Annotated in this window: 37 protein-coding genes and 5 pseudogenes (1 of these 42 running past the window's edge); 15 read left to right on the plus strand and 27 right to left on the minus strand. The window is 69.1% G+C overall.

Going from position 1 to position 57671, the window contains the following annotated elements; all coding sequences use genetic code 11:
- The first annotated feature begins 778 nt into the window (after positions 1-778).
- The 3 genes from ACIP94_RS30885 to ACIP94_RS30895 are packed head-to-tail and all read left to right on the plus strand — an operon-like array spanning position 779 to position 5659.
- Complete coding sequence (locus tag ACIP94_RS30885; protein WP_402432927.1) at positions 779-1306, plus strand: hypothetical protein; 528 nt, start codon at positions 779-781, stop codon at positions 1304-1306.
- Positions 1303-3369, plus strand: a complete 2067-nt coding sequence (locus tag ACIP94_RS30890) for a DEAD/DEAH box helicase family protein (protein WP_402432930.1) — start codon at positions 1303-1305, stop codon at positions 3367-3369. The genes ACIP94_RS30885 and ACIP94_RS30890 overlap by 4 nt, the downstream gene beginning before the upstream one ends.
- Positions 3362-5659 (plus strand): hypothetical protein, encoded by a 2298-nt coding sequence (locus tag ACIP94_RS30895; protein ID WP_402432933.1) that lies wholly within the window; start codon positions 3362-3364, stop codon positions 5657-5659. Before ACIP94_RS30890 ends, ACIP94_RS30895 begins: the two co-directional genes overlap by 8 nt.
- 403 nt (positions 5660-6062) lie before the next feature.
- Here ACIP94_RS30895 and ACIP94_RS30900 read toward each other — a convergent pair whose 3' ends face one another.
- The 12 genes from ACIP94_RS30900 to ACIP94_RS30955 form a co-directional block, all read right to left on the minus strand.
- Entirely contained in the window at positions 6063-7097 is a 1035-nt protein-coding gene (locus ACIP94_RS30900; RefSeq protein ID WP_402432935.1) for a hypothetical protein, read from the minus strand.
- Positions 7094-10447, minus strand: coding sequence for an AAA family ATPase (locus ACIP94_RS30905; protein WP_402432938.1), 3354 nt, complete (start codon positions 10445-10447; stop codon positions 7094-7096). Before ACIP94_RS30905 ends, ACIP94_RS30900 begins: the two co-directional genes overlap by 4 nt.
- A 38-nt stretch (positions 10448-10485) precedes the next feature.
- A complete protein-coding gene (locus ACIP94_RS30910; protein ID WP_402432941.1) occupies positions 10486-11655 on the minus strand; it encodes an exonuclease SbcCD subunit D in 1170 nt (389 codons plus the stop codon).
- 77 nt (positions 11656-11732) lie between these two features.
- On the minus strand, positions 11733-13751 hold the full coding sequence (locus ACIP94_RS30915; RefSeq protein ID WP_402432944.1) for an ATP-binding protein: 2019 nt from the start codon (positions 13749-13751) through the stop codon (positions 11733-11735).
- 771 nt (positions 13752-14522) lie between these two features.
- Positions 14523-16139, minus strand: coding sequence for a serine/threonine-protein kinase (locus ACIP94_RS30920; protein WP_402432947.1), 1617 nt, complete (start codon positions 16137-16139; stop codon positions 14523-14525).
- An 822-nt stretch (positions 16140-16961) separates the two neighbouring features.
- Positions 16962-19280, minus strand: coding sequence for a hypothetical protein (locus ACIP94_RS30925; RefSeq protein ID WP_402432949.1), 2319 nt, complete (start codon positions 19278-19280; stop codon positions 16962-16964).
- Positions 19277-22105 carry a DEAD/DEAH box helicase gene (locus tag ACIP94_RS30930; RefSeq protein ID WP_402432952.1) on the minus strand — a complete coding sequence of 943 codons (2829 nt, stop codon included), beginning with the start codon at positions 22103-22105 and terminating at the stop codon, positions 19277-19279. Before ACIP94_RS30930 ends, ACIP94_RS30925 begins: the two co-directional genes overlap by 4 nt.
- 542 nt (positions 22106-22647) lie before the next feature.
- A complete protein-coding gene (locus tag ACIP94_RS30935; protein ID WP_402432955.1) occupies positions 22648-24543 on the minus strand; it encodes an exonuclease domain-containing protein in 1896 nt (631 codons plus the stop codon).
- A gap of 1237 nt (positions 24544-25780) precedes the next feature.
- Positions 25781-25975, minus strand: a complete 195-nt coding sequence (locus ACIP94_RS30940) for a hypothetical protein (protein ID WP_402432957.1) — start codon at positions 25973-25975, stop codon at positions 25781-25783.
- A gap of 13 nt (positions 25976-25988) precedes the next feature.
- Positions 25989-26732: an AAA family ATPase gene (locus tag ACIP94_RS30945; RefSeq protein WP_402432960.1), complete on the minus strand. Its 744-nt coding sequence runs from the start codon at positions 26730-26732 to the stop codon at positions 25989-25991.
- The gene (locus ACIP94_RS30950; RefSeq protein WP_402432962.1) at positions 26732-28555 is read right to left on the minus strand and encodes a Mu transposase C-terminal domain-containing protein; all 1824 of its coding nucleotides are present in this window, start codon (positions 28553-28555) and stop codon (positions 26732-26734) included. Before ACIP94_RS30950 ends, ACIP94_RS30945 begins: the two co-directional genes overlap by 1 nt.
- A gap of 81 nt (positions 28556-28636) precedes the next feature.
- Positions 28637-29824 carry an AAA family ATPase gene (locus ACIP94_RS30955; RefSeq protein ID WP_402432965.1) on the minus strand — a complete coding sequence of 396 codons (1188 nt, stop codon included), beginning with the start codon at positions 29822-29824 and terminating at the stop codon, positions 28637-28639.
- Positions 29825-30171: 347 nt separating this feature from the next.
- On the opposite strand from ACIP94_RS30955, the gene ACIP94_RS30960 reads away from it, so the two are divergent.
- Positions 30172-32322, plus strand: a complete 2151-nt coding sequence (locus ACIP94_RS30960; RefSeq protein ID WP_402432968.1) for a P-loop NTPase fold protein — start codon at positions 30172-30174, stop codon at positions 32320-32322.
- A 444-nt stretch (positions 32323-32766) separates the two neighbouring features.
- On the opposite strand, the gene ACIP94_RS30965 is transcribed toward ACIP94_RS30960, so the two are convergent.
- The 4 genes from ACIP94_RS30965 to ACIP94_RS30980 all read right to left on the minus strand — a co-directional run bounded on the left by ACIP94_RS30965 (position 32767) and on the right by ACIP94_RS30980 (position 35507).
- Entirely contained in the window at positions 32767-33294 is a 528-nt protein-coding gene (locus ACIP94_RS30965) for a transposase (RefSeq protein ID WP_402433215.1), read from the minus strand.
- Positions 33291-33830, minus strand: a complete 540-nt coding sequence (locus ACIP94_RS30970) for a winged helix-turn-helix domain-containing protein (protein WP_402432971.1) — start codon at positions 33828-33830, stop codon at positions 33291-33293. Before ACIP94_RS30970 ends, ACIP94_RS30965 begins: the two co-directional genes overlap by 4 nt.
- Before the next feature lie 53 nt (positions 33831-33883).
- The gene (locus ACIP94_RS30975; protein ID WP_402432974.1) at positions 33884-34162 is read right to left on the minus strand and encodes a hypothetical protein; all 279 of its coding nucleotides are present in this window, start codon (positions 34160-34162) and stop codon (positions 33884-33886) included.
- Between the two features lie 337 nt (positions 34163-34499).
- Entirely contained in the window at positions 34500-35507 is a 1008-nt protein-coding gene (locus ACIP94_RS30980) for a glycosyltransferase family 2 protein (RefSeq protein ID WP_402432976.1), read from the minus strand.
- 419 nt (positions 35508-35926) lie between these two features.
- On the opposite strand from ACIP94_RS30980, the gene ACIP94_RS30985 reads away from it, so the two are divergent.
- A complete protein-coding gene (locus ACIP94_RS30985; RefSeq protein WP_402432979.1) occupies positions 35927-38296 on the plus strand; it encodes an N-acetylmuramoyl-L-alanine amidase in 2370 nt (789 codons plus the stop codon).
- 139 nt (positions 38297-38435) lie between these two features.
- Here the strand turns inward: ACIP94_RS30985 and ACIP94_RS30990 are convergent, their stop codons facing one another.
- Both ACIP94_RS30990 and ACIP94_RS30995 read right to left on the minus strand, forming a co-directional pair.
- Positions 38436-39608: an RNA polymerase sigma factor gene (locus ACIP94_RS30990; protein WP_402432982.1), complete on the minus strand. Its 1173-nt coding sequence runs from the start codon at positions 39606-39608 to the stop codon at positions 38436-38438.
- A 382-nt stretch (positions 39609-39990) separates the two neighbouring features.
- Positions 39991-40266: pseudogene (locus ACIP94_RS30995) on the minus strand (YceI family protein); the annotation flags it as partial.
- A gap of 1563 nt (positions 40267-41829) precedes the next feature.
- On the opposite strand from ACIP94_RS30995, the gene ACIP94_RS31000 reads away from it, so the two are divergent.
- The 3 genes from ACIP94_RS31000 to ACIP94_RS31010 all read left to right on the plus strand — a co-directional run bounded on the left by ACIP94_RS31000 (position 41830) and on the right by ACIP94_RS31010 (position 43146).
- Positions 41830-42486, plus strand: a complete 657-nt coding sequence (locus tag ACIP94_RS31000; RefSeq protein WP_402433217.1) for a YeeE/YedE family protein — start codon at positions 41830-41832, stop codon at positions 42484-42486.
- Positions 42486-42902: a YeeE/YedE thiosulfate transporter family protein gene (locus ACIP94_RS31005; protein ID WP_402432984.1), complete on the plus strand. Its 417-nt coding sequence runs from the start codon at positions 42486-42488 to the stop codon at positions 42900-42902. Before ACIP94_RS31000 ends, ACIP94_RS31005 begins: the two co-directional genes overlap by 1 nt.
- Before the next feature lie 67 nt (positions 42903-42969).
- Positions 42970-43146, plus strand: a complete 177-nt coding sequence (locus tag ACIP94_RS31010; RefSeq protein WP_402432987.1) for a hypothetical protein — start codon at positions 42970-42972, stop codon at positions 43144-43146.
- A gap of 152 nt (positions 43147-43298) precedes the next feature.
- Here ACIP94_RS31010 and ACIP94_RS31015 read toward each other — a convergent pair whose 3' ends face one another.
- A complete protein-coding gene (locus ACIP94_RS31015) occupies positions 43299-44330 on the minus strand; it encodes a serine/threonine-protein kinase (protein ID WP_402433220.1) in 1032 nt (343 codons plus the stop codon).
- Between the two features lie 98 nt (positions 44331-44428).
- Here ACIP94_RS31015 and ACIP94_RS31020 point away from each other — a divergent pair, with 98 nt between their 5' ends.
- Both ACIP94_RS31020 and ACIP94_RS31025 read left to right on the plus strand, forming a co-directional pair.
- Entirely contained in the window at positions 44429-44623 is a 195-nt protein-coding gene (locus tag ACIP94_RS31020) for a hypothetical protein (protein WP_402432990.1), read from the plus strand.
- A gap of 555 nt (positions 44624-45178) precedes the next feature.
- Positions 45179-45847, plus strand: coding sequence for a ricin-type beta-trefoil lectin domain protein (locus ACIP94_RS31025; RefSeq protein WP_402433223.1), 669 nt, complete (start codon positions 45179-45181; stop codon positions 45845-45847).
- A 120-nt stretch (positions 45848-45967) separates the two neighbouring features.
- Here ACIP94_RS31025 and ACIP94_RS31030 read toward each other — a convergent pair.
- The 5 genes and pseudogenes from ACIP94_RS31030 to ACIP94_RS31050 all read right to left on the minus strand — a co-directional run.
- Positions 45968-46518, minus strand: a pseudogene (locus ACIP94_RS31030) (transposase); the annotation flags it as partial.
- Positions 46519-46672: 154 nt separating this feature from the next.
- Positions 46673-47233, minus strand: a pseudogene (locus tag ACIP94_RS31035) (transposase); the annotation flags it as partial.
- Positions 47234-47443: 210 nt separating this feature from the next.
- Positions 47444-48271, minus strand: coding sequence for an EamA family transporter (locus ACIP94_RS31040; RefSeq protein ID WP_402432993.1), 828 nt, complete (start codon positions 48269-48271; stop codon positions 47444-47446).
- A gap of 390 nt (positions 48272-48661) precedes the next feature.
- Positions 48662-50377 (minus strand): MFS transporter, encoded by a 1716-nt coding sequence (locus tag ACIP94_RS31045; protein WP_402432996.1) that lies wholly within the window; start codon positions 50375-50377, stop codon positions 48662-48664.
- 41 nt (positions 50378-50418) lie between these two features.
- Complete coding sequence (locus ACIP94_RS31050; RefSeq protein WP_067470365.1) at positions 50419-50781, minus strand: MarR family transcriptional regulator; 363 nt, start codon at positions 50779-50781, stop codon at positions 50419-50421.
- Between the two features lie 129 nt (positions 50782-50910).
- On the opposite strand from ACIP94_RS31050, the gene ACIP94_RS31055 reads away from it, so the two are divergent.
- Together ACIP94_RS31055 and ACIP94_RS31060 are read left to right on the plus strand one after the other, a co-directional pair.
- On the plus strand, positions 50911-51174 hold the full coding sequence (locus ACIP94_RS31055; RefSeq protein WP_402432999.1) for a transposase: 264 nt from the start codon (positions 50911-50913) through the stop codon (positions 51172-51174).
- Between the two features lie 529 nt (positions 51175-51703).
- Positions 51704-51997, plus strand: coding sequence for a hypothetical protein (locus ACIP94_RS31060; protein ID WP_402433002.1), 294 nt, complete (start codon positions 51704-51706; stop codon positions 51995-51997).
- A gap of 356 nt (positions 51998-52353) precedes the next feature.
- Here ACIP94_RS31060 and ACIP94_RS31065 read toward each other — a convergent pair whose 3' ends face one another.
- On the minus strand, positions 52354-53232 hold the full coding sequence (locus ACIP94_RS31065; protein WP_402433005.1) for an ATP-grasp domain-containing protein: 879 nt from the start codon (positions 53230-53232) through the stop codon (positions 52354-52356).
- 224 nt (positions 53233-53456) lie between these two features.
- Positions 53457-53609, minus strand: a pseudogene (locus ACIP94_RS31070) (dTDP-4-dehydrorhamnose reductase); the annotation flags it as partial.
- 275 nt (positions 53610-53884) lie between these two features.
- Here ACIP94_RS31070 and ACIP94_RS31075 point away from each other — a divergent pair.
- Positions 53885-54772 carry a neutral zinc metallopeptidase gene (locus tag ACIP94_RS31075; RefSeq protein WP_402433007.1) on the plus strand — a complete coding sequence of 296 codons (888 nt, stop codon included), beginning with the start codon at positions 53885-53887 and terminating at the stop codon, positions 54770-54772.
- Positions 54773-55183: 411 nt separating this feature from the next.
- Complete coding sequence (locus tag ACIP94_RS31080; protein WP_402433010.1) at positions 55184-55486, plus strand: hypothetical protein; 303 nt, start codon at positions 55184-55186, stop codon at positions 55484-55486.
- Positions 55487-55663: 177 nt separating this feature from the next.
- On the opposite strand, the gene ACIP94_RS31085 is transcribed toward ACIP94_RS31080, so the two are convergent.
- Complete coding sequence (locus ACIP94_RS31085; RefSeq protein ID WP_402433013.1) at positions 55664-56782, minus strand: hypothetical protein; 1119 nt, start codon at positions 56780-56782, stop codon at positions 55664-55666.
- A 520-nt stretch (positions 56783-57302) separates the two neighbouring features.
- Between ACIP94_RS31085 and ACIP94_RS31090 the strand changes: the two are divergent.
- Positions 57303-57671: pseudogene (locus ACIP94_RS31090) on the plus strand (transposase) (its annotated part continues 30 nt past the right edge of the window); the annotation flags it as partial.

The following is a 57671-nucleotide window of genomic DNA, read 5'->3' on the forward strand; positions in this document are numbered from 1 at the left end:
CGCACGCTCGCGAAGCTCGGGAGGGTAAGGGGACGGACGTGCCATGACTCGATCCTCTCAGGGAATCGAGCCTCCATCAGACCCGGAGCGGTTCAGATCACGCGAATCCATCCTTCATTCGAGATCGCGAGCAAACCAGTCTGTAGCAGGGCGGCCAGGTGGGCGTGCCAACACAGAAGCCGCTGTCCTGCGCCACCCCCGTCCTGCCGCGACGGGCACCGCCGCCGCGGCAGGATGACGGCAGCTTGTACTCGCGGAGCGGCACAATTGGGTTGCGGTCCGTGGGGGCTCACTCCAAGCGCTGCATGCCCAAGCCATGAAACCGTCGGCGGGGCACGGCCTGCGAAGAACCGGGGGTGTGGCTGGGGCGTGCGCAGGCTACGGGGTGCCGTGGCCAGCAACCCACCGTGAGTCTACGAGAAGGGCACCCCTTACGCTTCGCTGCTGCCTCAGCGGTGTGCGGGGCACAGATACTCGGCAGGACATGCGCACGAGCTCTTCGCCGCGGGTGGTGCTGGCCTCGAAGTCGCGGTATGCCATGGCGGCGAAGTCGGTCAGGGGCGGAAGTGCCCGCGGCGCTGCTGACTGCACGGACCATGACTCTGTGGCTACGGCAACTATTTAGTCACGAAGCGTCGTTGGTCATCACATCGCCTTCACATACCTGCCAGGATGCGGAAGCAGGCTCTGGAACGGGGGGGTTGTGGCGGCACCCGGGTGGTATGCGCGGTTAGCTGCGGTACGCGGTGTGGTCTATCAGCCTCCTACCGGTCTGAATATGGCCCGGCTACGGGCCGCCGGTTGGGGGCAGCGCCCAAGGATCGAGCGGTTCCAGGGGCGTGAGCCGTCGCTGTGGTGGGGGAACACCACCCAGTCGCCGGCTCAGCAGCATGCCCTGCAGCGAACCGGGGACGTCTCGACCGCTGAAGTGCTTGTGAACCTCGCGGAGGTGCTCGAGCTTCCGGGCCAGGGGTCGGACTACCACTACGCGCTGCAGAGCACGGCCGCGGAGCTGCGTAGGCGACGCCAGGCAAGTCCGGAACTTTTTGGCGAGATCGAGCGGCTGTGCCGCCTGGATCTGCAGCTGGCCCTGGCCGTTCCGGACGCGGTCTCGTTCGCCGAGGGCCAGTTCGTGTACATAGGGGCCTTGGACTGGCTGCTGGAGATGTACCTCACGGAGGGGCTGCTGGCGGATGCCCTGTGGGTGGCGGAGGTCGCCGATCGCGTCGGGGCCGGTGACAGGCCCCGCGTCCGCAAGGCACGGGAGCGGGCAGCGCGTGTGGCCGCTGAGGACGCGGCGGTATGACGGGGCATCCTGGTCTGGCACAGGTCCTGCCCAGCGAGTCGTTCCTGGAGTACGCGTTCGTGCGATGGGTGCTGACGCCTGCGGCTCATCCGGCCATCGTCGACCGGGTGCGGGCGCAGGCGCCGCTGGATGTGGGTGGGCACTGCTACCGGCTCGACTATCTAGTGGCGGGCGACCGGCTGCAGGTTGCGGTCGAACTCGACGGCTTCGCGCCCCATAGCGGCCGGGAGGCGTTCACCAGCGACCGGCTGCGGCAGAACGACATCACTGCTGCTGGGCACGCGGTGGTCCGGTTCTCCTACGACTCCATCCGCACGAACACGGCCCGCTGCGTCGCCCAACTGCAGGCGGTCATGGCCCGTGACCCCGCCTTGGCCCTGCTTGTCATCGCCCATCCGCTTGTGGAGACACCCGCTATGGACCCCGATCCCCGGGCCGCCTTCGGCCCCTCATCGCATATCAGCACCGTGGCTGGCAACTGCGACTACTTCACGCTCGCGCGGGAGGCCGTCGATGTGCGGACGTTGCGCGAGTGCCAGAAGCAGGCGCTGGCCGCACTGAAGGACTTCTACGCAGCTGGCGGCACCAAGGCGGCGTGTGTGATGAGCGTCGGCGCCGGCAAGACCGCGCTGGGGGTGGCCGCTCTGCTCGCCGTGGCCCGCAGGCGCGCGCTGGTCGTCACACCGGGCAACGTGATCCGCGGGACGTTCGACACTGCTTTGGACCACCGGGCTGTCGGCAACGTCCTCTACGGGCTGCACGGCGGGCCGCTGATCCCGGGGTGCCGGCCGCCGTCGGTCCTCACGGTGGACCGGGACGCCGGGGGTGTTCGCAAGGTAGATCGGCAGAAGCTGCTGGCCGCCGACGTCATCGTCACGAACTTCCACTCCCTGGGCAGTGGGCAGGACCCCGACGATCTGCTGGCCAAGCTGGCCCCGGACGATGTGGACTTCATCGTCGTCGACGAGGCGCACATCGCGGCGGCCGAGTCCTACCAGCGATTGTTCGCGCATTTCGCCTCGGCGCGCGTCGTGCTGATGAGTGCCTGCTTCACCCGCCTGGACGGCAAGCCGATCGATGCGGAGGTGGTCTACCGGTACCGCCTCATCGACTCCATCGCGGACGGCAACGCCAAGAACCTGCGCGTGCACCGGTTCGCCCCTGACAGCGCCGCCACCACCTACGAGCTGGTGTGGCCGGATGGCCGGCGGGAGGAGATCACCGGCCGGGACGAGCTGCTGGCCGTCCTGAAAGACGAGCGCAAGCTCTCGCGTATCACGGCCAGGTCGACCGAGCCGATCCGCCAGGTGGTGCGCGTCGTGAAACGCCTGCTCGACCAGCAGCGCGACCTGCTGTTCCCGGTCAAGCCCCGGGTGCTATTCGCTGCTATGGGCCGCCAGCACGCGGAGCAGATCGCGCGTCTGGCCAATGAGCACGGCATCGCTTGCGACGTCCTGCACCACTCGATGACCGACGCGGCCATCGCCAAGGTCCGCGAGCGGTTCGAGTCGGACGCCGGCGACTTGGACGGCATCGTGCAGCTGAAGATGTTGGGCCAGGGCTATGACTTCCCGCCCATCTGCTTGGTGGTGCCCATGCGCCCCTACGGCAGCTTCAGCGAGTTCTACCAGTTCATCGGGCGCGGCATCCGTGTCCTGTCCCATCCCTCGTTGCAGGGCCGGGTGGGCCCTCAGCAGCAGTTCCTCGATATCGTCCTGCACTCCGAGCTCGGCCTGGACGACCACCTGGACACTCTCTACGCCGAGAACGACATGGACCCGGCTACCGGCACGGTCGCCGACGACGCGCCCGAGCCGATCGGCACCGCCCCGCTTTCCGGCAGCCGGGGCGGCGACGAAACCGGCAGGATGGACGCGTTCGTGCTCTTCGAACGCGGCGAGATCACCAGCCGCGTCGTGCACGACTCCGAGCGCGTCGAGACCCGGCGCGCCGAACGTGAACGCGAAGCCCTCGCCCAGCGCTACGCACTGTATGCGGCCGGCACCGACAGCCCCGTGTCGTTCGAGCAATACGTCGATGTCGTACGAGCGCTGCATGACTGACAGCCTCGGCCGCACCCTCGCGGCCGCCACCGGTCCCGACGCCTTCCTCGCGGCCGAACGTGCCGGCGGACAGGAGGGGCGCTTCGCTCCGTTCGAGGAGCTGGCCGCGACCGTCATGACGACCAGCTTCACCGGCACGGCGCCGGTGGAGCTGTCCGCCGACGGACACTTCTCCCTGTACCTGCCGCCGTCGGCGCGCGCAGCCATGAGCGGCTGGTTCGACCTCGCAAGGCAGCAGGCCAAGGGGGCCTGGTGGCTACCCGAGAGCACCGTGGTCAAAGCCGGCCCGGTCAATCTGCCCGCCTACTACACGGGCAACCCGCGGTGGGCCGCGAACATCGCCGCCATGATCTCCGCGCGCTCCCCACTCGCCAGCAACCCGGACGCGTTCGCCTGCTGGGCGCTGCTCATTCCCTACGCCACCGACCTGCTCGCCCCGCTGGCCCTGCGCGGACCGCAGGCCGGCGCCCTCGAGCCCACCGCAGCCGGCGCCGCCTGTGCCGACGCCGAGGCCCGCTACCGCGCCCTGGGCCTGCTCACCGCGCCCGTGGAAACAGCGCTCGCCCGGCTGCGCCCGGGAGGCGGCTGGTCCCGCCTGACCGGGGACCAGCAGATCACCGCCCGCCAAGCCCTGGTACACGCGCTCACGCCGGCGGTCGACACCACCACCACCGCCCGCTGGCGCGCCACCCAGCTGGCGGTGCTGCTGCAGCGCTACTACCTCAAGGCGAAGAAGGGCCGCCCTACCGCCCGCACCGTCCTCACCAAGGCACTGCAGCCCACCCTCGCCGCGTTCTTCGACGGCGACTGGCTAGCGTTCCTCGACTACCTGGGCGAGCAGCCGGCCGACGACGAACAGATCGTCACGACCCTGCCCACCCCCCGCCTGTATGTGCGCGCCTCCGCGAAGGTCGAGCAGATCGCCGCACAGCAGAAGCTGCCCGTCGAGCAGGTCGCCTCGATGGTCGCCAGCTACCTGGGCAGCGACGAGATCCGCTCCCCCATCGAGCAGCGCGTCACCGTGCTGCGCCGCTACTGGGAGACCTTCGACGCCCTCCACGCCGCCCAGCGCCCCGGCCAGCCGCCGCTGCTCGAGCTGGTCGGCAACCCCTGGATCCCGCCGGACGAGGACGAAGCCTTCCCTACCCCCGTCTACGAGCGCGTCCTGCCGCCGCAGCTCCTCGCCGAAACCGAGAAGCTGTGGGGCTCGGAATGCCATCCCCGCTACCCCGACCGCCTGGTCTCCGCGCTGCTGCCCCAGGCCAGCATGGCCGAAGCGTTCGGGCCCGCGCTCACGTTCTGGCACGAAATCGCCCTGAGCGCGTGGTACATCTGCGAAGGGCCCTACGCCCGCAGCGACCTACACGGCCTGGCTGACTACCACGCCCGCCGCACCGACGCTTTGAAGGCCACCGGTACCCCGGTCGGTCCGAGCCTGTTCACCGAACTCGCCGACGCAGACCAGCGCCTGGGGCCGCCCCAGGACATCCAGCGCCCCATCAAGATGACCCACCCCGACGGCTACACCATCACCGCCACCACAACCGACGGCCAGCGCCGCGACGGCTTCCCCCTCCTACGCGACATCATCACCCGCCACCGCCGGACCTGGGCCCGCCAACACCTCGAGACCGCACTCGGCTCATGGGAAGGACAGCTGCAGGGGGTCTCCCGCGAGCTCAACCGGGCCGCCAACAGCCGCGGGAAACCCCTGACCGTCAAGCAGTTCGCCCGGATCGCCGCGCCCGTCGCGAACCGGTGGTTCGGCGGCGACCTGGCCGCCCTGTGCGCGGCCATCGGCGAGAAGACCCCTGTGCAGCAAGAACGCATCCACCTGCTGCCCTACGACCGCACCGCCCTGTGCCGCCACCTGTTCCACGCCCTGGGCGGCCGCTACGTCACCAACACCAGCGGCGACGTGCCCGGCTTCCAGCAAAGCTGGGCCATGACCCGCCTCGTGGCCCAAGCCCCCCGCCTGATCCAGCTCGAAGAACTCCTCGGCCGCACCCCCACCGAAAAGGAATTCCGCGCACCGTCCTACACCTGGCCCGAAGGCCTGACCTACCCGGCCTACACCGCCGCCACCCAGCAGACCCGTCTCGCCCTCCCCCTTACCCGTACCACCCAGGCAGAACAGGAACCCGCCACGCAGCCCACACCCCCTCCACTCCCCCAGACCCCCGCAAACAACCCCACACCGACCCCGCACCAGCCACCCCCACCACCCGAACCTCCGGTGCAGCCCGAACGCCGACGCGGACTCCTCAACCGCCTACTCGGACGCAACTGAGCCAGAGGGCGGCGGCCCCGCCCGGGGCCACGCTCTCGCCGACAACTGGAACATGACCTGAACCTCCCACGGGGATCCGGAGGAGGACGCGTACGAAAGGCTCCAACGCGTCTACGCGCTCTTCGGCCTGGACGCCGCTCAGAACCCGTACGTCCGCACCAAAGCCCTGAGCACCGAGGCGCTACGAGCCGCATTCCAATAACCGGCACTGGCTGCATCGCGGCCGCGTCGCGACCTCGCCACAGCTCCCGCACGCGTTGCCGTCCCGCGGTCCGCCATGGCGGCGGGCCGCCCCTGTCCGTCGGCGTGCGCCTCTACTGGGTGCTCTGATGTTGTGTTTCGGCGTGCTGCGCGAGTGCTCCGAGGGCGTCACCCGAGAGTGAGGACCTGGAGGAACTGCGGCTCAGCTCACCGCTGCCACGCGTAGGGCCCTGCTGAGCAGGGCAGGGTTGCCCAGGCGGCGGCGCAGTTCCCTCTCCAGCCCGGCGACCGGCACCAGGTTCTGGGGGGCCCGGGCGTCTTTGTACTCGCAGCTGGCGTACCGCGGCAGTACCAGTTGCGAGAGGTTGGCCAAGGCGATCGCCTCCGGGGTGGGGATGTCGGCGGCGCATTCCAGCCGTACTATTCCAGCCCACGGAGCGCCGGGCGTACACGGTAGGCGTAGGTACCAGGCGTGCCGGTCCCAGGAGGTGCCCATCAAGAACACCGGGGTGCGTTCGCTGGCGACCAGGGCGCTGACCATCGCGTGCAGGTCGGGCGGCAGGTAGGCGGTGCGGTGGGACTTGATGAGCCCCAGCGCTCGCGGCAGATGGGTGCGGCCGCGCAGCGGACCGTCCACCACCAGCAGGTCCGAGCCGGCGGCGACGCCGTGGCCGGCCAGGGCAGTGCGGGCGTTGGCGGCGACGAGAATTTCAAGGTCGCCGAGTCGGCGTTGCAGTGCCGCAGAGAGCAGCACTGCAAGGTTTTCTTCCTGGTCGTCAAAGGTGATGTTGGCCTGGTAGGTACCGGCCGTGGTGGGCACGTCGACGGCGTTGGTGGCGGTGGTGAACAGGCCGCGTCGGGATTCGATGGTCAGCAGGTGCGCGCCACGGTCGGGGCAGCAGCACACGGTGCCGGCCGCATAGGAGGCACACAGTGCCATCTGGGCGTCGTCGGCGCGGTTGATGGCGCTTGGGGCCGGTTCGGCAGTCGGGGGCTGCTCGATCCAGATGCGGGCCTCGACGCGGCGTACGCCGTCGACGAACAGGACTGCGCCGGGGTCGGGCACGTGGGAGGTCGAGATGGGCTTCCAGTCGGCCGGGGCGAGTTCGAGGTCGGGGATGACTTTGGCGGTCGAGTCCCCGATGGTGTTCTCGGCGTTTTCGACGCTGGAGCCGTAGGTGGGGTCCCAGCCGTCGACATGGAATCGCATCCGGGCCGCATGTGCCGTGCTTGTCATGCGCCTTCCCGGGTGACGACGGAAGTGTGGGGGTCGCGGTGTACTTGGAAGCGGACCGGTACCCGTTCGGCGAGCCCGGTGACGTGGGTGATCACCCCGACCATCCGCTCCCCTTGGGCGAGATTCTCCAGGGTGTCGGCGACCATCTCGAGCGAGTCGGGATCAAGGGTGCCGAATCCTTCGTCGAGGAATATGGACTCGAGCTTCGTCGCGCCGCCCATGCCGGCCAGCTGGTCGGACAGAGCCAACGCCAGTGACAGGCTGGCCTGGAAGGTTTCGCCGCCGGACAGGGTGCGAACCGAGCGCTGTGAGTCGGCGTCGGAGTGGTCGATGACGTAGAACTCGCCTTTGTGGTGGCTGAGGTCGAATCGGTCACCCGACAACCTGCGCAGCGACTGCGAGGCACCCGCGACCAGGGTGTCGAGGGCTGAATCGGCCAGCCACTGCGGGAACTTGTTGGACCGCATCAGCCTGGCCAGCTCGGCGGCCACCTGTTGCTGGGTGCGGGCGCTGTCGATCTTGTCCTGTATGGCGGCGGCGTCGGCGAGGCTGCGCTGGATCATCTCTACCCGGCCCCGGGCCCGCTCGGCTGCGACCGCTACCACCCGGGGGGCCTGGGCGGCGCGCTCGGAGCCGTCGCCGAGGTCTTGGGGATCCAGGTCGTGGTCGCGCAGCAGACCCTCCAGTTGGCCCAGGAGCTGCTCGGCTTCGCTGTGTGCGGTGTGGGCGTCGGCTTGTGCGCGCAGGGTGTCGGCCTGCCGGTCGTCGGCCGCGCGGGTGGCCCAGGCGGCCAGGGTGGCCCAGGCGGCGGCGAGGTCGTCGGTGTCCAGGCTCGGCGGTTTAAGGGCCGCCACCGCGTCCCGGGCAGCGGTCAGCTCGGACCAGGCGGTCGCGGTGCGAGCCTGCCACTGCTGCTGTTCGGCCTCCGCCGCCTTGAGTGCCTCGCGTGTCTGGCTCGCCTCGGCTGTGGCGGTCTCCACGGCCGCTTCGAGGCGGTCGCATTCCTCCAGTAGGCCCGGCAGTGCATCTGTGGGCGGCGCCTGGTCCAGCAGCGTCTGCAGTTCGCTCAGGCGGTCGGTCAGGGTGCTCTGCGCGTGGTCGGCGGCTGCGCTCTGCTGGACGGCGGTGGTGTGGTCGCTGTGGGCGGTGGCGTGTGCTTGCTCGGCTGCTTCCAGCGTGGCGGTCGCGTCCTGGTGGGCCTGATGGGAGGTGGCGGCCTCGGCCTGGGCGGCTGAGAGGTCGTTTTCCACCGTGGATCTCTGGGCCTGGGCCCACGCTTCCAGGTCGGACCAGGCGGCGGTCACGTCATGGGTGTCGACGGCAGGTGGGTCGAGTTCGGCCAGGGCGCCTATCTGCGTGTGGAGGTCGCTGCGGGTGTGATTGATCTCCCTTTGCAACGTGGCGACGGCTGCCGTGGCGGAGGTGTGCGCGGCTTCGGCCTCCTGTACCGCGGCACGTGCCTGCTGCTCGGCGGCGACCAACTGGTCACGGGCTGCAGCGCGTTCGTCAAGATGGGCGCGGTCGGCGTCGCAGTCGCGTTCGGTGTCGGCAGGACGATCGGGCAACAGCGTGCCCAGCCGCTCATCGAGCAGGGTGCGCCGCTGGGTCAGGGTGTCCGCGGCGCGCTGCTTGGCGGCAACCGTCGTGGTGGCGGCCTGACGCTGGGAAAGCAGGTCACGGTGTTCGCGGACCGCAGCGTCACGCGCGGCCTGGGCGGCGGCCAGGGCCGGGTCGGACAGCGGCGGCGGGAGGATGGTGACGCTCTGCTCGCAGACCGGGCAGGCGTGGCCCACCTGGAGCTGAGGGCGTAGCTGGGCGGCTCCGGCGAGGGTGCGGGCTTCCTCGAGGGCGGCCGTGGCCGCGTCGAGACGCACCTGCGCGCCGGTGACCGCACTGTCGGCCTGGGCGGCTGCTTCCACGGCGTCATCCAGCTCGCTGGTGGCGTCGGTGAGGGAGCTGGTGACGTGAAGGAGCTGGTCGAGTACTTCGCGCGCCTCGGTGAGCCGGCTGCCGTCGCCGGCGGCGGTGAGCGCGGAAGCGGCCTGGTTGTGCCGGTCGCGGGCCGCGGCCAGCTGGGTGGCGGCGGCGTCGGCCTGCCGTGCCAGAGCCGCTTCCCGGCTGGTCAGGTCACTGACACCGTCGGGGGCTTGGACGGGAGCCAGCAGCTGTTGGCGACGCTGCAATGCCGCGTACGCCTGTTGTACCCGGTCGCGGCGGCCGCGGGTCTCCTCGGCGGTGCGGCGGGCCTCGGTGACGGCGTCTGCCAGCGCCCGTAGCCGCTCCTCGCTCTGCGCCAGCTCTTGGCGGGCACGCTGCGCAGCCGCGATGACTGCGTCGCGGCGCCCGACCAAGCCGGCCTTCTCGGTGTAGCGGTCGCGGGCGATGTTGAGGACAGCGCGCTGCGGGCCGGATTGGGCGGCTTTGGTGGCGTCGGCCAGGGTCTGGGCGGCCGCGTCGGCGGCGTCGCGGGCCGTGTGGGCGGCTGTCTGGGCCTCCACGGCACGGCGCTGCAGTTCTTCGATGCCGTCCGGGGTGCGGAGGGGGGTGAGCTGGGCGAGTTCGGTGCGCAGAGTGGCGACACGTGCGTGGGCGTCGTCGGCGCGGGAGTGTGCCTCGGCGACGCGGGGCACGAGTTGGTCGACGGTGGCGGCCAGCTGTCCCAGTGCCGAGAGGCGTGCCTGGGCGTCGGCCTCGGCTTGCGGGGTGGCGTCGGCGTGCCGGCTCAGCTGGTCGGTGAGGACCTCGATCTTATTGGCTGCTTCGGCCGCCTGGGCGCCGGCGCGTTTGCCGATGCCTTCGTAGTGGGCGGCTCCGAGGAGCTTGAGCAGGATCTGCTGCCGGTCGCGGGCGTTGGCGGACAGGAAGCGGGCGAAGTCGCCTTGGGGCAGGACGACGCACTGGCAGAAGTCGTCGAAGGACAGTCCGAGCAACTGCTCGATGGCGGCGTTGAGTTCCTTGATTTCTCCGGCCAGTACTTCCGGCTGTGGCCCGTCTGCGTCGGTGACGACCGCCGTGGGGTCGGTGAACTTCACCAGGCTGACGGTCTTTTGCTGGATCTGTTGGCCGACGCGGCGGACTTCGCGGGCGACTTGGTAGCGCTGGGATGCGACGTCGAAGGTGAGCGAGACCGTGCAGCGGTTGCTCGTGGGGGCGAGCGCGTAGGCGATGGCGTTGCTGCGGCCCCACCGGTAGGCCGAGCCGTACAGGGCGAAGGTCAGGGCGTCGAGAACGGTGGACTTGCCTGACCCGGTAGGGCCGACGAGGGCGAAGTAGTCGGCGTCCGTGAAGTCGACCACGGTGGGAGCGCGGAAACCGGCGAAGCCGTTGAGCTCCAGGCGAACGGGGCGCATGTTGAGGGATTCCTTTGGCGGGTGTCAGGGCCGCTGGGTCAGGAGCGGGCGGTCGAGCGGGTCAGGTCGTCGTGCAGGTGGTTGAACAGGGCCGTGACCCGGTCGTCGCTGACGCCGACGCTGTGGCAGTAGTCGGAGAACAGTTGCGCAGGCGTCTTGGTCGGCTGGTGGGTGGCGATGCCCGCCGTGGCGCCGGTGCTCGCGTGGTCGGGGTGGATGCGGATCTCGAGGGCGTTGGGGAGGGCTTCCAGCAGGTCGTCGCGCATGCCGGCGTAGGCGGGCTGGGTGATCACGAGCCGGAGGTAGTCCTCGCCGTAGACGGCGGGGTCGGCGGTGAGCTGGGCGACGGTCCCCTCGATGGTGCGCAGCCTGCGGCCGGCAGTGACCGGGATGTCAGTGATCTTCGCGGGGGTTCCGGGAGAGGCTTCGACGAGGCAGACCACGTGGGTGTTGTTCTGCTCGCCGAAGTCGATCGCATAGGGGGATCCGCTGTAGTGCACCGGGCAGGCGGCCGGGATCGTCTGCCGGCGGTGCAGGTGGCCCAGGGCCACGTAGTGCGCTTCGACGGGGAAGATAGCGGCGGGCACATGGTATTCCATGATCGATTGGGCGGCCCGCTCGCCGCCGCCGAAGACGCCGCCGGTGCACGTCAGGTGGGCCATGACGATGTTGACGGCGTCGGAGGTGAAAGCCCCTGTCAGGTTGTCCAGGACATCTCGGATGAGCTGGTCGTAGGCGCCGACATTCTGGGACGGGGTGTTAGCGATGATCTCCGCGGCGCGGACGGCGTAGCGCTGGGAGAGAAACGGCAGAACGGCGACGTTGACGCGCTCGTTGGTGGACTTGGCGCGGAAGCTGTGCACGCCGCCCTTTGCGGCCGGGCGGGCCTGACCGTAGACGTGGATGCCGGCGATGTCCATCAGCGGCTTGTAGGCCTCGAGTGTGGCACCGTGGTCGTGGTTGCCGGCGATCAGGACGACCTCGATGTCCTGCTTGGCCAGTTGCAGCAGGGTGCGCACGACAAGCCTTTGGGCGTCCGCGGTGGGCGCGGCGTTCTCGTAGAGGTCGCCGGCGATGAGGACGGCATCGACGTCGTTGCCGACGGCTATCTGGGTGATCTCGCGCAGTACGCCTGCCTGCTCCTCGAGCCGGTTACGGCCCTTGAGGGTCTTGCCGACATGCCAGTCGGAGGTGTGGAGAAACTTCACCGGGTCGGTCCTTTTCGGATGGTCGAAGCAGCGCAACGGGTTGCGTCAGGCGTGATCTGAAGGTGCGTCGGCGGACGTCAGAAGGGCGGCTCGTCGATGGCCCCGTCGTCGGGATCGTCGAACCACGAGTCGCTCAGGGTATGGGGCAGCTTGCTGAACGGGTCCGGTCGCGCAGCACCACCGGCGTTCCAGTCAGCAGCCGAGGTGCCGGTAGTGAAGGTGGGATCGGCGACCTCGGAGAGGCGGGTGGCCCAGGCGGGGAAGGGGAATTCGACGGCCAGCGGCACCGGGATCTCGGGCTGGGAGACGAACATGGTGCCAGGCTTGGCGAGGGTGGCGCGCTGCCGCTGCGAGGCGGGCAGGAAGCCGTACTCAGGGCGGCCGGCCTCGGCGGGATCAAGCCGGCCGACGATCTTGATCGAGGAGTTCGACACGATGCGCCGTTCCACCTCGGAGGCGGTCTGCTGAGCGCCGATGAGGATGATGCCGAGCGAGCGGCCGCGTTCGGCGATGTCGAGCAGGACGTCCTTGATCGGGGAGGAGCCCTCGCGCGGCGCGTACTTGTTCAGCTCGTCGATCATCGTGAACAGCAGCCCGCCCGGACCGGCTTGCTCCTTGCGGTCGGTCTCCGCGGCGAGCACGACACCCACGACGAACCGTTGCGCCCGCTCCGGCAGGTTATGCAGGTCCACGACGGTGACCTGCTGCCCCGAGGTGTCGATGGAGTGCGTGACCGGACGGTCGGTGACCGTGCTCAGGTCGCCCCGAATCAGGGGGCCCAGCGGCCTTTGGGACGACCGCAGCCGCCGCACGAACGCGTTGACGGTACCCATCCCCACAGCCGGCCCCGCCCAGTGGGCGCGAGTGGCCTCGTCGGTGACCTTCTCGCAGATGAACGCGATCATCTCCGCCCAGGTGCGGATGGTGGCTCCGTCGATGGCGACCGCGCCGTCGTTCCCTGCGGCCTGGGCCTCGCGGTGCAGCCGGCTGGTGACCTGGTGCACGACAATCGTGTACTGGTTCTTCTCGTCTTCGACGTCGGCGAACACGTACGGGAGCAGTTCGCGTTGGCAGAACTCCGCGAGCGTCCACCAGAACGCGGTGACGCCACTGGTCCGGCCGGTGACGTGAGGGCGGCCGGTGGTATCGCCAGGCAGTGGCGGCGCGTAGAAGCCGGCGGAGGCAAAGGGTCGAGCGGGCAGGCCGAGCCGCGCGTACGCGGCGCGTAGCGTGTCGTCGAGGCGGGTGTTGGGCTGGTCGACGAACAGCAGGTCCTCGCCCTTGACCGAGAAGATCAGGGCCTTGGCGTTGACCGCGCGGGCTCCCAGGGCACCCGAGGTGAACAGCGAGTGCAGCAGGAACAGCGCGAAGCTGGTCTTGGTCGCCACCCCGGAGATGCCTGAGATCGACACGTGGGCGCCGCGGGTACCGTCGAGGAACTCGAGGTTGAGATAGATCGGTTCGCCGTCACGGCCGATGCCGGCGGGGATCCGCGCGTCCATCTTGTCGAAGTACAAGGCGGCGTCCCGGTCAGCACCCGCGGCCCGGATCGCGACTGCGCCGGGGCGTGGCGGGACGTAGCACTCGGGCTCGACGCGGGTGGTGGCGACCTCGGCGATCTCCTGCACGGTCGCCGGCAAGATCCCGTCCGCAATGAGGAACACATCCGAGCCGAACGCGGCGCCCTCGTGGCGGGCGACCACCTCCGTCACCACGCCGGAGGTGACGACCTCGCCGTATCCGGGGATCTGCCGACGGGTGCTGACCACATCGTCAAGCTGCAGGTACGCGTCGGGGGAAAGGGCGACGTGAAACTTCAACGGCGTGGAGTCCTCGGTGCCTGCAACCTTCCCGACCTCCTGCTCGGCACCCCCACTGGGAGGCAGGCCTCCAGGCGGCTGCTGCCTCGTCAGGGGCGCTGAACCGCGGCCTGAGGTAGTGCTGTCGACGCCAGGGGTCTTGGAGTCGGTGTCGGTCATCGGCGGTCCTGTGCCTATCTCATCGTGCGTGGGGGGCGGCCCTGGCGGCTGGCGGTGGACACCGTACGCCGGGGCGCCGAAACTACTGGGCAGTTCCACAGATTGCAGGGACTCCAAAGGCGCCCAGTCCCGACGGGCACGGGGGCGGCTTACCCTGCAAATGCGCAACCCCAGCAAGGCCAGTACGTCAGTCCCGCCCACCGGTCCCCCGGCTCTTGAGCTCGCAACCGGACGCGTGCCAGAGCTCGTTGGCTAACTTCCCTCGCCGGAGCGCTCCACCATCGACGCCGGACCACCCACGTGTTGGCCAAAGGGGCGACATCGCTGATCGCCGACGGGTGACGTCGTGGTCGGACGATCCGCGTCACAGGGCACAGGCGGATGCCAGCGACGAGAAGCGGTCTCGCTGCTGTCATTCTCCCCAACCGCAGCGTTGGTGGCCGGGCCGAAGTCGGCCTGCAGACGCGCATCCTGGCCCCCTCGTTCTGCTGTGCGCAGCCCAAGAGCAGGAAGTTTTCGGCACACAGAGATGCCAGATACACCCCACACCCCCGGCGTGCTGGGGCCCGCACCACTGACGGCACAGGCGGTGAATAACCGCCTCAAGCACCCCACCCGCACGCGGTCTGCGCGCATCCTACACACGATCCATTCACTATGCACAGACATCCCACAACCTCTCGCACGGCCCCTGGAAGCGACCCGAGCGTGCGGCTGACCGGCGCCCCTTCGCCGCCGGATCTCGAATGCGCAGCGACGAGCCCGGTATGCGGCCTCTCGAGACACGCGGACGTATCCGGCGTACTGGCGCCCGGTGGCTGATGCGGTCCTGTGACATTGCTGCGTCGATCATCTGGTCCCGTCGGCCCGTGCAGGCCGCAGTGGTGCTTACTGATAGACCGCGGCAATGTCCGTGGAGTGGAAACTGCTGGCGCCGGTGGGACGGTAGTCGATGGTCCAGGTGCTGCTGGTGGTATCGGGCCCGCCGAAGAGATCACCGTGGGGGCATGCGAAAGACATGGTTTTGCCGGCGATGGCGATGCCTGACCCCTGATAGGAATCGCAGACCTGTCCGTCGGCGAGCACGATCTTGAAGGGGAAGGGCTGCTGTTCATCCATGCCGCTGGTATCAGGGAGTGCCTCGGTGAGGTTGATCTTGAAGACCTTGCCGATGGCGCCGGAGGTGGGGCATAGCACGGCTGGACTGGGGTCATTGGGCGGGCTGAAGCAGGGGTCCTTCAGTTCGCTGCCGACGATGCACCGGTAGGCGTCAGGGCGGAAGGCCGCCTGGGAGGAGGCGAAGCAGCTGCCATCAGCGCTCGCGACGACGCGGACGTCATCAGCGGGCTCGCCGAATGTCCAGGGCGTGTAAGTGCTGACCTGGGTGACAGGGCGCGAAGACGGTGTGGGGGCGGACTCGGTTAGCGAACTGGTTGCTGCGTGCGGCTCCTTTGATGGCGAAGTGGGTGCGGTGGAGGCGGCCGCCTGAGCCTGTGCGGTGGAACCGGCGCCGTGGCGGACGGAGGGTGCAGACGGTGTCAAGACGTGGCCGGCTGCGGGTGACTGATGGGAGAGGGCGTAGGCGGCCAGCGCCGCCGAGAGGACACCTGAGACGGCGGCGGCGATAGCGGCCTTGTGCCACCAGCGCATGCCGCGGCCGGCCGACATGGCAGTGCCTGGATAGGTGTAGGACGCGGTGAGCGTAGCCGGCTCCCGCAGCAGGCGGGGCAGGTCCCTGCTCAAGGGTCGCTGATGTGGATCGGAGCGGAGAGCTGCGCTGACCGCGCGCACAAGGTGCGGGGGAAGTCCGCTCAGATCCGGTGTGGTGTGCTGGATGCGGTAGGCGAGCGCCTCGGCAGGCCCAGTACCGAAGGGGTGACGACCCAGGGCAGCAGAGGCGACCACGAGCCCCCAGGTGAACACATCGGCCGCAGGACCCGCAGTTCCGGTGGCCAACTGCTCGGGCGCCAAGTACCCCGGGGTGCCCAGCCTCCAGCCGGTACGGGTCACCGCGGTGGCGTCGGCCAGCTGCGCAATGCCGAAGTCGATCACTTTCGGACCGTCCGCGCCCAGCAGCACGTTCGACGGCTTCAGGTCGCGGTGGACGATCCCAGCTGCGTGAATCGTCTCCAACGCCCACGCCAAGGCCTCCGCAAGCCGCGCAACATCCTCCACGGGCAGCGGGCCGGCCTCAAGGCGCTCGGCGAGGGAACCTCCGGAAACGTACTCCGTGACCAGGTACGGCATCTCCCCCGCTGTGGGCAGGTGCACCACCTCGACCACGTGGGGGCTGCTGACTGTGGCGAGAGCCCGGGCTTCACGATGAAAACGCTCCCTGAACACCGCGTCGTCCGCGTACTCCGAGCGCATGATCTTCACGGCAGCCTGCCGGCCCGTATCGTCCTCGCCCAGATACACCACGCCCATCCCACCGGCTCCCAGCCGGCCCAACAGCCGGAAACCACCGCAGGTACGCGGATCCTTCTCCCCCAACTCCTGCAACAAGCTTCACCCCCACTACACGCCACCCGCACGGCAGCGCTCCCCACGCACATCATGGCCCACACAGCGCACCATTGAGTCACCCGGAGCCCAGTTCTGTGAGCAGGCCGCTGCCCCCCTGGATCGGTCACGCTCATCTGGCTGCACAACAGTCCCGGAGCCTTGCGCAGCCGGGTGCGCAAGCTCTGGAACTGCTCGCCTGACAGCGACTCGCGCGCGGTCGGCTCACCGGCTGCGCTCGGGCCGGGTCATGCTCCGCGACGCCGGCCCGCGCCGCTCGACCCCGCGCGGCGGGCAGCCCCGCAAGCACGGCGGGGTCCTCGCCTTCGCCATGCTCGGCCTTCCAGCGCGGGAGATCGCGGGGCAGCCGTCCGCGTATGCCTGGTGCATTCAGCGGCTCGACCAGGACGCGACACGCTCGTGCGGATGCCCAAGCTAAACCAGGTCCTCGCCCCGTCGCCAAGGTGGTCCGGCCGATCCTCCGACTCGTGCCGGTACTCGTCCCAGCGCGTGTCAGGCGGCGGCCATGTGCCCTCAGGCTCTGGGCCGGGGGCGCCGGCAGGGCGGTCGGGGCGACCAGCTCATCCCCCGTATCAGGTTGCGGCGGTGGCCGGGACTTGCCGTTTGTGAGGTAGTCGGCAACCTTTCACCGCCGCGCCAGTTCGTTCGGGGCCCGCTCTGAGGATCCAGGTGGTGCACTCTGCAGTTCCTCGCGCGCCGGCCCAGACCCCGGCGGCGGGCCACCTAAACCCGCCCGCACGGAGTCCGGCACCCGTTCGCCGCCTGTCTGCGTCCGGCTCACGTCAGGTCCAGCGCATGCCAACGTCAGAGCAGTTTGAGTCCTCGGTCCAGCGCGTGGAGGGTGAGGACATCCATGTGGAGACAGGCCCGCCGCAGATCGTTGAATGTCCAGCAGTCACAACGCCCGGTGAGCTGGCCACGCGTGATCACTACTCGGACGTCGTAGGTGACCCGCTCCACGCTCAGGTAGGCACTGGCCGTGTTGGCGCTGACCGCCAGCCTCGTCAGGTGCCACCTCTGCGACTGTTCCTTAGCGGAGCGGGCCCGAAGCCGGCCTACCAGGGCTGCCAGCCTGGCGTCGGCGGCGTCGGCCTCCGCTGTTGTTGGCTGGGGGGATGTGGTGGGCTGGTCCGCGTTCGGCAGGGTACGGATTTTGATCCCGGTTGCCGAACGCGTGGCATGCAGCGCTACGGCATCCACATGCGCGCATGGGTGGGGCATCGTGCACGAGCAGAGTCCCAACAGTTTACCGCCTGACATGGCTACCTTTACTTGCAAGCGCCGCGAAACCGTAAAGAAGCCGATCGTCCAATTCTCCGTGGTTCGCAATCCGCTGACTCGGCCGGCACGTATGTGCTTGTCAGCAGCGCGGTATCGGGCTTTTCCCATCAGGGCGATGAGTGTCGCCTCCCCACCGGTTCCGGATGGTCCAATCCTGGGTCGGGCGGTCTGTGAGTGCTGCGGCAGGGGCGCAGTCGGCTGGGCGGTACGAGGAATGCGATCCAGTGCTTCCAGGATGTCGCTGTCGCCTCGCGTCCGAAGCAGAGTGCGGATTTCCTCAGGGGAAAGCAGGTCAGTGTCGAGTGCTCCGAGTCGCGTCGCGAGGACCGTCCAGACGTCTGCTTCGCTTTGGGGGATGGGCCCGCTGTGGCCGGCCAGCCGAAGCGCGGCTACACCGAACCGTGCAGGGTCGTTGCCATCGGTAGGTTTGTTGGTGTCGGGTACGACGTTGACCTCGAGGCCGCTTCGGTTGGCCAGCAGAAACAGATGGTCACCCTCGTGGATGCCTCGCAGGCGGCCGTCGTTGGCGACGATGCGGCCGGTGAAGCCGTCGCCTGTCCATGCGATGGCGACGTGCCCTAGCGATGTGTTGACGCTGAGGGGTTGGTGACGGCGGGCACGGGCCTGCTCGGCGAAGCGCTCCGGGACGGGGAACGATGCCCCCGCCAGGAGTGCCTCTGTGGCGTCGATGCGGAATGTCCAGTAGTCCACCTCCCAGAAGCACTGCGCGGTCCAAGCGATGGCGCCGCGCACGGCGACTGTCGCAGAGCGCGGCTTGGCCGCGGGCCGGTCAAGGGCGGGTAGGGGAAGCGCCGCGGGCGCGGACGCCTGCGGCAGCGAGCCGGGTGGGGCGGGCGGTGCTTGCTCCCGCGCGGGGGTGGTCGTGGCGGTCCGGGGCGCAGCCCACGCGGAATAGGCCGCTGCGGCGTCGACACCCCCCGAGTGCCGAAGGTCTTGTCTCGATCGGGTACCGGCTGGCTTCGCAGCGGCCGGCTGGAGTGCGGGGGTGAGTCGGAGCGGTTGGCCGGCCAGCAGGCGGGCGGCTGTGAGTGCGGCAGAGGCTAGGCGCTCACTCGGCAGTGGGGCGTGGGTCGATGTGGGCCCGGTGAGTCGGGGCGGCTCGGGGTGGTTCGCGGCGTCCAAAGAGCGGGGCTGCGCCACTGGCGCATGGTCGACTTCATCGGCTTGTTCGTCATGCCGGCTGGGGGGCTCAGCGGCATCAGTCGATGGCGGGACATGACGGGGGTGGGCGCTGGATGCGGTCGGACTGGTCGAGGGCTGTCTGTCGACCGTGTTCGACGCGATCGGCCGGAGGGAGGCTGGCCACAGGTTCAGGTCGAGGCCGCGCAGGCGCAGCAGGCTTCGGGGATCGGCGTCCAGGTGTGCGACGACGGCGTAGCCGAGTGCCAGGAGGTGCAGGCAGTCCTGCTCTGGGGCGGTGCAGGTGCAGGTCGCAGCCGACAGTTCGCGCGGTGTGGGGCGCAGCCAGGTCCGCAGGCGGATGTCTGCCAGCCAGTGCCGGGCTTGGCGTTCCACGGGTTCGGACCGATCCACGGAGCGGAAGCAGGCGTCCATCAGTTCGGCGGGATTGCCGATGTCGTGGCCAGCCAGGCGGAGCTGAGGTGCCTGAATGATATTGCCGGTGACGACTTCCGCGATGACCAGTCCCGGCTGGACCGCAGTGAGCCGGACGGCTTCGCGCCCGACGAGGCTGAGTGCCTCCCCATGGAGTGAGCTGTTCCAGTGGAAGGCACCGAGCGCGTGGAGCCAGTCGGCTGCCAGGGGGTGCAGTTCGGTGGGCAGCGGGCCGACTGTGGTGGTGATCTTCGGCGTGGAGCTCATTCGGCATCGTCCCTGAGGCGGAGCAACTCGTCGAGCTCGGCGTTGGTCAGACGGGTGACATAGCTGTCGTCGCTGGGAACGACGCTTTCTGCCAGAGCACGTTTGCGGTTGATGAGTTCGGCGATCCGCTCTTCGACCGTGCCGCGAGTGACGAATTTGTGCACGTGCACCGGTTGGGTCTGCCCGATGCGGTAGGCGCGGTCGGTGGCCTGGTCTTCGACGGCCGGGTTCCACCAGCGGTCGTAGTGGATGACCTGGGTGGCCTGGGTGAGGTTGATGCCCAGGCCTGCGGCGGTGACCGAGAGGAGCATGAGCGATGCCTGCTTGTGTTGGAAGCGCTCGGCTCGCCGGAAGCGCTCGGCTGGGGGGACCTTGCCGTCGATACGCAGGTAGGCGACGTCCGGGCGGTGCTTGCCCAGGTGGTTTTCGATCAGGTCCAGCATCGTCGTGTACTGGGAGAACACCAGCACTGATTCGCCGTTGTCCTGGGCCTGTTCCAGTAGTTCGTCGAGGAGCTCCAGCTTTCGCGAGTCCGTCAGTTCTGGGAAGCCCTCGCCCTGGAAGAGCACCGGGTGGTTGCATATCTGCTTGAGGTGGGTCAGCAGCCTCGTGACCTCGAGAGGTCGGGCTCCCGAGTCCGCGGCCTGGATCCGCGCCATACCCTCCCGCCGGGTTGCCTCGTACAACGCAGCCTGCCGTGCGGTGAGTCCGATGATGTGCTCCGTCTCGGTCTTCGAGGGCAGTTCGGGCGCGATAGCGGGGTCGGTCTTCATGCGACGCAGGACGAACGGCCGTACCAACCGCGCCAATCGCTCGGCCGCAGCTTCGGACTCTTCGGGATCCTCTCCGTTTTCAATGGGCTGGACGTACCGTTCCTGGAAGGCCTCATGGGAACCCAGGAGACCCGGGGTGGTCCACGTCAATATGGCCCACAGGTCCCGGAGCCGGTTCTCCACCGGCGTTCCGGTCAACGCGACCCGCACCTGGCCGTTCAGCTCGCGGATGTGGCTGAACGTCTTCGATCTGGGGTTCTTGATGCGCTGGGCCTCGTCGGCCACGACCAGACCCCATTCGATCCGGGCGAGCCTCCAGTCGCTCAGAACTCCGTACGTGGTGACAACGATGGTTTCTGGCGTCAGGTCCCGAAGGGAACGGGAAGGCCCGTGGAAACGTCGCACCGTCACGCCCGGGGCGAACCGCTCCACCTCTCTCGTCCAGTTGTCCAGGACGATGCTGGGCCCGACCACCAGCGTCGGCCCCGTTGCCTCGCCGCAGGCCAGCCGGTGCAAGTGCAGGGCGATGACTGTGACGGTCTTGCCCAGTCCCATATCGTCGGCCAGACAGCCACCGAGTCCAAGAGAGCATCGGTCCGCCAGCCAAGCCAGGCCCCGTCTTTGGTAGGCCCGCAGGGTGGCGACCAGGCCTGGAGGCTCTTCCAGTGCGGGCAGCAGTGGTTCCTGCGTCGCAAGGCGGGCCGCGGCGCCCAACGCGGTGCATGGCACGGACTCGCCATCGACCACGAGCTCGCCCGCCGCTGCGGCTGCCAGTGCGTCGCCCGGTTCCAGTTGCGTCGCCAACCGGCTTCTGGCCCTGCGGAGGACGGTGTCGTTGACCAATGCCCACCCCTCGCGCAGGCGCACCAATGGCCTGCGCGACTCGGCAAGCTGGTCCATCTCCTCCTCGGTCAGCAGTCGGCCATCGAGGGAGAAGCGCCAGTTGAAGGACTGCAGAAGACCGTCCACGATCGAGGAGCCGTTCGGGGCGTCCATCACGGCAATCGATTCCAATGACGCCCACTCGGCGGGAAGTAGGATCGCAACACCGCGGCGGCGTAGTGCCTGTGCCGGGCCACGTGGCCGAAGCAACTCCTCGAATTCTTGGGGAGTCAGGTGGGTTTTGAACTCGTCGTCGTCGTTGGTGGTGAGCCGGTCGAGTGGCTGCCACAGACTCCCGAGCTCGGTGAGGACGGCGGAGACTGCTGCAAGGGGTCTCTTGCCGAAGGGCTCGTCCGTGGTGGCGGGAAGGTCGGCGAGGTCGGCAGCATCCACGATCAGGGATGCGTCCTTGAGGCTTCGTACCTGGAGCACCAGGTCCACGGCACCGTCCTCGCGGAGCGGGTACGGGGTGTCCTCGCTGTGCTGGACACGGAGTTCGCACCGGACGGCTGGGCCGGTCTCCGCTGCGGCGGGGTGCGGTGTCGTTTCGGCGGCAGCGGGGAGCGAAGAATCGGATGAGCCGGCCTGCTGGGCAGAGTTATCGCTCACCGCAGAGGCGAGCAGCGTGTCCACGACCGCGTCCATGAAGGACGACAGCAGGTGCCGCGGATTGGGCAGACGCCAGGGCGGCCCGCCGGGCAGCGGCTGAGCATGAGCGTGTGGCGGGAAGCCGGCCACCAGAGCATCGAGATCGGCCTTCGCAATCGCGTCGAGGCGTCCGCACCGCCATGACTCGTCGCCCTCGTCGTCGACCGAGGGCTCGACATCGCCGCAGACAACCGCTTCCAAAGCAATCCGGGCGGCGGACGCCCACGGTGACAACCCGGGAACAGGCGGTGCATCCGGTTTGTCCACTGCCATCAGCAGCGGCAGGGCCTGAGCCATTGCGACCTCGACAGCCGGCACGGTCGCCTCGCGCAGCCCGTGCTGCCCCGGGCACACGACCGTGAGCATGTGGCTGCTGGGCTTTTCGTCCTGCCCATCGGCGGCATCAGGACGCCAGAGGGCGAAACGACCAGCCCGTGGAAGCCGCGAGGGAAGAAACACCCCTACCCAGCGATGCGGTTCCAACAGCACGGACGCCGCGTCCGCGTCTCCCAGCGTCTTCACGCCATCCCCCACCAAGATTCCCCTCTGTCGCCACTTTGAGCGGTTGGCTACTGGCCACCCACAGCTCCAGGCCAGACGCCGGTCTGGCGTTTCTGCCGCTTCTTGACAGTCTTCGTCAGGCTCGAACGAGCCGCCCCGGTCACAGAGCACGGCTTTCTCCACCCGCGCCACGCCGGTCAGAACGGTCTTGGAGCGCTTGCCTTGCGGGAGTCGCCACCATCCTTGCCCGCCGGATCATGCTTTTCATAGCCGAGGTGTTCGGCGACCTCGCCCACCAGAAGGACTCCCGCAGCCGCCTGACCAGTTGATGGAGTCCGCCCTCGCCCGACATCTGCAGGCCCTATGCCTGAGCCCGACTCACCAACTCGTCGATCAGCCAGTCATGGCATGACCTTCGCCGACACAGCCGCTGCCGACCCGACACTCTCCTACTCGGCCGCGCCTTCTCACTGGTCAACGCTGCATCTTCCATGATCGAGAGTTACATCGAACGATTCACAGTCCCAAATGGACGAGAAGGCCCGGAGCATCTCAGACGTACCTCACAGGCCGCGCGCCTTGTTCCAGTTGTTGACGCGCACCGCGTAGATGAAGTTGCCAATGCCCCCCGTCAAGCAGAACAGCCAGAAGTGCACAGAGAACGACTGGCGGCGTCGCCGCAGATGACCCTCCCCAGCGACGACAGTCGCCGCCGCAGACGCGACAGCGGAGCGAGGATGTCGGGTTGGCTCTCCCGGTGCCGCCGGAATGGCAGTAGGGGTGGTCCTGTGTTCGCCACGAGGCGCTTCGAAGACGATGACCTGGCGAGACTCGGGGTCCTTGGCCGGGCGAGCGGCCGGTGCGCCGCCATATGGGCGACGTGGAGGCACGAGGGCGGCATCCGCTGTCCGTCCGGCGCGGCGGTAGCGTCCCTTCACAGTGAGAGCGAGCCCGGCGGCCTGGCGTAGTTCGGTCAGGGCATTTTCGAGAGTCTGCTCGCTTCCGTGGGGTGCTTTGGACTTGTCGACCATCAGGCGGGGCGTTCGGCCACGGCTGAATTGGACGAAGGTCGCTTCAGGGGCGACGCACTGTTCAATCACCCATCGGACGGGAGCGGTGAACGTGCCCGCGGTCAGCTCGTCAGGCAGTTCGTGCAGACGCCACACCGGGCCCGCACCAGGGCCGGTGAATACCAGCGGGCCACAAGCTGCGACCGCCGCAGCGGGCTGCGCGGCGGGCTTCATCTGCTGCTCGAGCCACTGTCTGGCGGCGGCCGGGGCCAGTACGGGCAGGCGATGCTGGGTCACCGCGCTGGGGCTGGGGACCGTTGTCGGGTCGGTGGCGATGACAAGTCGGGTCGTCTTGGAGGGCCGCACACCGATCGTGGCCCCGTGCCGCTCGGCCCAGGCCGTCAGGTCACGCACGGCCGCGTCCTGGCTGACGGGCACGATGCGCACCCCCTTGAGCTCGTCCCCAACGCTGGGCAGATCGCGGGCGGCGAAATCGGACACGCCGAGATGGCGCGCCAGGTCGGTCAGCTCCCGGACGGTTCGCGGCGACGGGTCCGGTATACGGGAATGCACCGTGTGCCAGACGGCAGAGTGTATCTGGCGCACCGAGGTCTGATGGTGGCCGGCTGCACTGGCCAACGTGACAAGTCGCTGTGCCTCAGGGCCGGCCAGGCGCCCCTGGACGGCGAGGTCTTCGAGCACGCGCTGGTATTCGCCGGCGGCCACCGGATCCGGCGGCACCGTCCTGCCGCTCGGCAGCGCCGCGTGGATGTGCGCGGGCCAGCCCTGACGGCTGCCGGGTGCCCCTGCGATACGCGGCCGGCTGCGGACGGCCTCGGGCCATACCGGAAGCGTTCCGGATGGGCCGCCCGTCAATCTCAGCGGCTGCGGACTGGTGGCCAGCAACGTGGTCAGGGCCCGGGCGGTGTTGCGGGCATCTTCCAATGCCGCGTGGCCGTGGGACGGCCAGGCTCCGGAAAGGTCTTTGACGATTCCCGCAAGCGTGTAGCCACGCAGGTCGGTCTGGGCACGGAACGCCGTCAGCGTGCACAAGCCAGCCACCCGCAACCTGGCGGCCCCAGCCCGCGCGAACTCCGCCTCCAGGAACGAGGCGTCAAAGGCCAATTTGTGCGCCACCACCAGCGAGCCGCGCATCAACCGCAGCAGCGTCCCCGCAACATCCGTGAACAATGGCGCCCCTGCGACGTCGCTCTCGCTGATCCCGTGATGTGACTGGTTCTGCCGCGACATCGCCCGCTGCGGGTCGACCAGGGTGGAAAACTCCTCCACCACCGTGCCGTCGGCCCGCAGCCGCACCGCCGCAACCTCACACACACGATGACCGCGCGCAGGAGACAAACCGGTCGTCTCCACATCGACAACCGTGTACTCAACCTGCCAGGGATCCACGCCCTGAAGCCCCCGCCGCAAGAACACCGGCTCAAACACCGCGCACACTCCTTCCCCCACATCCCTCACTCAAGTGCCGACTCCTTGGTCGGCAGCCCGATCAGCAACACCACCGGGGATCCATGAAACGGACACGTCTACCGCGTGACATGACACAAAAGCCGCACACTGGTGCACGCACTCGGCGGCCGACCGCTGACCACACACCAGCACACCAAGCCCGGCTTGGGCGTGGGCAACCAGCGGTGGGGCCGAGAGAGGCTTCGCACTCCTGCACCACGCCCCCGCGTGCGGATCCGTAAGGTACTCCGCCGGTCAGCCTGGGATGTGCGCCCCCTCGGTGACCTTCTTCACGCCGCAATACCCACTCTCTACAGTTCCTCCCCATTCGTAGCGGCGTGATTCTATGTTCAACAAAGCTGAAGACGGAAGATGCGATCAGGTCTTGACCTGCACTTTCCTTGCGCACAACAACTACCGGCGCATATGTGGGCGATGGGGCGATCCTGTTGGTACCCGGCTCAAACCCGCGTCGACGAGCGTGCGACGCGCTCGCGGGCGCCGACTTCTCCTAGGTGCCGGCGGTGGCGTGGGCCTCGACCACAACCAGCAGGTCGAAGACCGGTGGGCGGGAAGACGGCCGAGTGCTGGGCTTCGGGCGATCTTGGACAGGCAGTCGTACGTGAAGCACACCATGGCGTGGCGGACGCGGCCCAGCCAGTAGGCCAGGTACTCCCCCGAGTTGGTCGAGGCGACTTCTTCGTTGGCCAGCAGCGGGTGGCGCGCAGGCTGAAGACGGCGATCATCGGCTCGCGGCGGTGATCCGCGCGGCCGGCCGCGGCCCACTGGGCGATCAGATCCAGGCCGGGCACCGCCACGGCGGCTCCTGACCCGTCCGGCTCTGTCAGGACAACCGGGGCTCGGCAGTCCCGCGCTCCGATCGCACACCGCGCGGGACCGCCTTCTGGCTGACGCCCACCCACTGCCACCCCACCGCTCAGCCACATCTCTGACCAGCGCAAACTCTGCACCCGCTATAGCAGTCGGCGTGAGAATGACCTGGCCGTTCGTCACTCACGTCAGCAACCGATGAGCACTACCCCTCAGTGCCAATCACCAGGTCGCGGAGGCTGCGCCGCTGACACTCAGATGACGATGTCCGACTGACACTCGCCCGCAGACTGTCAGAGGGCATGTCGCTGCAGGAGGCGCATCGCGCGACGGGCGGTGAGGCGGTGGGCGCGCAGGACGGTCAGCCGGGTGACGGGCAGGGCGGTCACCCAAGGGGCGGTTTACCAAGAGCGGCGAGAAGGTCGTGGGCGAGGCCGGTTTCACTGGTGGTGCCCGGGCCGGGGTGCAGGGTGATCCGGCCGGACGGTGGATGGTGGGCGGCCAGGGCGGTGTGCGTGTGCAGCGCGTCGTCATGGGGGTCGATGACCACGGCGACGGGCAGTGGCGCGGCGAGCGGCATGGCGGCGTGGTGGTCAGGCGAGGCGGCTGAAGGCCCAGCGCAGCAGCTCCTGGTCCACGCGGGCGCGGCCGGTGCGGGCCAGGGCGGTGCGAGTGTGGGCGGTCAGCTGGGCCCAGGCCCGGAAGTTGCCGTGGGCAGCGTGGCTGTCGGCGAAGGTGATGTCGTCGGGGTCGGTGTCGGCCCAGATCGGGTGGAACAGGGGGATGGCCTCGAGGACTTCGCTGGGGTCGAGGCGGGTGAAGTGCTGCCAGATGAAGATGCGGGAGGAGAGCATAGGTTCGCGGCGCAGCACGGTGTGGCAGCCCTCGCCGCCGACAAAGACGACCGCGAAGCGGGTGGCGGGCTCGTCCCACAGGTAGCGGAAGTATTCGAACGCCTCCCCGTTGAGCCACTGGGCCTCGTCGACGAGGAAGGTGCGGGGGTGTTCGGCCAGGGCGGTCTTCAGCAGGCGGTCGAACTCGCTGGGGTGGCGGGGCGGCTCGCCGGGCAGGTCGAGGGCAGTGAACAGCTCGTAGCGCACGGCCCGGGCGGTGGGGCGAGCGCGGAAGGTGACCCGTCGGACGTCCTCGCCCGGTTCGAGTTCGCGCAGGCAGGTGTTGACCGCGAGCGTCTTGCCGTGGCCGGCGCCGCCGTGGATGCACATCATGGCGCGTGCGGCGACGGTGTCGGTGATGTTCTCCCGCGCGGTGAGCAGGGCCCGGGTGGTGACGACGGCTGCGTCGGGCAGGTCGACGTACTGGTAGGTGGCCGCGGTCATCAGGCGTCTCCTGCGGGTCGGGGGTCGGGTTCCGGCACAACGTCCGCCGACGGGTCGGCTGGAGCGGAGGCGGGCGGGGGCGACGCTGTGCCAGCCGCAAGGGCGGGCGGGGTGCGCCAGTACGCCGGAGGCGGGGCGGGCGGGATCAAGTCGGGGAGTGCCAGCCGTGCGACGTCGGTGTAGTCGGCGGCGACGAGTTCACGCTCGGCCTGGGCAGCCGTGACGGCTCCCAGCCGCTGGGCGGGCTCCGCGGTGGTGGTGGGGGCGAATCGTTGGCGGCGCAGGCGTTCGGCAGCCTTCGCGTCGGAGCGCAGGCGTCGGGCGCGCTCCGCGCGTGCCTCGCGCAGCGCCTGCAGTTGCTCGGGGGTTGCCGCGTCCGCGAGGTGCGCCGGACCGAGGTGGCGGCCGCGGGCGTCGCAGACCTCGATCTCGTGGTCGTGGTGCGGCATGTAGCGCACGCGGACCTGGCGGCCGGCTTGGCCGGTCACCCACGCGGCGGTGTAGACGCGGCCGCGCCAGCTCACGCCGTGGCTGGTCAGCTTCCGAGGCCGGCCGTCGTCCTCGAGGGTGAAGGCCCACAGGTCGGCGGCGGGGATGTCGGTGACAGGGGTCGGATCGGCCTGCCACGCTTCCAGCGGCGTATGGCCCGACAGGGCTTTCGGGCCGTGCGCAGTGTTCCACCAGTTCGTCCACTCCAGGACCTCTGCGGTGAAGTCCTGGAACGACAGGGCGGACAGCGCCCCCGCGGTACGTCCGCGCCGCTCGGAGCGCGGCCCGGTGGGCCCGACGGTGTAGCCGGGCAGGGCGGCGAACAGCATCCGGTCCGCAGCCCGGTTGAGGCTCTCCACCGTGCCCTTCAGATGCGGGCTGTAGGCGGGCAGGTCCTTGACCGTCACTCCCATCGCGCCGAGCGCGGTGGTGACGGCGGCCGACAGGAAGTCCTTGCCCCGGTCCACCCTCACCAGCTCCGGCACTCCCCCGGCCGGGCCGCAGGGCTCGTCCCGCACCACTGCGGCGCGCAAGGCGGCTAGTGCCGACGCGCGGGAGGGATGGCCCGGGGTGACACAGGTGCCGGTGATGACCTTGGTGGCGGTGTCGATGAACCAGGTGATCCACGGGCGCACCAGGTCGCCGTCGGCGTCGACCAGCAGCGGGGCCTGGACGTGGTCGGTCTCCCAGGCATGGTTGCGCCATGACAGCGGCCGCTTGCCGAACACGTCATGGGCACGGGCTGCCTCCGGTCCGATGGCGAGACCGGCGCGCTCCCCCGCCGTCAGATCGCGGCGCAGCGCGCGCAGGAACGTCGACAGGGACGGGACCGGATCCAGCAGCGGCACCTGCGACAGGGCTGCCCCGCCCGGAACAGCCACCAGGTCCGGCGGGACGGACATGGCAGCGCCGGACGTTTGCGCTCGTGGGCCCCCGGCCTCGGCTGCGGCGCGCTCCATGAGCTGGCGGTGGACTGCAGAGGCGTTGCCGTGCCAGTACGCCAGCAGTACTCGAATCTCCGCGGTGATCTCGAACCTGCTCGTGTGGTGGGCTCCGGGGTGCGCAGCCGCCGCCGGGCTCTGGGATGCCTCGGCCAGCCACCGCCACGCCGTGCGCTCCGATGCCCCCAGGCACTCCCCCGCCAGCCGCACGTGCTGCCGCGATAGACCGCCCCGGGCGCGCAGCGCCAGCAGGCGGCGCACCGCAGGCGCCCGCAGCGCAACCAGCGACTGCTTTCCGAGCACGCCGGCCGGATCCCCCGGCGGTGGCAGCCACTGCCCTCCCGCGTCCACGCCGTGGCCGCCGTTGGTGTCCTGCGGTCCGCTGTCCGTCATCGCGCCGTTTCCCTCCTCGCCGAACGGGGTGAGGTTCTCTGCCGTCGGAACCGGTGTGCTCCGGGTACGTGAGAGGGGCCGTCATGGGTACGGACCGAGCCGGGCGCAGGCCTGGTCGATCGCGTCGCGATCCACACCCGCACCCGGGTCGCGGCCCCGGGCTGCACAGACATGCGAGGTGATCTTCGCCCAGGTACGGAAGTTGCCGCGAGCGGTCTGCTCATCCGCCCACCGCAGGTCGGTCGGATCCGCGTCCTCCCACACCGGGTGGAACAGACCCAGCGTCCGCGGCACGTACTCCGTGTCGAGGCGGCTGACCTGGTGCCAGGTCAAGACCCGGGAACGCATCGCCGCGGCCCGGGCCAGCGCCCGCTCGCTGCCCGCCCCGCACAGCACCAGGGCAGCAGCACAGCCCGGCGAGTCCCACAGCTGCCGCAGGTAGTCCAGCACCGGTGGCGACAGACGCTGCGCGTCGTCGAGGAACAGCACACCCGGCTCGGCCAGTGCCTCCGCCAGCGCCTGGTCAGCCGGTCCGGCACGGTGGGTCAGGGACCCCGACGGCAGCCCCAGTGCCTCGCACAACGCGGCCCGCACTTGCGGCAGCCCGGGCCTGACCCCCACCACTGCCCGCCACACCGGCACCCGGGCAGGCAGCAGGTGCAGAGCCTGCTCGACCGCGACCGTCTTCCCCAGTCCCGTGTCCCCGTACACGCAGCCGATCCCCCGCGCGGCGACCGTGTGTCCCACCGCCTCCACCACCCCGGCCACCTGCCGCGTGGACACCAGCCGCGCTCCCGGCGCGTACAGGCGCACCCCGCCGGACACCCGGGCACGCGCAGCAGCCTTCACAGCGCCGGGCCGTTCCTCACCATCCGTACCGGACCGCTCGGTATCCGGACCATCCATGACCGGCGGGCCGTTCGCAGCATCTGCGCAGCCGAGTGCGGCCAGTGCCCGGTCGTACCGGCTCGGCTCCACCCGCCCCGACGCCGCGCGGGCGACCTGAAGCACCCGGCCCGCCCTCAGCTCGTCTTTGATCGCACGGTGCAGCGTCGCCAAGGACGGCACAAACTCCGCCCCCCAGCGTTCCAGCACGCCCTCGTCCTGCGCCCGGAGCATCCTGCGGCGCAGCTCGGCGACGTTCCCGCCGGACTGGGTGAGCACCTCCCACAAGGCGTCGCCCACCACGAACCCGCCCTGCCGCGGCCGCGCCTCCACCCGCCCCTCGCGTCCCTCGGCCAGCCACCGCCACACCGTCCGCTCCGTCACCCCCGCCAAACCGGCCGCAATCCGCACATGCAACGACGACCCTCACCCCGGTCCACCGCCAGCAGCCGCCGCACCACCACCGCCCGCTCCACCCGCCCGGCCTGCGCCGGACCAGCCGGACCCGGCACCGCCTCCCCCACCGGGGTCTGCAAAACCGTCACGCGCCAACCCCACCCGCCCCGACCACCCACCCGTACAGAAACAGGCAAGCCCAACACAATTGGACCGCGACCTGCTATCCACACCGTGACAGCCACCTGGTCACCCCGTGACAGCAGTCGGCGGGTACCTCGTCGCCGCCCCCATTCAGGCAGCAGCGCAGGTGCACAGTCGGGCACGATGGGCCGATGGCCGGGGAAAGATTCTTCAACGACGATCCTGTCGACGGGAGCGCCGACGCTCCTGACCTTCTGGGGCGCCAGCAGTACGCCCAGCACGCTGTCGCACTCCTCCACCAGGTGCGCGAGCAGAGCGAGTCCGGAGTACTCGCGCTCATCGGGCCCTGGGGCTCCGGTAAATCGTCCGTCCTGCAGATGACGATCCAGCACCTCGAGAACGCGGCTGGCGCCGCCGACACCAACCGGTGGTCGGTCGCTGAGCTGAACCCGTGGATGTACTCGGACCTCGAGTCGCTGACGCTGGCCCTGTTCAGCGAGATCCGCGCCGCCCTCCCCAACGGGAACCAGTGGTCCGAACTGCGAGGGAAAATCGGGACGTTCGGCCAGTCGATCAGTCCGCTGGGCAAGCTCACGGGGCTGCTCGGCCTGGACTCCTCGGAGCTGATCAACCACATAGCCGACCGGATAACCGGAGATACCAGCGCCTCGGCCGCCAAACGCACCGCCGAAGCAGCCCTGCGCCAGGCGGCCTTGCCGGTCCTGATGGTCATGGACGACCTGGACCGGCTCACCCCCCAGGAACTGCTGGTCGTCTTCAAACTCATCCGCCTGGTCGGCCACCTGCCGAACGTGTACTACCTGATCAGCTTCGACGAACAGACTCTGCTGGACGTCCTGCAACGGACCGACCTGGTCGGCTCGAACGACCAACGCGCCCAGGAATTCCTGGAAAAGCTCATCCAGGTCCGGCTCGACCTCCCGGCCTTCCGCGACCGCGACATCGCCGCCATGACCAGACGTCTCCTGAACGCACTACTGGACTCCCACGGGGTGTCCATGACTGCGGACCAGGAGCAGCGTTTCTCCGAGGCGTACTTCCGGCACCTCCAGGACCGGCTGAGGACCCCACGGTCCATCAAGCGCTACTTCGGCCAGGCCGGCGCGACGCTCGGCTCACTGGCCGGGGAGGTCGACATCGTCGACTTCCTGATCGTCACCTTCCTGCGGACCAGCGAGCCCGGCGCCTACCGGATGCTGGTACGCCACCGCGCCGAACTGACCGGCACCAGCATCGACCCGGCGCTGCAGCGCGACTCCCGCCCCGGTGAACGCGCCGAGCGATGGAAGCAACGCCTGCGCCAGGCCGGTGTTGCCCCAGACAACATCGACGGGATGCTCGGTCTGCTTGGCCTGCTGTTTCCCGCAATCCAGCAGGCCGTCGGCAACAGCGGTGACCCCCGTGCCGCGGCACGCCGACGCGGGATCGGCAGCCAGGACCACTTCGACCGGTACATCGTCTTCACCGTCCCCGAAGACGACCTCCCAGAAGCCGTCTTCCAGCAGGCCCTCGCCCAACTGGCATCAGGAGCTGAGGGCGATGAGGCCACACAGTTGCTGCTCCGGCTCAGAGAAGACACCCACCGCATCGTCCGGCGCATCGACCAACTGCGCGCCGACGGAATCCCGGTACCCGCGGCCGCGCTGCTCAAGGCCATGGCCGACAACTACGGCCAACTGACCGCGCAACCCGAAGCGATGGGCCTGCTGGGCGCCGACCGGCGGGTGCGCTCCTTCACCCCAAGCCTCCTTCTCGACCTGCCTGCTGAAGAGCGCCCCTCCGTCGTGGCCGCCATGGCCACCACCCCTGATGGAGCAGTCCTGGCCACCCGGACCCTCCACACCGCCACCAACCCCGACGACACCGCCTCCGAACACACGACGACCACCGAACCGTGGGCCGCACAGGCCCGCGACGCCCTCACCGGTCGTCTGGCCGAACACCTCGCACCAGCCGCACAACGATCCACCCCAGACCTCACCGACCAGGACAGCACCCTGATCTGGATGTGGCGCCACACCGACCCTGCCGGCATCCGCACCTGGCTACACGACCGCCTCGACCAGGGATGGGAACTCCTCCCGCTCCTGGCCGCACTCATCCCACCCCAGCAGTTCCCGTTCCCCCTCATCGACAACGACACCTGGGCCGGCCTCGACGCCCTGTTCACCCACGACGACCTCTACACCCGCCTCACGCCCCTCCTCAACAACTCCCCCGACACCCCACCCCCCACCGACCAACACCAGACCAACATCCTTCAAGCACTCCGCGACCGCCGACCCGACCAACCCCAAGCCACCCCCGACACCCCCTCCTGAACCCACCCCCCGCACCCCCAGCCCACCCAAAGGAACAGCCACCCTCACAACAGCCGGCCCACCGCACACAGGTCAGAAAACAGCAGCCGCTTGGTCACCCCATGACAGCGAACCGACCCTCACACCATCCCCTGGACCAGGCACGCAGCACTCCCGCCCTGCTGACACCCACCCAATGCCACCGACACGCCCACTCACAAGGGTGTCGTGCCAGGTGACATCCATCTCGACCTCCGCGCCATCGGGCAGGCCGGGAGCCAGGTCCGCGGCGAGTGCGGCAGTCCGCTCGGCCGCCGCCCGGTCGGGCTGCCATTGGGGATCGGTCGGAATGATCGACAGGACATCGTCGCTCATGGGCTCACTACTCAATTCGTCGGGCACAAGCGTTCGGTGGGGTGCCGTGATCGTAGGGCCACGTGGCAGGCCGACCGTTCCCTGGGTTCGTTACTCGTGGAAGGCAAGGCCAGTGCCGGCGAGGCAGCCGTCGACTATGTCCGGTCGGTACTGGATCTGCTTGAGCCTGCGCTTGACGATCTTGGTGAGCTGGGCGAGGTCGGCCGCGGCGAGGTTGCCGACCTCTCGCTTGACCAGAGACCAGATGCCTTCTTGCGGGTTGAGGTCAAGTGCGTATGCGGGCAGTTGGAAGATGGTGAGCCAGTGCACGTTCGCGGCGGCCCACTCCTTCATCCCGGCGGTCAGATGCAGACGCACGTTGTCCCACACGAGCACGACCGGGCCGCCGAGCTGGATGCGGGCTCGAACAAGCAGGTCTCGCAGATCGCGCCAGCCGAAGCCCTTCGGCTCGTCTTTGCGGCCGTGGTACTCGCGGACGGCGTAGATCAGCCGCGACCGTTCCCCTCGCCTGTAGCAGACCATGCCTGCCATCGAGACCCGTCCGGATCCCCGGCCGCGGACCCGCACCACCGGAGTGCGGCCGACCCGGCCCCAGGTCCTGGCACGCGGCGGCGTCATCGACTGCCCGGCCTCGTCCTGAAAGACGATCCAGGCCCCGAGCGCCGCCGCGGTGCTCTTACCCGCGACCAGACCTCCTTCTTCCACAGCTCGACGGCTTCGTCATCGCGTTCGATCGCCCGCCGAGCTGGCTGCTGCCATGACCAGCCGTGCCGCTTCAGCAACCGCCAGGTGCCCTCCACGGTGTACGAGACATGGAAGAGGCGGCCGATCAGGGTCTTCACCCGCGCCAGCGTCCACCGCTGATCTGCCCAGCCGTGGGCCAGCGGTCCCCGCTCCAACTCACGTTCTAGCTTGTCGACCTGGGCCGCGCTGAGCTTGGACCGTCCAGGCGAGCCTGCGGACAGCAGTCCCAACTCGCCCTGTTCCCGCCAAGCCCGGCGCCATCGCTCAACCGACCGCTCACTGACCCGCAGCGCGGCCGCGATCTCCCGGTTCTTCTCCCCGCGTTCGAAGCGTTCCACGGCCTGCAGCCTGACCCGCTCCCGGGCGGCCCTCCCCGCGGCGGTCAACCCGCCGCCCTGCGCGTATCTCACGCCCAGATGGCTATCAACGCTGATCAACACCCGTCAGGCAAATCGACCCGACATCACCCGTTCAAGTTCAGTAGCCGGTGTGCCGCGAAGTCGACGACGGCGAGCAGTACGGCGGCCGGTGCGAGCAGCAGCCAGACCACCAGTTCGGGGCGGGCCCCGGTGGCGGCCGTCAGCAGGACGCAGACCACGGTCGTGACGGAGGCGACCGAAAGGGTGCTTGGCCCGTAGGCGTCACCGGCGGCGCAGCGGGCACGCCCCAGCCAGCCGCCTCCGGTACCGGTGAGGGGATGGCCTGCCGGGCACTCCGACCGCCACGGTTCCTCGAGCGGCACGGAGAACCGGTACGCCGGACGGGATATGAGCGCGCCCGCGCCGCAGCAGCGGAGGCGATCTGCTTCGCGAACAAGGGGGACAAGCGGGACCAAGGTACCGGCCCCGCGCCCCTGGTGCCCTACCGCGGCCAGTGGGGGAACCGCCCCTCAGGTCAACAGGCGCTGAACGTCCCCAATGGGAAGATCCGGGCCCTGGGCGAGCAAGCCACGGCCACGCACTGGCGGCTGCTGCGGAAGCTGAGATGTTCCATCATCCGCATCATCTGACCGGCACCTGGACAAGCAGGTGGCGCCGCTGTGTCGGCGGCGGTAACGGTCGAAGTCACCCAGCTCGGGGCTACCGTCCGCGTACGGCGGCGCTTCGGGAGACGAAACTCCGCGCGTGCTGAGGGAGACTGGCGGCCTTCAGCGCACTGTATCTCCCGCTCGCCACGAGTTGGAACTTGACACCCTCCCGACCTTCGGGGTGCTCGTAGCCGTTAGGGAGGAACCGCCGGTAGTGCTCGCTGGCGCGTTCGAAGAACCGCAGGCGCTCGGAGCGGGAGAGACATCCCTCAAGATTGAGGAGGAAGAGGTAGTGACGAATCGTACGAGTGAAGAGAAAGGGAGCCACAACGTCCAGCGCGTCGCGCTCCTTGAGCAAGTCGAAGCTCTCTTCGTACCGGCCGAAGACGTCGAAGTGGGTGCCGTCCGGTGAGCCTGCGGGGTGTTGAGTGTGCCGACGACGGATCTGGACGCAGTTCCATTTCAGGACGGCGACCCGGTCGGCGGCGAGCATGGCGCGGTGGACGACTGTGACCTCCTCGTGGAGACCGTCAGGGAACGCGAGTTCCTGCCGGATCCACAGGTCGCGGCGGATCAAACGGTCCCAGGAGTAGGCGGGAGCACCGAACAACTCTGGCTGGTCGATCGAGGCGAAGGGCTCACGTCCTTGCCGTTCAAGCAGGTCGGCGGCGGCACCGGGCCAGGTGCGGCCGCGATGGAGGCGAGTGTGCCCGAAGAGAAGAACATCCGGCTCGTCTGCCGATTGCAGCTGATCGCCCATCGCCTGAAGCGTTTCACCCCCGATGATGTGATCGCTGTCCAGGAACAGCAGATAGTCACCGGTGGCGCGCTCCGCCCCCGCGTTGCGTATCCGGCCGATGCCGACGACGCCCGTCAGCCGCACGACCGAGACCCGCCCATCGCGCCGGGCATAGTCATCCACCAAGTCCGCAGGGCATTCAGCAGACTGGTCCAGGACCGCGACAACCTCCACGTTTCCGAAGGACTGGTTCAGTATCGAATTGAGGCAGGCCTCCAGCTGTCCCTGAAGGTCGTGCGCGGCGACTATGACACTGATCATCGGGGGAGCGAGCATGGTGGTCGAACATAGGTGGACAGCTCACAGCGTGACAAGTCCCTCGGGCCCCCAGTCCGCAGCCGCCAGGTCGGCCCGCTCGGGCGGGCGGTGACGCGGACGCCTCGGTACAAGGGCCGACCCCCATCACGCCTTCCGGCGTGCAGGGGCCGCGACAGCCACCATTGGCCTGCGTCAGTCCCCCGCCCGCGTTCGGGACTGTGACGCTTGAACGTCCGAGTGCGCTGGTATTCCAGGGGGCACTCCTGTGACGGCTGTGCCCCGCAATAGCTGTGATGACAACGGCAACGGGGCTTCAAGGGCGGGGCATGAGAACTGAACAGGGGGTTCGGCGCGGTCGTCGTCGAGCCGGTCTGAGAACGCGCACGTGGCTGGTGCTGGGGGCGGTCGTCGCCGGGGGCGGCGTGGCTGTGGCGACCGTCGCGATGGCCGGGTCGGGAGGCCATGCAGGAGCGTCGGCCGCGCGGGGACCGGTCAAGACGCATGTCCACTCGCTGTCCCTGACCGGGGCCAGTGCGTCGCTCAAGACGCTGAGGGCCCAGGCCACGGCTCCGTTCAGCATGGTGGGTGTCACCTGGAACGGCGCGCACGCCAAGCTGCGCGGCGTGGTGGAGGTGCGGACCCGTTCCGCCGTCAGCGACCACTGGACGTCGTGGCTGAAGATGCAGCAGCCGGACGACATCCCCGACGCCGCCGAGCTGAACCGTCCCGGTGTGCGCGGCGGGATGTCGCCCATGTGGTCGGGGCCGTCGAACGGAATCCAGGTCCGTGTGACCGGCGCGGGCAAGGCGACCGCGTTGCCCGCCGGGCTGCGGGTGGACCTGGTCGACCCGGGCAAGCCCGCCACCGGTACTACGCAGTACTCCGGCATGGGCCTGGCGGGATACGCCATGGACGCGACGGCCACCGACACCGCGACTCCGACGGACGGCGTCGCCCCTACCGACACCGCAACGGCCACGGCAGGCAGCGACACTTCGGAGACCCCCACCGCGACGGACTCCGCCTCGCCCACGGACACCCCCACGGCCACGGACTCGACATCCGTCGCGCCGTCCACCGGGACCTCCGCTTCCACCTCGCCGAGCGCGTCCCCGACGTCCTGGCCGAGCCAGCTTCCGTCGCTGTCCGAGGCGTACCCGTCCTGTACGACCGCCACCAGCAGCCCCTCCGCGTCGGCGTCGCCGACCGCGCCGGACCCGATGCCGACCGCGACCACCTCGACGGTGGCGCCGCCGACTGTGGTCACCCGGGCCGACTGGGGCGCGGACGAGTGCGCGCGCGATACCGGCTACCCGTTGTACGGATCGGCGGTGAAGGTGATGTTTGTCCACCACACCGACACCCCCAACGACTACTCCTGCGCAGACTCGCCGGCGATCGTGCGCAGCCTCTACGCCGCGCACCTCAGCCAGGGCTGGCGCGACCTCGGTTACAACTTCCTGGTCGACAAGTGCGGCACCATCTTCGAGGGCCGCTTCGGCGGGATGGCGCTGCCGGTCGTGGGCGCCCAGACGTACGGGTTCAACACCAACAGCATGGGTGTGGCCGCCATCGGCACCTACACCGACCTCAGCGGCGGCGACTCCCAGGAGACCACCTACACCGGAGCCGCGCCGAGCACGGCCCTGCTGAGCTCCATCGCCCGGGTCGCGGCCTGGAAGTTCGGTATGACGGGCGTGGATCCCGCCACCGCCACCGCATCTCTGCCCGAGGGCTCCTCCGACAGCTCCGGCTTCACCCTGGGCAAGGACTACACGTTCAACGTCATCTCCGGCCACCGCGACGGCTTCGCCACCGACTGCCCCGGCAACCAGCTCTACAACGCGCTGGGCACGATCCGCTCCTACGCGTCCGGCCCGGTCGGCACGGTCTCCGTCACCGGGCTCGCGGGCGGGGCGGTCAAGTCCGGGACGAGCTACTACACCAAGGGCGCGGCCACGGTGAGCTGGACGACCTCCACACCGTCCGCGGTGATCTCCGGGTTCGACGTCCTGGTCGACGGGAAGGCCGTGGCGCACACCTCCGGCTCCGCCCGTTCCACCTCGATCTCGGTCGCCTCCGGCAGCCACACGGTCCAGGTCCGCGCCACCCACGTCCGCGGTTCGACCACGCTGTCCGGCTCGGTCACCCTGGTCGGTGACACGACCGCGCCGACCTTCCCGACCGCTCCCGGCGTGCAGGTGCGCACCGGCACGGTGAACTCCACCTCGGTCCCGGTCACGGTGACCTGGAAGGCCGCGGACAACGCGGCACTCGCCAAGGTCATGGCGACCTCGCCGTCCTCGGCCACCTTCGGCCCGACGGTGACCTCCTGGTCGACCAGCGCCAAGCCCGGCGCCTCGGACCTGTTCGCCCTGAAGGCGTACGACGTAACCGGCAACACGGGCGGCGCCTCCGTCTACCGGACGCCGAACATCACCCAGGAGACCTCCACCACCCGCACCGGCACCTGGACCCGCAAGAGCAGCACCAGCTACCTGGGCGGCTACTCCTACAGCTCCTCGTCCGCCAATGCCTCCATCAGCTGGACCTTCACCGGACGCTCGGTGGCCTGGATCGTCTCGCGGGCCTCCACCTCGGGCCAGGCGTACGTCTACCTCGACGGCACCAAAGTCGCCACGGTGGACCTGAAGTCCTCCACCACCCTCTACCGCCAGGCGCTCTGGACCAAGACCTGGTCCGGCTCCGCCAAACACACCCTGAAGATCGTCGTGGTCGGCACCTCGGGCCGCCCGACCGTCACCACCGACGGCATCGCCACCATCAGCTGAACCCTCGGCCGCACCTCACGACGGAGCCCTCCGCCCGCGGGAAGTCCGCGGCGCAGGGCTCCGTCGTGCACATCCGGCTTGACCGTCTCCGAGTCAGCCGCCTCGCCGCGGGCCTGCTCCGGCTGCCGCCCGGACTTGCTCAGCCCTTCCGCACAGATCTCGACAGCCATCCGGTTCCATCCTTCGGCCGCGTGTGCAGCTCCGACATCTGCTCTACGGGGAGGGGAGGGGCGTCCGTCGCGCCGGACGAAGAATTTTTTGCGGACGTGTGTATGGCGCTACGGCAGTTTGGGCGAACGGCGTGGGCGAAGGCGTCCTCGGGACGGAGAGCGGAGCGGCCGGTACGGTCGAGGCCGAGGGGAGCGACGGGACCGACGAGGCGGCCGACCTCGTCGGCAGGCCCGCCAAGGCGGTAGGCAGGCCCGCCACCTTCGGCACCTCGGGTACTTGTGGGAACGGCGCCGCCGACAGCTCCGGGAGCGGAGACGCGGACACGTCTGGCAGGGACGTTCCCACGGTGGGTGAGGGCGCCCGGCCCCTGTCCCCGGGCGTCGGGTGCAAGAGAGTGGGCGTCCCGGGGGCGCTCCCCCGGCCCGTGGCCTCGCTGCGCAGGGCCTGCGCGTCGCTGGACGCGGCCGGTCGCTGCGCCGGACCGTTCCCGTCTCCGCCAGTGCCGAGCGTGTACGGCAGCACGAACCCCGCCACCACCAGGGTTGCCGCCATCGAAGTGACCGCGACTGTATGGGCATTGCCGCCCGCGCGCGGCCGGCCGCGCCCCAGCAGGAGCAGCACGAGACCGAGCGTCCCGGGCCAGCGAGGCGCGCAGCGTCCGCCGGGCCCGGGCGAGCAGGGACTCGACGGTCCGGTAGCTCAGCCCCATCCGCACCGCGACCTGGCCGACGTCCAGGTCCTCCGACTTCAGCCGGAGCGCCACCGCCTGCCGGGCGGGCAGCTCACCGCTGCGCACGGCGAGCCACTTCGCCTCGGCCCGGTCGCACACCGCCTCCTCGACGGGTACCGGGCCCGGCGCGAGAAGCGTGGGGCGGCTGCCCACCTCGGCCTCGCGGTTGACCTGCCGGTAGCGGTCGACGCACAGCCGCATCGTCACCGTCGTCAGCCAGGCGCCGAGCCGCTCGTCGTCGAGGTCCGGGCGTTCCGCGGCCCGCAGCATCGCCTCGTGCACGGCGTCCTCGGCGTCCTCCCGGCTCATGGAGCGTCGCCGGGCCACCTTGAGCAGCTGCTCGCGATGGCTCCACATGCGCTGCCAACGCTCCTCGGTGGCCGCTGTGTCCGCAGGCATGTCCGTCGCCATGAGGGCCCCTTCGCACTCACCCGCCGGTCCTGTGCTTCCGGCGGGTGGCGACATTACCGCCGAGTAGTGGTGGTTGTGGAGGGGGCGACGCCCATCGTCTTTCAGCCGTTGCCGATGGTCAGCGGCCCCGCGTCGGGCAGCACACCGCCACCGGGCAGCGTGAGGGTCGGTTCAGCGACGGGAACCAGCAGCGTCCCGGACTCCTACGGGAGGCCGGCCCTGGGGGAGGGTGAGGTAGGCAGCATCGACGGCGCGCCTGTCCACACGTTACGGACTACGCTGACGGCGGGTCAGCCGCTATGGAGGGGATGTGGGACGTTCCCATGACAGATGAGGTCACAGCAAGCGACTGCTTCGTTTGCCGGAACGGATCACATTGCCGCTACCTGAACTTCAGCTGCGTGCCCTCGGGCACGATCTGGATATCGAGTTCGACCCTGATGTTGGAGCCAACGACTGCGATGCCACGGGCCAGCATCGTCTTCCAGTTGATGGTGTAGTCCTCACGGTGCAACTCGGTTGTGGGGTTGACGGCCACGCGGGTCTCACCCTCCATGCCGACGCGGATACCACCGTAGTTGGCGTCGAGGGTCACCGTGCGGGTGAGGCCGTGCAGCGTGAGCCCGCCGGTGATCGCCCAGGTGTTTCCGCCGCGGTAGTGATCTCGCCGGAGCACCCCGGCTTCGCCGCCGGGAGCCACACCAAGTTGCCCGCCTCGTCGGTCAGAGCGAGGAACAGCAGCCGTGGGTCTTGCGCTTCCCCGTATCACACCCATGTCCCTTGCCCCCGTTTCAGGCGACGGGCGCGTACCGCGAGCCTTCGCAGACGCCCTGCCACGGCAAGAACACCTTCAGTACGCGTGGAGGCAGGGTCGAAATCCTGGCTTCCAGGGCGCAATAGCAGACGTCTTGGACCTGGGGTCCCAAGCCAGCGCAGTTGACCTCCTCACGCCATAACCTCATGTCGGGCTTTTCGCCCAATCGACGAGCCGAGCCCACCAACCACCTCTCGACGAGCCTGATGAACTTCCTTGGCGTCGAGCAACGCGCGCGGGTGGTAGCGGTCCGCCCGGTCGGGTCGACACCCGTGCCGATCGAGCCGTTGCCTCCGGTGTGTACGTACGCCCGTGCTTCGCTGACTCACACATGCACCGCTGAGCCGTTGGCACACCGGCGAGCACTTGCTCCACATGGCGCCCGCAACCCTCATAGGTCACCTTCCGGCACGTCCGGCAGACAACACGTCGACACATCATTCCCCTCCATCAATATCTTCATTGACCAGCTCCGACTTTCACTTTCTCGGCAGAATAAGCCCCGGTTTTCACACCCTCTCCACAAGAAATGGATCAGTCCCGGCAAAGGTGGCCTCCATGAGGTCGAATCTTAATCCAAGAGGTCTGGCGCCGTCGGTGGCGAATATCCGGACATGGGTGATAGGCGGGCACATCCGTCACATGGCGTATCCCACCATGCGATGTCAAGTGGTTTGGTTGAAAAGCCGCCCTGGGGTTGCCGGGGATGCCGAAACAATGGTTGCATCACGCCGGAACGCGGTGACGGGGATCAAAATATGGCGCGTACCTGCACTCCTCGACGTATTACGATCGTCGACCGGGCGCGGGAAGGACAAGAACCGACAACGGCAGCCGCCCTCTCCGAACGGGCGGTGTGCGCCGGTCAGGAGGGAGCAACGTGGGTTGCCCGCACGCCGCAGCATGCCCCCTTTTCCCCCTACTCAGGGCAAGCTTGGAAGGTTGGCGCAAGTACTACTGCGACAGTGAGGATCGGTGGCACGACTGTGCGCGCTACCAGTTGTCACTCACCGGCGAGCGCGTGCCGATCAGCCTGTTGCCCAACGGAGTCCGCGCGCGACACCTCGAACCCGCGGCCGATGAGAGCCGGTCCGGCGAGGTCACCCCCACGCAGGCACCCCCCCGACAGGCCCCGCCACCAGGACCCAATCCCTGGTTTTCGCAGACCGCCGACTGGTCCCAGCCGGGACCAGGCCAGCCACCTGAGTGGTCAGAACCGGGAACCGCGTCGCCGGAGACGACCGCCCCGTTCACAGCACCCCCGCCGGGACCGGTCGGACATCACCAGCCGTCGCCACCCGCACAGTTTCCCCCGCCTGCAGACGGCCGCGCTCGACACGTGCGCCCAGCGTCCGGCTCGAAGCGCGGCTGGTGGGCTCGATTCGCCGATTGGATGAAAGGCCCCGCATGAGTTCCTACTGGCCCTGGTGGGCGGGCGCTGTCGGGCTCGCTCTGGTCACCATCAACTACACCCTCGCCACCGATCGGTCTTTCGGGGTCTCCTCGGCGTGGGACCGCGTGTTGCACTGGCGCAGTGAACGTCAGCTCGAGCGGGCGGAGGAGGAGTTCGAAGACGATCGTGCTCTCGCCGACGCGCTCGCGGCGGCCACCGCGGAGCACTTCGGAACCGGCCCCGGCGCGCCCACCGTGTCGCAGGCTCCGTACGGGGAGACACAACCACTCGATCCGGCCGACGAACCGGCTGCAGGTGACGGCTCCTCGGTCACGAGTCTGCGCCCGGTCCCTCTGGTCACCCAGGCTGCCTTGCTGGTGTCGATTTTCCTCGGCGGACTGATCGCCGCGGTCACCTCCGGGCGGTTCCACCTCCGCTTCGACATGGGCCCGGGTTTCCGGAACCTGGTCACTGCCAATCCGATCACCATGGTCGCCCTGTTGTTCGTGGGAGGCGTGCTCGTCGGCTTTGGCACCCGATTGGCCGGCGGATGCAGCTCCGGCCACGGACTCAGCGGCTGCGGCCGTCTACGCCCGGTCAGCATCGTCGCGACCGCGGTGTTCTTCGGCACCGCCGTCGGGGTGTCGTTCCTCTTGTGGAAGGTGATCTGATGCGCACTCGGGGCGCGATTCTGCTGGCCAACATCATCACCGGTCTGGCCCTCGGCTATACCGTCACGAACATCGGTTTCGGCGACTACGCCGAACTGAACCGCATGTTCACCTTCCAGGACCAGCGCATGTTGCTCTCCTTCGCGGGCGCCGTCGTGATCATCGCTTGCGTGTTCGCTCTGCTACGGGTCCGCCGCACCCCGGGGCGCATCCACGCCGGAGTCATCCCCGGCGCAGTGTTGTTCGGTGCGGGCTGGGCCATCTCAGGTGGGTGCCCGGCAATCCCGATCACCCAGGTCGCCAGCGGATACATGCCCGCCCTGGTCACAATCGCCGGCGTCGCCGTCGGTATCCGGCTGTGCCATTGGGCCAATGCCCGATACTTCCACCTCGACCGCGGCTCCTGCGGGCTCTGACCAAGAGCAGACGGTGTGTCCCAGCTGGATCAACAGCCCCGAGACCGCAGCTTGCACGATCGCCAGCATGCTGTCACCCGAAGCACCGGGCTGGTCCTTCGCCAGCGAGGTGAACCCATCCGAGGCCATCCACCTCACCAGCACCCCGGCCGGCGCCGTCGTCACCGCAAGCCCGGGCCTGCCGTCCTCCCCGTCTTCACCGACCAAGTGGAACCCCGCCTGGGTCAAGGCATGCCGAACTTGAAAGAGCAGGTCGGACGGAGCAGATGACACAGGCCCCGCCTACCCCAATCCGACTGGATCAAGCCACCGACCTTCAGAACAAGCACTTATGGCTTCTTCCCCGCTGCTTTCTTCGCTGGGGCCTTCCTGGCGGGGCCTTGGCTGGGGCTTTCTTCATGGCCTGCGCGGGGGTGGTCGTTGCCGCTGAGGAGGCGGGAGTCGCTGCCGGCGAACCGGTAGGTGTGGGGGTGACTGTGTCTGCGGCGGGTGTGGACACAAACGGGGTGGGTGTGGGGTTGTTGCTACGGGGGTCGGCTGGCCAGAGTTGGAGTTCATGGTGAGGCCGACGACGGCAGCCGTACCGAGAGCGACGGCGCCTGCGGCGCCCGCCCGGGCGCTCACCCGGCGCACGCTTCGGCGTCCGGGTGGCGGGGCGGCAGCCATCCGGGCGGTTTTGGTGATCGGGGCGGCGGGGGCGGCCGGCGCACGCGGCGGAACGCTCTCCGGCGTCCTGTGCTGAGCGGCGAACCAGTGCGCTGTCTGCTCGGCGGTGGGGCGTCCGGCCGGGTCCTTGGCGAGCATCCGGAGCAGGTAATCCGATGTCGCGCCAGGCAGTTCGGGGCACAGCCGCATGGGCGGCGCGGGGAGAGCGTCGACGTGCTGGTAGACCACGCCCAGTGTGCTGTCGGCTTGGAAGGGCAGGTGTCCGGTGGTCAGTTCGTACAGGACACAGCCGAGTGCGTAGATGTCGGTGCCGGGTTCGGCCGAGTTGCCCAGTGCCCGCTCCGGGGCGAGGTAGGTGCTGGTGTCCAGCACCTGGCCGGTGGCGGTCAGCGCGGCAGAGGGATCGTCGGCGAAGGAGGCGATGCCGAAGTCGCCGATCTTCAGGCTGTCGTCGGCCGACAGCAGCAGGTTGCCGGGCTTGATGTCCCGATGGATCACGCCCAACCGGTGCGCAGAGGCTAGCCCGCTCGCTGCCTGCCTGGCGATCGAGGCCACCCGGACGGGCTCCAGCACTCCGCGGGCGGACAGTTCCTCAGCCAGGCTGTGGCCCTCGACGAGTTCCATGCCCAGGAAGCCACGTCCGTCGTGGACGCCGGCGTCGTAGACCGCAACCACGTGCGAGTGGTTCAGGCGGGCGGCGGTCTGGGCCTCACGGCGGAACCGTTCGGCCGCCGTAGGGTCTGTGTTGCCGGCCAGCAGCAGCTTGAGCGCGACCGGCCGCCCAAGGAGTTCGTCGGTCGCCCGCCAGACGGGAGATTGCCGGCGGCTCTCCTCGTTCTCTACGGTGGCCGCATTCGGCCGTGGTCAGCAACGCGTTCCAGCAGAACGTAGTCCAGAGCCACCGGCAGAACAGCAACTGCTTCCACGCCAACGGCCCCCTAAGCACCGACTCGGGCATCACAGCCGACCGGGTCCAGGGCCATTGCGCGACGGTCGACGAGTCTTTCAACGAGGACACCTTCACCGCCGGCTGCCGGGCCGGCGCGTCATTCTGACCCTGAACCCTGACCGCCAGCCGGACCAGGACCGAGTGCGTCGCGGTCGACGAGTCGAAGAACATCGACATGCTCTACCGCTGACTGGCTCGCACGGAACGGTCCACCCACCCGGCCACGCCGTGGATGCCACGGGCTGCGGGCCCACCGACACGCGACCGGCGCCCCCGCATTGCCGATATGTCCCAGTCGGGCTGGTACTTCCTCGCAGAACTTCCCCATCAGCGGCTTCACCGCCGGCCCGGGTACCGCTGCGGGCCGCGGATGGCTCAAGATTGCTCCCAGCACACAAGGGAGTCAGAAGAGATGACCGCTGGATCAAGTCCGTGGGTTCCACACGGCGACGACAGCCCCGCCGTGAAGGACGACGGATCCGAACCGCGACGCACGGTCCCAGGTCCGGGCCCTGCGGACGAACGGACCGCGAGTGCGGTCTCCCGGCCGGCCGCCTCGGGCTCCGTCGACGAGCGGGAAGCTGACGAAAAGCCGTGGGCGGAGGCGAACGGTCGGGGTGGGTCCATTCGCCCGGGCGAGACGCGCCCGAGCACGCCCGGCATGCCCGGCTCTCCGCGGTCGGCCGGCAGGAGCCCGGCGCGGGTGGCGGTCCTCATCGGCGTGTGCGCGGCTGTGGTGTCGGGGGCCGTACTGGTCCTCGGGGAGGCGGACTCTAAGCCCGATGCGGCCGCACCTGGGAGCATCGAGCGCTCACCGATCACTCTTCCCATCCTCAACGGCGGCGGAATCGTTCCTTCCAGTCCGGCCGCCGCCTCCAGCGCATCGTCGCCCTCACCGAATCGGACGCCCACCAAAAAACCCGCCTCCCGTACGAAGACGGGCCGCACTTCCCCGGAAGTGACCTACGTGGGAGCCGCCTCCGCACTGTGCATGGACGCGTCCAGTGCCACGGCGATGAGACTGAACCTGGCCACTTGTGACGGCAGGGTGACCGAACGCTTCACCTACAGCGGCACTCACGAACTGCGGGTCGCCGAAGACCTGTGTGCCACCGCCGAGGGCGGTTCCCGCGGAGCCCTCGTGGTCCTCGCACAGTGCGGCGGCGGCCAGACCCAGCGCTGGATGCTGGGGGACGACGGCAGTATCCGTCAGGGGAACCTGTGCCTCGACGCCTTGAACGGAGGGACCCGGGCGGGAACCCTGATCCAGCTGTGGGACTGCAGCGGGGCGGCCAACCAGACCTGGCGTGCCGCCGCCCCTCAGCACTGACCGGCCTGCCGAGCGGTCCTGCGGCCGCGCTCGGCAGGCGTCCGGGGAGAGCAAGCGATCCCGCGCACGTCGAAGGTTGAGGAGCGTGTCGGGCAGACCAAGAGCTCTCGAGACGCTTGTTGCGGTGCACTGCACGGCCGCGACCTCGGCGGCATGAGGCACTTCGCGGATCACCGCGCGGACGGCGGCAATGAGCTGGGTGACAGTGTCCTGGGTGGCCACCGCGTCGTTCAGCACGTCGAGTCCAAAGCCCGCGGGGGCTTGCCGCCCAGGAAGCCTTCACCATCTCGCGCACGGCCTCGAAGACGCGGTCGGTCCGGGCAGAGCGGGCCAGGCGGCGACGGAAGTAGGCCAGCAACGACGGATCGAACGCCATGTCGTTCAGGCCCAGCCCGCACGCGGCCTTCCACCGCAAAGTCACACCGCAGTTCCTGGGCCGTTTCGAAGTCCGACAGCCCGTGCAGGGCCTGCAGCGTGATCGCCGCGGCCAGGATCTGCGGCGGCATGCTCGGCCGCCCGTTCGCCGACGGGTACATGTCCGCGAACATCTCCGCCGGGAACAGAGCACCACGGTGCTCGGCCAGGAACGCGAACACACTCCCCGCCGGAATCAACTCCCGGCACGTCTCCCACACATCCGGCCCGACCGTCTCCCCGGCCCATTCCCCCATCACCACGAAACGAGTCTGGCCCCACCGCTCACGCGGCGGGGCCAGAACCCCAAGATCTTCATGAGTAGTAGGACTCCGTTAGGTCTGTCTTGATCTTGGTGTGGTTCTGCTGGGCAGAGGTCGGTGGCAGGTGGTGCAGATGCGGTCCAGCAGTTCAACAGGTCCTGAAGGGCGTCGAGGATCTGGTAGAGGGTGAGGCCGTTGTGTCGGCTTTTGGGGCCGGCCGCTGCTCGGTGAGGAAGGCGTGGGCGGCGGTGACCAGGGTGGCGTGGTGGTGCCAGCCGTTCCAGGAGCGGCCTTCGAAGTGGTCCAGGCCCAGGCCGTGCTTGAGTTCGCGGTAGTCGTGCTCGATGCGCCAGCGGATCTTCGCCAGGCGGACCAGCTCCCGGATCGGGGTGTCGTCGGGCAGGTCGGACAGCCAGAACCGGGTCGGTTCGTCCTCGCCGTCGGGCCATTCGGCCAGCAGCCGCATCTCGGGCAGGACGCCGTCCCACCGGCCGTGCTCGGCCACCGCGGCTGCCTGGGCCAGCCGGCGCGGGCGCACCCCGGCCGGCCGGACCCACATCGCCTGGAAACGGGAAGTCATCGGGCCGCGCGAGCCTTCCCGCCAGGTCACCTCCTCCAAGGCTTCCCGTCCGGCGGCCACGGCCAGTTCCGTCACCATCAGTGGTGGCTGCCGGTAGCGGGGCTCACCAACTTCGCGCCCCCCACCTGCTGCTTGCCGCCGCTGCTCGTGCCGGTGACGCCTTTGCAGCCTGGCCGCGTTCGCCAGGCCGGTCATGACCTTGTCGGCGTCGCTGCCGGAATGCGAGGTCTTCGGCTACCTGGACGCCAAGGACGGTGCGGTGTGGGTCTCGGTCCACCTCGACAGTGCCAACCCCGAGCACGTCGTCCGGCCGGACGGGACCGTGCGCGGGGACTCTTCTCAGGCGGCCGCTCGGTCGAGCTCGGCCGAGGCACCAGATTCCGTGCGGGTGGCCCCTACTGCAGCGAGGGCCACCGCGCCGACACCCACCCACTGCGGCGCGGCGAGGTGCTGGCCCAGGAGGAACAGGCCGATCAGCGCGCCGACCGCCGGCTCCAGGCTGGTGAGCACGCCGAAGACGCGGGGCGGGAGCCGGCGCAGCGCTTCCAGGTGGAAGGTGTAGGGCAGGACGCTGGAGAGGACGGCCACCGCGGCGGCGACCGCGAGCGTGCCGGGCGCCAGGAGGCGGGTGCCAGCCTGCACGACACCGTACGGCAGGCTCAGCAAGGCTCCCCAGGTCACGGCCAGCGCGAGACCACGGCCGTCGGGGACGCGCTCGGCGAGCCGTTTCCCGACCAGGATGTACCCGCCCCAGCAGCAGCCGGCGACGGCGGCACAGACGGCGCCGGTCACGTTCAGGGCCACGCCGGAATGGCTGAGCAGGACGACACCCGTGGCCGCGAGGCAGGCCCAGAGCAGGTCGGTGACGCGCCGGGATCCGCACAGCGCGATAGCGAAGGGGCCGAGGAACTCCAGGGTCGTGGCGGCCCCGAGGGGCAGCCGGTCGACGGCTTCGTAGTAAGCGAGGTGGTGCAGCGCCAGAAGGGTGCCCGCGGCGACGGTGATGCCGAGGGTCGCCCGGTCGACGCGGATCCGTGGCCGCCGCAGGGCGGTGAGGACGAGGGCGGCGAGGCACAATCGCAGGGTCACCACCCCGGCCGGACCGACGGCTGGGTAGAGCCGGGTGGTGAGCGCGGCCCCGCACTGCAGCCCGAGCACACCGCCCATGACGAGACCCGGGGCGGGTACGGCCCCGAGTCCCCGGCTGACCGCCGCGGCGGCGCGGGCACGCGGTGTGGGGAACTGGCTGATGGCTTCGGGTCTCCTTCCGGCGGCACGGTGCGTCGCTCCGTGCCGCCGCTCGTGATGGCTGTGCGCCCGGCCGCCCCCTGGGGCCCGGCGGCGGGCTGCCGTCGGCGGGAGTCCGGGACGTCGGCGCGGAGCCGCGGCGTCGTCACCGCGGATCCCCGGGGCATCGACGGGAGTTCGAGACGCGTCAGCGAGGGTGTGGCGGCCCGGGGCGGGGCCTCCGACCCCGCAGATCCTCGCGGAGGCGGAGCAGACGGTCCGTCAGGGCCGGAACTCGGGCACTTCAGTGAAGATCCGGCTCGACCTCGGTCAGTCGATGCCTTCGACGATGCGGAAGTCGCGCTCGACGCCGTCGGAGAGGGCGACCAGCGCCTCCTGGTAGGCCGCACTCTCGTGCGCCGCGACGGCCTGCTCGAAGCTGTCGAACTCGATCAGGACGGTGCGCTCGGCGATTCCGGCGTCATGCGCCACGACCCGACCGCCACGGGCGAGGATCCGACCGCCCGCGGACTCGACGGCCGGACCGGCCAGCTTGTTGTAAGCAGCCAGCTTCTCAGGGTCTGAAATGGTGCGGTAGGCGCTGACCCAGTAGCCCTTGGGCATGGAACCTCCAGTGTCGGGATGAGTGGATCTGACGTACGGGTTGGTCCCGGACGAGCGTCGGCGGGCGAGAGCGAGGCTTGTCAGCGTCGTGATCACCATGGCGCCGATGCCGACCAGCGCCGCGGTGGTGAAGGCGCTGTCGTCGGGGAAGAGGTGGCCGGGGCCGGTGCCCGCGGCGAGGAACAGGCCGCCGATGGCGCTGCCCAGGGAGTACCCGACGCTGCGAACGACGTAGTTGAAGCTCATGGCGCTCGACGTCTCGCTCGTGGAGGTGACGGCCAGGATGACGCCGGGCATCGCGGCCGAGAAGCCGCCGACGCCCAAGCCGAGCACGCCCATCGCCGCGAACAGTTCGGCCAGGTCCGACCGGGCCGCCGCGAACAGGGCGAACCCGCCACCGACCACGACGGCGCTGCCCGCCAGGAGCAGGGGGCCGGCGATCCGCGTCCGGACCCGCGGCGTGAGCTTGCCGGCGACGAACCCCAGCACCGAGAACGGGATGAGGACCAGCCCGGCGACGAAGGTCGTCAGCCCGAAGCCGTAGCCGGCGCCGTGCGGCGTCTGCGCGTACCGGGTGATGAGCGTGAGCAGGAGGTACATGCCGATCCCGCCGACGAACATGGCGACGTTCGCCCCGGCGACCGCCGGGTGCCGCACCGCCCGCACATCGACCAGGGGCGTCGTGCTGCGCAGCTCGATGACGGTCCAGACGCAGAGCAGCACCACCGCGACGACGGCGAGGCCCGCCGCCACGGCGAGGTGCCGGCTCCACAGATTTCGTTCGCCGGCGAGGAACAGCACCAGGAGCAGCGCAGTGGCCAGGACGACCGCGCCTGCCACGTCCACGTGGGCGGAGCGGCCTTCGGGGGCTTCGGGCATGGAGCGCCACGCGGTCAGGAGGGCGGCGGCGGTGACGACTAGGCCGAGGCCGTAGGCGGCCCGTACCCCGCTGAGCTCGGCGAGCAGTGCGGCCAGCGGGTAGCCGACGCCGGCCCCGATGATCGAGACCACCGAGATCAGGGCGATCACGACCGCGCTGCGCTCCTCGGGGAGGTGGTCCCGGGCCACGCCCATCATCAGCGCCATCAGCCCGAGCCCGACGCCCTGGGCCGCCCTGCCGGCCAGCAGCCATGCGAACGGCAGCGGCAGCACGGTGAGCGTGCTGCCGGCGACGACGACCGCCAGCGTGGCGAGGATCGTGGCCCGCCGGTGCGGGCCGGCTCCGAGCCGGCCCAGGACCGGCGTGGCGAGGGCGCCGCTGAGCAGCGCGACGGTCAGCGTCCACTGCGCGCTGCCTAGCGACACGTGGAACGAGGTCGCCACGCTGGTGATGAGCGGCGTCCCGAGGCTGGCGACCGCCGCCACGACCAGAGGGATGAATATCAGGGCGGGGACCAGCAGCCGCGCCTGGGAACGCGCCACCGGGAACACCCTCACCGCCACCCCGCCGACCGGCCGTCCGGTCACTGCTTCGGCCCTTCGCGGTCCTGGCTTTCGAGCTCTGCCAGATGCTTCAGCGCCGGAAGGGCCGCCACCAGCGCCTCGACCTCGTCACCGGTGAGCTCGCCGATCAACCGCTCGAACGCGTGGACGCCCGCCTGGCGCCGCGTCCGGACATAGCAGGCGCCGGCCTCGGTCAGGCACACCAGCGTGACCCGCTTGTCGGACGCGTCGCCCCGCCGCTCGACCAGGCCGGACTCCTCCATCACCCGGACCAGGGCGGTCATCGCGGGCTGGGTGACGCCCTCGACCGCGGCCAGATCGGTGATGCGCCGCGGGCCGGTCCGGTCCAGGGTGGCCAGGGTGGCGGCGGACGTCAGACTCATGTCCCGGGGCAGGCGTCTCACGGCCCTGGTGGCCAGGCCGTAGAGGGCTGCCCCGATGGCGGCGGACGCGCCAGGAGCGGTGTCTTGACGACTCACGCTCGAAGCATAGCATTTTTATATTCATAGTTTATGGAAACGGTTCGACTGGCGCGGGCTCTACGGGCTGCGCTCGGGGCCGAGGGCAGCATCGAGGAGTTCGTGGACGGCCACCGCGGACGCCGGTGCCGCTACCGCGGCCTCGCGAAGACGCACGTCCAGCACGTCCTGACCGCACTCGCGATCAACGTCGAGCGGCTGAGCCCTCAAGAACCCGCCGACGGCCCCTACCGGCCGCGCCCGTCCACGGCGTTCCAGCGGTACTTCGACAAGCGAGGACCACCCCAGCCCCCGTGATGGAGGCAAGGCAAATGACTGGGGCCTCGGCTTTGCGGCGCGGCCGCCGTTCTTTCGGGCCGCTTCCTTCGCGGCGCGGTGTGCGAAGCGAGCCAAGTCGACGCCGCTGAGCTCTGAGTTCTGGGTGTGACGCCGATCGGTAGCTGGCCCCTCCGACCGATAGTTGGCCCCAGTGCAATGGCTTCTCGTTGCAGTGCAGCGCGACGGCTTCGGTTCACAGCGTCCGTTCCGTCTGGGTTTCGAAGGTGAGCCGTGTGAGCGAACGTCGTCGGTCAACGCGGGCGGGACCGTTGGCCCAGTCCATTGCCTTCACGTCGGCTGCATTGACGTTTCCCCTGCGACCGAAATGCCCGATATTCATGGGGACATCACGGTGGCGAGTGCCAGTCAGGCCCTCACTCGGAATGGCAGATATCGGAAGTTCGAATCGAAGAGACGATAGTCGTCTAATCCGGCCACGGGATAAAGTTCCCGGACGGCTGGCCAGCCACCGCAGTTCCTGTTCGACCGTTCGGAAGGGACAACGCTCATGCTCAAGGTGAAGAAGGCCATCGCCGCCGCCGTGCTGGCGGGCGCCGCGATCACCGGTTCGGCCGCGGCCCCGGCACTGGCGACGTCGGCCCACGGCAGCCTGGTCAACGTCGAGGCCAACAACCTGCTCAACGGCAACCAGGTCGTGCTGCTGCAGAACGTGTCCGTGCCGGTGGCCGCCGCGTTCTGCGGCGTCGACGTCAACGTCTTCTCCGCCCAGCTCAACCAGGGCAAGGCGTCCTGCCCCGCCCAGACCAACTCCAAGCAAGTGGCCTGGGCCGTCTACAACTGACGGCCGCAGCGGCCGGCAGGCTCCGCTTGCGCAGCCTGTGAGCACCATCGGGGTGGCAGCAACCAGCTGCCACCCCGCGCCTATGCCTGGCGAGTAGCCGGGAGGAATCTCACCTCCCGGCTCTCTCAGAACCGTGGGTGAACCTCTTGTTCACACGGCTCCCATCACCCAGTCGATCAAGGTCAGACGCGGACGGAACCACCCACCGGTACTTGCTATGGGGGCACACCGCCCAACCGCCGGCGGCAGCCTTGAAGCTCTGCCCAGCTCGAGCTCACCACTCCGAACTCTCCCATGAAGCAGCGTCAGCCACATCCCAAGCCACGAAGAGGAGACGCCCCACTTCCGCAAGTGTGCTATGCACCGACCAGCAGTGCGGCCAATTCGCCTCGGCTCCTCGACTGGTGCACGTCACTGACTTGGCCGTCACCGACTTCGACGACCCGCCACAACCCGTCCGAGCGAAGGGCCACGTCGGTTGTGACGAACCGGCATCCCAGGCGCTGTACCGCAGGCCCGATGTGATCAAAGTCGGGCACCAGCCCACGCGCAAACGGACTATCCGGATGGGGCGTCAGCAGCCTGGGTTCGCCATCCAGCCACCACACGCGCACTTCGGCCGCGACGGACTCAAGGTTCGAGAACGCTTCGAAGGCGCGGAGAACGATCCCACCGGCCAGGAACTCCTCCTGCAGCTCAACAAAGCGCTGCACGACCCGTGTCAGGCCTACAGCGTCGGCGAGATCGGGAATGAAACAAGCCTGCTCCCACTCGTGCTTGCGAGATTTGACGTAGTCCTTCACGATTCCCGAGCCCGGCAACAAGGGCTCGGCGAGAACAGCCAGGTCTTCGGCGGTCAACATTTCACCGGGTCTGGTGGGACGCCATACGCTCGCGGGCGTGACGTCGACAAACAACGGGTACCAGTTCGGCAATTCGTGAGCGGTCCGGTATTGCTCCGGTGTGACGAGCAACTCGGTGCCGCGTCGGCTCAGCGCCGCAGCCAAGGCAGCGTATCGATCGCTGGGAATCATCCAGCCTCGGTACCAGGCGTTTCCCAACTCAGCCGGTACTTGTGCGACAGCCTGCTGTGCGTCGCCCTGCAACAGCGCATCGTGGTCGATCAGCCCGACTGCCCCGCCACTGGCACGGACTTCCTGTGCTTCCGGCGCGAAGTATTCGTCCACACGTCGAGGATTCAACGGATCAAGACAGTACAGGACGGGCATCGGCATGACCGACACGCTACGGAACCTCCAGCTTTGAGGCCACTGGTTTCGCGCGGACAGGGCGGTTTTCTCGGCGTCGAGGGTCGGTTTCCAGGGGACTTGACGTGGGTGCAGTCCTTGGCGTGCGTGCACCAGAAGGCGTGGTTGGTGGGCTTCCAGTCGGCGGGCCCGCAGTCGGACGGGAGCTGTTGGAGAAATCTGAGGCGATCAGAAGCCGGGGGTCCTTGAGGTCGCAGTTTCCGTTGGGTCGCCTGGCTGTCGAGACGCACATCGAGGGCGCCGGGCAGTGTGCTGTGGGCCCGCAGGCCCGTGGGCAGCCGGGACGCGTCGAGACCGTCGCGCCTGGCGATGAGAATGCCGAGCTCGTGACGGCTCAGGGCGTCGGGCCGTCGCAGGCGGCCGTCCGTCGTCTGAACCTCGCGGGCGCGGTCCCGGCACCGGCGACAGGCGGGATGCCGCTGCGCGGTCGACGGCATGGAGGGGCCGTCACCGCGCACTGCGGTCCGCCGTTCACCCACAAAGCGGCGTCGCGGTGTCGCCCGCCGGCTCTTGCGAGAGGCGGAGCAGGAAGAGGACGGGATGGGGATGACCTTGTACGGGGTAGGCGAGCGGGATGACGCGGGGTGGTCCGGCGTGCTGCTTGAGGGAGGGTCAACGTATGCAATTCGACGACGATGCTGCTCTGGACACGTCCGAGGTCGAGGACGGTCGGGGAGGTGCGCTGGGCGGGATCCCGGGCAGCGGGAAGACCATCGCCGGGGGACTGGTCGGGCTCGTGGTGCTGGTCGCGTCCGTGCTCTTGGGTGTCGACCCCGGAATGTTCGGCTCGGGCCACAGCGACACGTCCTCGTCCGGCAAGTCAGCCGCGGACCTCGCGGCGGACTGCCGGACCGGTGCCGACGCCAACCGCAAGGAGCAGTGCCGGATCGTCGCCGTGGTCGACAGCGTGCAGGCATTCTGGAAGCAGACGGAGACAGCCGCCGGCAAGCCCTACCAGCAGGCCCCGACGTTTCTGTTCACCGGCAGTGTGAACACCGGTTGCGGCAACGCGACTTCCGACGTCGGCCCCTTCTACTGCTCAGCCGATGACAAGGTCTATCTCGACCTCGGTTTCTTCAACGACCTGAGCAGCAAGTTCGGCGCCAAGGGCGGCCCGTTCGCCGAGGCCTACGTCATCGCGCACGAATACGGCCACCACTTCCAGGACCTCAGCGGAACGATCTCCCGCGGCAGCGGAAAGGGGCAGGACAGCGGCTCGGTGAAACTCGAGTTGCAGGCGGACTGCTACGCCGGAGTGTGGGCCCACCACGCCACCACCACCCCCGACCCCAAGAGCGGTAAGCCACTGATCACCGACTTGACGAAGGACGACATCAGCCGCGGGCTGGACGCGGCCGCCGCCGTCGGAGACGACCGTATCCAGCAGCGCTACCAGGGCAAGGTCACACCCGACACCTGGACCCACGGCTCCGCCAGCCAGCGCCAGCAATGGTTCTCCGCCGGCTACCGCTCCGGCCGCGTCGCCAGCTGCAACACGTTCAGCTGACCACACTGACAACCATGGCCTGAGGTGGGGTCTCAGCTCTCCGGTTCCCTCGGCACGACACGGGAGAAGAACTCCTTCGCGGCCTGTGTGTCGAGTTCCCCGTTCGTGGTCGCGGACCGCCGCAGTGCTTCGCCCGTCACCTGAGCGGGAATGTCCGGTGCGACACCTCCCCCGAGAGAGGATGGCTGGCCTCCACTACCGACCCGATCGCCCACCGCCTGGGCTGAGCCGTCCGCCACCACCCGAGCACGGCCGCACCGTTCTCCTGCTCCGCGATCAGGGCACCGTCGGCCTGCATACCTACTGGTCCGGTGCGAAGCTGCTGTTCCGGGCGGCGGCTACTGGTGGGACGGTGACGTCTGGTACCGGCCCGGCCCGATCTGGGATCCGGTCACCGAGGACTACGCTCCGATGAAGCGCCACAACGTGCTTCGTGGCACGCTCGCCGCCGGCTTCACCGCTGCGGCGCTCGTCGCCCTCACCGCCGCCCGGACCGACGTCGACCAGAGCCTCTCCCCCGGCACCCCGCAGGATCTGGCCGACGTGGAGGCCGCAGCGGAAAGCTACGGGTACGGCTACCACGGCCAGCAGCCGACCCGCGTCCTGGCCGACCTGGTCGCCGACTTCACCGGTCTGCGCCCCCTGCTCACTGTGCCGCGCCCGCCCTGGTCCGGGCGCGGCTGTGCCGGACGGCCGGGCAGATGGCCGGGATGACCGCGATCGTCTTACACGACCTGGGCAGCCGCCGGGAACCGCGCCTGGTTCGCCACCGCCGCCCGGGCCGCGTTCGAATCCGGCGGCGACCAGCTGCACGCCTGGGTGCCGGCACGGGAGGCCGTGGCCCCGCACCGGAGTTGGCGGCCGGTGCCGGGCGGGGGGGCGGGGGTTGTGTCAGCCGGCGCAGCCGGTGACGATGACGGGGCTGCCGGCGCAGTTGGTGGGGACGTTGCGTCGGATCTTCGACTGGTTCACCGTGAACGGGGTGTCGGTCCACACGCCGCCCGGTGCGACGGTGGAGGCGTTGTTGTTCACCTCGCTGTGATCGAGCGTCACCGCACCGGAATGGTTGTAGATCCCGCCTGCCTGTGAAGCGCCCGAACCATTCGTGCTGTTGCGGTCGACCGAGCTGTCCCGCAGCACCAGGGTGCCGAAGTTTTCGTAGATGCCGCCGCCCTGGCCGTCGGCGCCTCCGACGACGTTGCCTGAGACCTCGGTCTTGATGAGCGTCAGCGAGGTTTGGTTCCAGATCCCGCCGCCTTGCGTACCCGTGGTGGTGTTGTTGAGGATCTTGCTGTTGATGAACTGCACGGTGCCGCTGTCGATGTCGATGCCGGCGCCGTCATTGCCGACGGCGTCACCGCTGTCGTTGTCGATGCCACCGCCGTTGTTCACGGCGAAGTTGCGGGCGAATACGACCCCGTCGGTGGTGACCGTACCGTCCGCCTGAAGGCCTCCGCCCTTGCTGCCCGAGTTATTGAAGGTGAACTCGCTGCGGGTGATGTATGCCGTGGCTCCTGGCTCGACATCGACGCCGCCTCCCTGGTCGTCGGCGTGGTTGTTGTCGAGGGTGACCTTGTTGAGCTTCAGATTGCCGGAGGTGTCGACGAGGACGCCTCCGCCGTCGTCGGGTGCGTTGCTGCCGCGGATCATGACGTCGTCGAGCCGGAGATCACCGGTGGAGGTGACGTGGAAGATGCGGAAGGCGCCGGCCGTCGGCCCGTCACGGACGATGGTGGCGTCCCGGCCTTCGATGGTGAGCTGCTTGTCGATGGGGGGCAGACCGTCGGCGCCGGTGTAGGCGGCGGTCAGGTGGTAGGTGCAGTGGCGGGCCAGGAGGAGCGTGGATCCCGCCGGCGCCGTGGCGATCGCCGTGCTCAGCGCAGTGGTGTCGCACGGCACCGAAATGCCGTGATGGCCGTGATCGCCGCCCGCCACAGCCGGTACCGCGCTCACGCCGTTGACCACGATCGTGGCCAGGGCCACGATGCCGGACAGTGTGGTGTATCGCATGGCTCTCCTTGAAGGGCGGGGACCGCCGGTGCGCAGACGGCCCGCCGTGTCGCGGACACCGGGAGTAAAGCTGCCCCCCGCACATGTCCCAGTGAGCCGCAATGCCCCCTCCCCCGGACACAGCAGCAGATTCGGTCAAGAGGCCGCATCATCGTCCAACCAGCCTGTAGGACCATGACACTTCCCGTCGCCTCACCAGGGGTCCTCCGCGGGCGGGAACGCAATCCGCGACCTGGCCACAACTCCCTGCACGGCGTCATGCGGTCGTCGCCCCAGGAACCGGACGTCCCGGAACGCCTCCCACGGTCTGCGCCCGTCAGCAACCCCCGTCAGGGGCACCCCGAGCATGCGGCTCGTGTCTTAGTACTCCAGTTGCACTTCACTATCACCGCTGGTCAGAGGCCGCTTTCTGAGCATACGGCAGCTGACGTAGCGTCATGCGGCGGAAGTTTGTGACCGGCGGCCCTTGATCGTTGTTGTGCTGATCGTGCCAGACGATGTACGGCCCGATGTCTGGGCTTTGGAGTTCGAGGAGGTGCTGTTGCGGGTCGGTTACCGGTTCGGCCGGGTCGACCTGCGGCGGCGCATGCGGGACTACGTGCGCGGGCTGCTCGGTCCTGTCGGCCGGAAGAACGGCTGGCAGCTCGCGGAGTATGTCGGCAACGACGGCCCGGCCGGCTTGCAGCATCTGCTGAACCGGGCCGGGTGGGCTCCGGATAAGGTCCGCGACGACCTGCGGGAATACGTGGCCGAACGGCTTGGCGAGCCCGACGGTGTTCTGATCATCATCGACGAGACCGGCTTCCTCAAGAAGGGCACCGCTTCGGCGGGCGTGCAGCGGCAGTACTCCGGCACGGCCAAACGCACGGAGAACTGCCAGGTCGCCGTT

Origin of the sequence: Streptomyces sp. NPDC093261 (assembly GCF_044753645.1) — a bacterium.
Classification (GTDB): Bacteria; Actinomycetota; Actinomycetes; order Streptomycetales; family Streptomycetaceae; genus Streptomyces.

Excerpts from the sequence above, each read along its gene's own strand:
- ACIP94_RS30990 (WP_402432982.1), bottom strand. The coding sequence starts at position 39,608 with ATGGCGACGGACATGCCTGCGGACACAGCGGCCACCGAGGAGCGTTGG.
- ACIP94_RS31055 (WP_402432999.1), top strand. The coding sequence starts at position 50,911 with ATGGAAACGGTTCGACTGGCGCGGGCTCTACGGGCTGCGCTCGGGGCC.
- ACIP94_RS31025 (WP_402433223.1), top strand. The coding sequence starts at position 45,179 with ATGCCCGGCTCTCCGCGGTCGGCCGGCAGGAGCCCGGCGCGGGTGGCG.
- ACIP94_RS31005 (WP_402432984.1), top strand. The coding sequence starts at position 42,486 with ATGCGCACTCGGGGCGCGATTCTGCTGGCCAACATCATCACCGGTCTG.
- ACIP94_RS31040 (WP_402432993.1), bottom strand. The coding sequence starts at position 48,271 with ATGGGCGGTGTGCTCGGGCTGCAGTGCGGGGCCGCGCTCACCACCCGG.
- ACIP94_RS30945 (WP_402432960.1), bottom strand. The coding sequence starts at position 26,732 with ATGACCGCGGCCACCTACCAGTACGTCGACCTGCCCGACGCAGCCGTC.
- ACIP94_RS30885 (WP_402432927.1), top strand. The coding sequence starts at position 779 with ATGGCCCGGCTACGGGCCGCCGGTTGGGGGCAGCGCCCAAGGATCGAG.
- ACIP94_RS31080 (WP_402433010.1), top strand. The coding sequence starts at position 55,184 with ATGAAGCGCCACAACGTGCTTCGTGGCACGCTCGCCGCCGGCTTCACC.
- ACIP94_RS31050 (WP_067470365.1), bottom strand. The coding sequence starts at position 50,781 with ATGAGTCTGACGTCCGCCGCCACCCTGGCCACCCTGGACCGGACCGGC.
- ACIP94_RS31000 (WP_402433217.1), top strand. The coding sequence starts at position 41,830 with ATGAGTTCCTACTGGCCCTGGTGGGCGGGCGCTGTCGGGCTCGCTCTG.
- ACIP94_RS30965 (WP_402433215.1), bottom strand. The coding sequence starts at position 33,294 with ATGACGCCGCCGCGTGCCAGGACCTGGGGCCGGGTCGGCCGCACTCCG.
- ACIP94_RS30950 (WP_402432962.1), bottom strand. The coding sequence starts at position 28,555 with ATGACGGACAGCGGACCGCAGGACACCAACGGCGGCCACGGCGTGGAC.
- ACIP94_RS30960 (WP_402432968.1), top strand. The coding sequence starts at position 30,172 with ATGGCCGGGGAAAGATTCTTCAACGACGATCCTGTCGACGGGAGCGCC.
- ACIP94_RS30940 (WP_402432957.1), bottom strand. The coding sequence starts at position 25,975 with ATGCCGCTCGCCGCGCCACTGCCCGTCGCCGTGGTCATCGACCCCCAT.
- ACIP94_RS30900 (WP_402432935.1), bottom strand. The coding sequence starts at position 7,097 with ATGACAAGCACGGCACATGCGGCCCGGATGCGATTCCATGTCGACGGC.
- ACIP94_RS31010 (WP_402432987.1), top strand. The coding sequence starts at position 42,970 with ATGCTGTCACCCGAAGCACCGGGCTGGTCCTTCGCCAGCGAGGTGAAC.
- ACIP94_RS30895 (WP_402432933.1), top strand. The coding sequence starts at position 3,362 with ATGACTGACAGCCTCGGCCGCACCCTCGCGGCCGCCACCGGTCCCGAC.
- ACIP94_RS31075 (WP_402433007.1), top strand. The coding sequence starts at position 53,885 with ATGCAATTCGACGACGATGCTGCTCTGGACACGTCCGAGGTCGAGGAC.
- ACIP94_RS30905 (WP_402432938.1), bottom strand. The coding sequence starts at position 10,447 with ATGCGCCCCGTTCGCCTGGAGCTCAACGGCTTCGCCGGTTTCCGCGCT.
- ACIP94_RS30925 (WP_402432949.1), bottom strand. The coding sequence starts at position 19,280 with ATGAGCTCCACGCCGAAGATCACCACCACAGTCGGCCCGCTGCCCACC.
- ACIP94_RS30980 (WP_402432976.1), bottom strand. The coding sequence starts at position 35,507 with ATGATCAGTGTCATAGTCGCCGCGCACGACCTTCAGGGACAGCTGGAG.
- ACIP94_RS31085 (WP_402433013.1), bottom strand. The coding sequence starts at position 56,782 with ATGCGATACACCACACTGTCCGGCATCGTGGCCCTGGCCACGATCGTG.
- ACIP94_RS31060 (WP_402433002.1), top strand. The coding sequence starts at position 51,704 with ATGCTCAAGGTGAAGAAGGCCATCGCCGCCGCCGTGCTGGCGGGCGCC.
- ACIP94_RS30890 (WP_402432930.1), top strand. The coding sequence starts at position 1,303 with ATGACGGGGCATCCTGGTCTGGCACAGGTCCTGCCCAGCGAGTCGTTC.
- ACIP94_RS31065 (WP_402433005.1), bottom strand. The coding sequence starts at position 53,232 with ATGCCGATGCCCGTCCTGTACTGTCTTGATCCGTTGAATCCTCGACGT.